This is a genomic window from Paenibacillus rhizoplanae (genome assembly GCF_042684125.1).
Lineage (GTDB): Bacteria > Bacillota > Bacilli > Paenibacillales > Paenibacillaceae > Paenibacillus_AQ > Paenibacillus_AQ rhizoplanae.
The window spans coordinates 1-57,671 of the sequence record NZ_JBHUKY010000022.1 but is presented as its reverse complement, the minus strand read 5'-3'; the positions used below and the strand labels follow the sequence as shown (position 1 = coordinate 57,671).

The 57,671-nt window shown below is 52.6% G+C and carries 37 protein-coding genes (1 of these 37 running past the window's edge); 8 read left to right on the top strand and 29 right to left on the bottom strand.

Annotation, left to right across the window (positions count from 1 at the left end):
• From ACFSX3_RS12540 to ACFSX3_RS12525, 4 genes are all read right to left on the bottom strand, one after another.
• On the bottom strand, positions 1 to 217 hold the beginning of the coding sequence (locus ACFSX3_RS12540; RefSeq protein ID WP_209992352.1) for a sensor histidine kinase. The gene continues 1,529 nt to the left of window position 1, outside the view; only the first 217 of its 1,746 coding nucleotides appear in the window; its start codon is at positions 215 to 217; its stop codon lies off the left edge, out of view.
• Between the two features lie 97 nt (positions 218 to 314).
• Positions 315 to 1,889, bottom strand: a complete 1,575-nt coding sequence (locus ACFSX3_RS12535) for an extracellular solute-binding protein (RefSeq protein ID WP_339224293.1) — start codon at positions 1,887 to 1,889, stop codon at positions 315 to 317.
• A gap of 69 nt (positions 1,890 to 1,958) precedes the next feature.
• A complete protein-coding gene (locus ACFSX3_RS12530) occupies positions 1,959 to 2,840 on the bottom strand; it encodes a carbohydrate ABC transporter permease (RefSeq protein WP_209992353.1) in 882 nt (293 codons plus the stop codon).
• Positions 2,841 to 2,857: 17 nt separating this feature from the next.
• The gene (locus ACFSX3_RS12525; protein ID WP_209992354.1) at positions 2,858 to 3,841 is read right to left on the bottom strand and encodes an ABC transporter permease; all 984 of its coding nucleotides are present in this window, start codon (positions 3,839 to 3,841) and stop codon (positions 2,858 to 2,860) included.
• A 161-nt stretch (positions 3,842 to 4,002) separates the two neighbouring features.
• On the opposite strand from ACFSX3_RS12525, the gene ACFSX3_RS12520 reads away from it, so the two are divergent.
• Complete coding sequence (locus ACFSX3_RS12520) at positions 4,003 to 4,833, top strand: helix-turn-helix domain-containing protein (protein WP_209992355.1); 831 nt, start codon at positions 4,003 to 4,005, stop codon at positions 4,831 to 4,833.
• Between the two features lie 579 nt (positions 4,834 to 5,412).
• Here ACFSX3_RS12520 and ACFSX3_RS12515 read toward each other — a convergent pair.
• The 8 genes from ACFSX3_RS12515 to ACFSX3_RS12480 all read right to left on the bottom strand — a co-directional run bounded on the left by ACFSX3_RS12515 (position 5,413) and on the right by ACFSX3_RS12480 (position 16,357).
• Positions 5,413 to 6,495, bottom strand: coding sequence for an endo-1,4-beta-xylanase (locus ACFSX3_RS12515; protein WP_379256744.1), 1,083 nt, complete (start codon positions 6,493 to 6,495; stop codon positions 5,413 to 5,415).
• A gap of 43 nt (positions 6,496 to 6,538) precedes the next feature.
• Positions 6,539 to 8,101: a glycoside hydrolase family 43 protein gene (locus ACFSX3_RS12510; RefSeq protein WP_209992357.1), complete on the bottom strand. Its 1,563-nt coding sequence runs from the start codon at positions 8,099 to 8,101 to the stop codon at positions 6,539 to 6,541.
• Positions 8,102 to 8,130: 29 nt separating this feature from the next.
• Positions 8,131 to 10,050, bottom strand: a complete 1,920-nt coding sequence (locus ACFSX3_RS12505; protein WP_209992358.1) for a carbohydrate-binding protein — start codon at positions 10,048 to 10,050, stop codon at positions 8,131 to 8,133.
• 204 nt (positions 10,051 to 10,254) lie between these two features.
• Entirely contained in the window at positions 10,255 to 11,313 is a 1,059-nt protein-coding gene (locus tag ACFSX3_RS12500) for an ABC transporter substrate-binding protein (protein ID WP_379256745.1), read from the bottom strand.
• A 181-nt stretch (positions 11,314 to 11,494) separates the two neighbouring features.
• Complete coding sequence (gene yjfF, locus ACFSX3_RS12495; protein ID WP_209992359.1) at positions 11,495 to 12,463, bottom strand: galactofuranose ABC transporter, permease protein YjfF; 969 nt, start codon at positions 12,461 to 12,463, stop codon at positions 11,495 to 11,497.
• Positions 12,453 to 13,493 (bottom strand): ABC transporter permease, encoded by a 1,041-nt coding sequence (locus ACFSX3_RS12490; protein WP_379256746.1) that lies wholly within the window; start codon positions 13,491 to 13,493, stop codon positions 12,453 to 12,455. The genes yjfF and ACFSX3_RS12490 overlap by 11 nt, the downstream gene beginning before the upstream one ends.
• Before the next feature lie 7 nt (positions 13,494 to 13,500).
• On the bottom strand, positions 13,501 to 15,024 hold the full coding sequence (locus ACFSX3_RS12485; RefSeq protein WP_379256747.1) for a sugar ABC transporter ATP-binding protein: 1,524 nt from the start codon (positions 15,022 to 15,024) through the stop codon (positions 13,501 to 13,503).
• Between the two features lie 292 nt (positions 15,025 to 15,316).
• Positions 15,317 to 16,357 (bottom strand): ABC transporter substrate-binding protein, encoded by a 1,041-nt coding sequence (locus tag ACFSX3_RS12480; RefSeq protein WP_209992360.1) that lies wholly within the window; start codon positions 16,355 to 16,357, stop codon positions 15,317 to 15,319.
• 269 nt (positions 16,358 to 16,626) lie between these two features.
• Here ACFSX3_RS12480 and ACFSX3_RS12475 point away from each other — a divergent pair, with 269 nt between their 5' ends.
• From ACFSX3_RS12475 to ACFSX3_RS12465, 3 genes are read left to right on the top strand one after another with little or no spacing between them, the layout of a single operon-like run.
• On the top strand, positions 16,627 to 18,429 hold the full coding sequence (locus ACFSX3_RS12475) for a cache domain-containing sensor histidine kinase (protein WP_209992361.1): 1,803 nt from the start codon (positions 16,627 to 16,629) through the stop codon (positions 18,427 to 18,429).
• A 2-nt stretch (positions 18,430 to 18,431) separates the two neighbouring features.
• Complete coding sequence (locus ACFSX3_RS12470; RefSeq protein WP_209992362.1) at positions 18,432 to 20,030, top strand: response regulator; 1,599 nt, start codon at positions 18,432 to 18,434, stop codon at positions 20,028 to 20,030.
• Positions 20,027 to 20,989, top strand: a complete 963-nt coding sequence (locus ACFSX3_RS12465; RefSeq protein WP_209992363.1) for a sugar ABC transporter substrate-binding protein — start codon at positions 20,027 to 20,029, stop codon at positions 20,987 to 20,989. Before ACFSX3_RS12470 ends, ACFSX3_RS12465 begins: the two co-directional genes overlap by 4 nt.
• A 3-nt stretch (positions 20,990 to 20,992) precedes the next feature.
• Here ACFSX3_RS12465 and ACFSX3_RS12460 read toward each other — a convergent pair whose 3' ends face one another.
• The 3 genes from ACFSX3_RS12460 to ACFSX3_RS12450 all read right to left on the bottom strand — a co-directional run bounded on the left by ACFSX3_RS12460 (position 20,993) and on the right by ACFSX3_RS12450 (position 32,649).
• Positions 20,993 to 22,354 (bottom strand): hypothetical protein, encoded by a 1,362-nt coding sequence (locus tag ACFSX3_RS12460; RefSeq protein WP_209992364.1) that lies wholly within the window; start codon positions 22,352 to 22,354, stop codon positions 20,993 to 20,995.
• A 578-nt stretch (positions 22,355 to 22,932) separates the two neighbouring features.
• Positions 22,933 to 31,053 (bottom strand): endo-1,4-beta-xylanase, encoded by an 8,121-nt coding sequence (locus tag ACFSX3_RS12455; protein ID WP_209992365.1) that lies wholly within the window; start codon positions 31,051 to 31,053, stop codon positions 22,933 to 22,935.
• A gap of 246 nt (positions 31,054 to 31,299) precedes the next feature.
• Positions 31,300 to 32,649: a glucuronoxylanase gene (locus ACFSX3_RS12450; protein ID WP_209992366.1), complete on the bottom strand. Its 1,350-nt coding sequence runs from the start codon at positions 32,647 to 32,649 to the stop codon at positions 31,300 to 31,302.
• Between the two features lie 249 nt (positions 32,650 to 32,898).
• Here ACFSX3_RS12450 and ACFSX3_RS12445 point away from each other — a divergent pair, with 249 nt between their 5' ends.
• The gene (locus ACFSX3_RS12445; protein ID WP_209992367.1) at positions 32,899 to 33,756 is read left to right on the top strand and encodes a helix-turn-helix domain-containing protein; all 858 of its coding nucleotides are present in this window, start codon (positions 32,899 to 32,901) and stop codon (positions 33,754 to 33,756) included.
• Positions 33,757 to 33,853: 97 nt separating this feature from the next.
• Here the strand turns inward: ACFSX3_RS12445 and ACFSX3_RS12440 are convergent, their stop codons facing one another.
• Positions 33,854 to 35,830 carry a hypothetical protein gene (locus tag ACFSX3_RS12440; protein ID WP_209992368.1) on the bottom strand — a complete coding sequence of 659 codons (1,977 nt, stop codon included), beginning with the start codon at positions 35,828 to 35,830 and terminating at the stop codon, positions 33,854 to 33,856.
• A 148-nt stretch (positions 35,831 to 35,978) separates the two neighbouring features.
• Between ACFSX3_RS12440 and ACFSX3_RS12435 the strand changes: the two genes are divergently transcribed.
• Entirely contained in the window at positions 35,979 to 36,821 is an 843-nt protein-coding gene (locus ACFSX3_RS12435) for a helix-turn-helix domain-containing protein (RefSeq protein ID WP_209992369.1), read from the top strand.
• A 9-nt stretch (positions 36,822 to 36,830) separates the two neighbouring features.
• On the opposite strand, the gene ACFSX3_RS12430 is transcribed toward ACFSX3_RS12435, so the two are convergent.
• The 8 genes from ACFSX3_RS12430 to ACFSX3_RS12395 all read right to left on the bottom strand — a co-directional run bounded on the left by ACFSX3_RS12430 (position 36,831) and on the right by ACFSX3_RS12395 (position 47,381).
• A complete protein-coding gene (locus ACFSX3_RS12430) occupies positions 36,831 to 39,488 on the bottom strand; it encodes an ABC transporter permease (RefSeq protein WP_209992370.1) in 2,658 nt (885 codons plus the stop codon).
• Positions 39,481 to 40,170, bottom strand: coding sequence for an ABC transporter ATP-binding protein (locus ACFSX3_RS12425; protein WP_209992371.1), 690 nt, complete (start codon positions 40,168 to 40,170; stop codon positions 39,481 to 39,483). Before ACFSX3_RS12425 ends, ACFSX3_RS12430 begins: the two co-directional genes overlap by 8 nt.
• Before the next feature lie 106 nt (positions 40,171 to 40,276).
• Positions 40,277 to 41,521 (bottom strand): HAMP domain-containing sensor histidine kinase, encoded by a 1,245-nt coding sequence (locus ACFSX3_RS12420; protein WP_209992372.1) that lies wholly within the window; start codon positions 41,519 to 41,521, stop codon positions 40,277 to 40,279.
• Between the two features lie 3 nt (positions 41,522 to 41,524).
• Positions 41,525 to 42,220, bottom strand: coding sequence for a response regulator transcription factor (locus ACFSX3_RS12415; protein ID WP_209992373.1), 696 nt, complete (start codon positions 42,218 to 42,220; stop codon positions 41,525 to 41,527).
• Positions 42,221 to 42,429: 209 nt separating this feature from the next.
• A complete protein-coding gene (uidA, locus tag ACFSX3_RS12410; protein ID WP_209992374.1) occupies positions 42,430 to 44,241 on the bottom strand; it encodes a beta-glucuronidase in 1,812 nt (603 codons plus the stop codon).
• 36 nt (positions 44,242 to 44,277) lie between these two features.
• Positions 44,278 to 45,627: an ABC transporter substrate-binding protein gene (locus ACFSX3_RS12405; RefSeq protein ID WP_209992375.1), complete on the bottom strand. Its 1,350-nt coding sequence runs from the start codon at positions 45,625 to 45,627 to the stop codon at positions 44,278 to 44,280.
• 27 nt (positions 45,628 to 45,654) lie between these two features.
• Complete coding sequence (locus tag ACFSX3_RS12400) at positions 45,655 to 46,485, bottom strand: carbohydrate ABC transporter permease (RefSeq protein ID WP_209992376.1); 831 nt, start codon at positions 46,483 to 46,485, stop codon at positions 45,655 to 45,657.
• Between the two features lie 11 nt (positions 46,486 to 46,496).
• The gene (locus ACFSX3_RS12395; RefSeq protein WP_209992397.1) at positions 46,497 to 47,381 is read right to left on the bottom strand and encodes a carbohydrate ABC transporter permease; all 885 of its coding nucleotides are present in this window, start codon (positions 47,379 to 47,381) and stop codon (positions 46,497 to 46,499) included.
• 250 nt (positions 47,382 to 47,631) lie between these two features.
• Here ACFSX3_RS12395 and ACFSX3_RS12390 point away from each other — a divergent pair, with 250 nt between their 5' ends.
• Positions 47,632 to 49,431 (top strand): sensor histidine kinase, encoded by a 1,800-nt coding sequence (locus ACFSX3_RS12390; RefSeq protein WP_209992377.1) that lies wholly within the window; start codon positions 47,632 to 47,634, stop codon positions 49,429 to 49,431.
• Positions 49,421 to 51,028: a response regulator transcription factor gene (locus tag ACFSX3_RS12385; protein ID WP_209992378.1), complete on the top strand. Its 1,608-nt coding sequence runs from the start codon at positions 49,421 to 49,423 to the stop codon at positions 51,026 to 51,028. Before ACFSX3_RS12390 ends, ACFSX3_RS12385 begins: the two co-directional genes overlap by 11 nt.
• 499 nt (positions 51,029 to 51,527) lie before the next feature.
• Here ACFSX3_RS12385 and ACFSX3_RS12380 read toward each other — a convergent pair whose 3' ends face one another.
• From ACFSX3_RS12380 to ACFSX3_RS12360, 5 genes are all read right to left on the bottom strand, one after another.
• The gene (locus ACFSX3_RS12380) at positions 51,528 to 52,646 is read right to left on the bottom strand and encodes a GNAT family N-acetyltransferase (RefSeq protein ID WP_209992379.1); all 1,119 of its coding nucleotides are present in this window, start codon (positions 52,644 to 52,646) and stop codon (positions 51,528 to 51,530) included.
• Between the two features lie 79 nt (positions 52,647 to 52,725).
• Positions 52,726 to 54,033, bottom strand: coding sequence for an ABC transporter substrate-binding protein (locus tag ACFSX3_RS12375; RefSeq protein WP_209992380.1), 1,308 nt, complete (start codon positions 54,031 to 54,033; stop codon positions 52,726 to 52,728).
• 100 nt (positions 54,034 to 54,133) lie between these two features.
• Positions 54,134 to 54,964, bottom strand: coding sequence for a carbohydrate ABC transporter permease (locus ACFSX3_RS12370; RefSeq protein ID WP_209992381.1), 831 nt, complete (start codon positions 54,962 to 54,964; stop codon positions 54,134 to 54,136).
• An 11-nt stretch (positions 54,965 to 54,975) separates the two neighbouring features.
• Entirely contained in the window at positions 54,976 to 55,887 is a 912-nt protein-coding gene (locus ACFSX3_RS12365) for a carbohydrate ABC transporter permease (protein ID WP_209992382.1), read from the bottom strand.
• 63 nt (positions 55,888 to 55,950) lie between these two features.
• Entirely contained in the window at positions 55,951 to 57,264 is a 1,314-nt protein-coding gene (locus tag ACFSX3_RS12360; RefSeq protein ID WP_209992383.1) for an ABC transporter substrate-binding protein, read from the bottom strand.
• Between the last annotated feature and the right edge of the window lie 407 nt (positions 57,265 to 57,671).

Here is a 57,671-nt window from a genome sequence, read left to right as displayed (position 1 = left end):
CATACGGGTTGTACTGGAGCATCCGCTGGGTGGAATCGATCCGGGCCAGATCCGCCTTCATATTGGAATAGGCCTGCTCCAGTATCTTCTGACGGCTCTCCACAAACTGTCTGCTTACACTGTCATAGAGCTTACTGTAATAATAATAGCCGAAGGTAACGACCGGTATAAAAATCAGCAGGATATATCCTAATATCATTTTGCGTACAATGCTCACGGCAGCCTGTCCCCCCGGTGCCCGATTTCTTTTTTTCTTATCCTACCATGAATGTGTAAAACCCGGTAGAGACAGGTCTCTACCGGGAGGAAGCCGCTTACTTAAATAAATCCTTTTTCTTCTGATAGGTCATATTCGCCCAGTCGGTCAGCTTCTGCAGGCCGATGTTCTCTGCGTTCTTCAGCATATTCTCATAGGCTGCTACTGCGGCTTCCTCCGATTCAGCCAGATAGATTTTGACCTTCTCATTCTTGACCATCTCATCGATCTTGGTCTTAATGGTCTTCTCCTGTGAATCCGGCTGGGTCTGGATCAGGCCGATCTCCGGCTTGTAGATACGGATCGACTTCAGATCCATCAGCGCCTGAGTTTTCTGCAGCTCAGGAACATAGGACAGCATGCCTTCCGTAACTCCATCGTTATAGAGATACCACCACTTAATCCCGTTGCTGTTCACGAAATCGGCATCGGACGGATTGTATTTGAAATCGGGGTGGCCTTCTTCATTCCAGGTCCAGTGCACGCCCTCTACCCCGAACATCGTCAGCTTCTTGCCCTCGTCGCTGGCCAGATACTGCATGAATTTGATGGAGGCCTCCGGGTCCTTATTCTTCTTGGTGATGAAGGTTCCGGAGAAGCCGAGTCCTGAGCTGACTACCTTGGCATCCTTCGACAATACGCTTGGCAGCATCTTGAAGGAGAAGTTCCCCTGATTGCTCTTGATCTTGATGTTATCGGTATCTGCGGTAGATACGGTGTGGCTATGGGCGAAGGCTTTGCCGCCTGTAGCATATTGATCATCAATCTGGTCATTGGCCAGTGCGAAATTCTCAGCCAGGATATAGCCGTTACGGTACAGGCTATTCATGAACTTGAAGAAGTCCAGCATCTTGGGCTGCCTGATCGCATATTCCACCTTGCCGTCCTGTTCATACCAGCCGTCGAGCAGAGTCTCGGTACCGAACTGGGCCAGGAAATACTGTTCGATCCAGTCCTTGTCCATGATCAGCGGGACCATCTCGGGATATTTCTCCTTGACCATGCCCAGCACCTTGACGAAATCATCCAGGGTCTTGATCGGCGGATTCCCCAGCTCCTTCAGAATATCCTCCCGTACCGCGATGCCCGGGTTGCCGTCGCTGCCTAACGAATATTTACTATTCTTCATCTCCTCCTGGGTCGCAAAGGAATTCCGCACGGTATAGAACTTGCCGTCATCCATGGTATGGATGGCAATCCGGGTCTTGTCAATCTTGAAATCCGGCGCATATTTCTCAATCAGCTCATTCCAGGAATAGGACAGCTTCGAGTCGGATAACCGGTCTATGTTGGAAGAGGTGAATACCAGGTCCGGCAGGTCACCGGAGGCAATCATCAGCGGAAGCTGCTTATCATCGGTAGCGACCGTAACCTTCAGCTTCACCCCTGTCTTCTCGGTAATCATGTCGGCGACCGGGCCCTTCCATTCCGTAACCGGGTACCACGACGCATCAATGAAGAGGCTTAACTCCTTCACTTCCGCAGGTTTGGCCGGAGAATTCCCGCCTGCTGCGGCGTCCGGACTGGCGGACGGAGTGACCTGGGCGGAATTTCCTCCGCTGCCGCAGGCGGATAACACTACGGCCATTGAGAGTGCGGCTGCAACCATTTTGAAGCTTCTGCTTTTGTTCAAGCTAATCCCTCCATGATTGAATTAATGAGCTGTATGAGCAATGGAACATTTGAACACTGAAGCACTGGCCTAGCCTTTTACCGAACCCAGCATGATGCCATGTACGAAATACTTCTGCAGGAACGGGTACACACAGATAATGGGAACAATAGAAACGACCATCGAAGTGACCTGTAAGGAGAAGCTGGTCACACCCGCCGAGGCACTGTTGGCTACCGCCAGCGAATCCATTGGAGAGTTGCTCTTGTTGATGACCTCCATCATGCGGAAGGCCAGCGTACGCAGTTCCTCGGACTGGACGAAATAAGCCGAATCCAGCCAGGAATTCCATTGCCCGACCCCCATGAACAAGGCCATAGTTGCCAGCACCGGCGTTGAGACCGGCAGGATGATGCGGAAGAATATCGTAAGCTCACCGGCCCCGTCTATATGCGCAGATTCTTTTAGCTCAGCGGGAATTTCACGGAAGAATGAGATCGCAATGAGCAGGAAGAACGTACTGAGCATGGACGGGATGATGTACACCGCAAAGGAATTTAACAAGCCCAGTGAACGCAGGACTACATAATAAGGGATCAGTCCGCCGGAGAAGTACATAGCGAATACGATCACTGTGAAATAGACCTTGCTGAATAACAGATCACGATGGGACAGGCCGTAAGCGACGATGCTGGTGAGCAGCAGTCCAAGTAGGGTGCCGGAAACCGTCCGCAGTACGGAGATCAGGAACGCCTTCACCCACTTGGGATCATCCATGAACACCCGGTAATTCTCCAGGGTAAAGTTCCGGGGCCACAGATACACACCGCCCAGCAGCGAGTCCGAGCCTTTATTGAAGGAAGCAATTAACACATAATAGAACGGATACAGCATCGTGAGCATAATAATGAACAATACCACATAGATCACGCTGTCAAAAACAAAATCCTTCTGCCGCTGACTCTTCAGCACAGCCTTTCCTCCTCTCTCTAAAATAGACTCGAGCCTGACACCCGTTTGGCAATATAGTTACTGGAGAATATCAGCGCTACCGAAATCACCGATTGAATTAAATCTATTGCCGCTGCATAGGAGAACCGCCCGTCGCTTAACCCCACCCTGAATGCGTAGGTCTGGACAATCTCAGAGGTTGGATTATTGATACTGTTGCCGAGCAGGTAGGCCTGCTCGAAGTTGGAGCCCACCAGTCCGCCGCCGAGAATACTTCCGATGGTCAGCACCAGTACAACAACGATGGTTCCCTTCATCCCCGGCAGGGTGATATAACGGATACGCGCCAGCCTTCCGGCACCGTCAATCTCAGCAGCCTCATAGAGGGAAGGACTGATTCCCGAGATCGCCGCCAGAAAAATAATCGTCCACCAGCCCATTTCCTTCCACACCGCACTCCCTACCGCCAGCCCCCAAAAGTAATTCGGACTGGTCAGGAAGGCCAGCGGCTCATCCGTGAAGCCCATCGCCATCAGCGCCTTATTGACCACACCGACATCGGCGGACAGGAAGGCATAGGATACGCCAACCACGACCACCCAGGAGATAAAATGCGGCAGATAGCTGATCGTCTGCACAAACCGCTTGAAGGCCATATGCTTCACTTCGTTCAGCATGATCGCCAGCAGAATCGGCGCCGGGAAGGCGAAGATAACCTTCAGCAGACTAAGGACCAGCGTGTTGCGGACCAGCTTGCCGAATTGATAGTCATGAACGAATTCATCGAAATACCTTAGCCCGACCCAATCGCTGGTGAAGATTCCTTTGATGCCGCCGGAGATGCTGTAATCCTTGAATGCCATCAGTATGCCGAACATCGGAGTATACGCGAAGATCAGCAGATAGATCATGCCTAGCCCGACGAACAAATGCAGTACTTTCTGTTTTTTAAACCGCTTCCATAAAAACGACCGCCGGCCGCTGCCGGTTCCGGGACTTTTTGGCTGTGTTTCCAATTCCATATGCGCTCCTCCCTCGTACCTTTAGTTTACCTGCAAGCCCGGGGACGGCGTAAGCCAACATTCTTAAGAAAGCGTTGTCATTTTTGAATACGCTTTCTTTGTTTATTTGTTGTATTCGTCATATAGTAGAAGTACTATGCTGAAGGATACAGGTGCTGATTATGAATTCTAGGGAATACGGACTCAACGAGGGTCCAATGGTAAAAGGGAACGGATATAAGCCCCCCAATCTGCATAGATGGGGACCCGGCGTCCGGGATGTATATGCGCTGCATTATATCGTAAGCGGCAGAGGTTACTTGAAGACCGGCCAGACGGTGCACCCTGTGGATACGGGCGAGAGCTTTATGATTTTTCCGCAGACGGAGGTGTATTACTATCCTGATCCGCAGGACCCGTGGGCGTATTGCTGGATTGAGTTCAGCGGGGCGGAGGCCTTGCGCTTACTTGCCATGATTCATATCTCACCGGACCAGCCCGTTGTAACGGCCGCCCCGCAGAATTTCAGGGCTATGTTCGATCAGGTCAAGAGTAATCAGCTGGAGCCGTATGCACGGGAGCGGTCGGATGCGGTGCTTCATCTGCTGCTGTCCTACTATATGGAGTATTATCCGAGCGAGCAGGCCAGTCTCAAGAAGGACTATGTAGGGTCAGCGAAGGCCTATATCGAGAGTAACTATTGGAAGTCTTCCTTGTCGGTGCTGGATGTGGTGGAATATGTGACTATTGAGCGCAGTTACCTGTTCCGGCTGTTCAAAAAAGAGACAGGCACCTCCATCTCCGGCTACCTGACCACCGTGCGCATCCGGCGGGCCTGTGAGCTGCTGGTGGAATCCCGCTTATCCATCAAGTCCTTATCCTACTCGGTGGGTTATCATGACCCGCTGTACTTCTCGAAGATTTTCAAGAAGGTTACTTCTTACACGCCGTCACAGTACAGGAAGGTGTATAGGGAGGGGACGCTGTCTCTTCCTTCGGCGGGTGAGGGGTGAGATTGGCGGGTGCCTTGGCAGGCGCGGGGATAATTTACTTGTGCGGGTGAACGATGCTGTTACTGGTGGTTGGTGGTTGGTGTTTTGCATACGATTAGCATAACGCACCTCTGCACCAACACATTTGAGCTGTATCCGGCTATCTGGAGCATTAGTGCTCTTCATTTGGTCTGATGACCGACTTTCGCCAGATTCAGGTGCACTAATGCACCTCATTTCCGCTCACAGCCGACTTTCGCCAGATTCAGGTGCACTAATGCTCCTCATTTCCGCTCACAGCCAACTTTCGCCAGATTCAGGTGCACTTGTACACCTCATTACTGCTCACAGCCGACTTTCGCCAGATTCAGGTGCACTAATGCTCTTCATTTCTGCCTACCGCTCAATTTCGGCCGATTCAAGGGCATTAATGCCCCTCATTTCCGCTCGCCGGCCAAATGTGTTCGGTTTTTCGCTTACATTCAGCCCACGCGACCGCACTGCCCATCCCAACAAAAAGGGCTGCTCCCGGCGCGTAGTGCGCAGCGGGAACAGCCCTTAAGTAATATGTGTTAATACATACCTCGTGCCTGCCTCAGCTTACTCAGCTGGAACGGTTTCCAGCACCGGCTGGAGATCCAGTTGAAGGTCTGGCTCAACCACACTGTCCGGCTGGATCACACTGTCGGTGATGTCCTGGGCGTCGGTGGTTTCCATCAGGGCTGATGAACCGCCCAGGTATTGTTTCAGCCACTTCAGGGCAGGGCGCTCTGTGCCGTTAGAATTCACCAGATGGGTGTTGGCTGCCCAGGTCTGATTCTGGATGTAGCCCCAGAGGGTTACGCCCTTAACGGAAGGATGGTTCCAGAGCACAGGGAATTTCGTTTGGTATCTGGCAAGCTGGGTGTTGTCATCACCGGTAATATCCAGCTCGGAGACATAGATAGGCAGGCCTGTAGCAGCAAGCTTATTCAGCACGGTATTCATAGTAGAGACGCTGACGTTATCCATATTGAAGTGATGGCACTGAATGCCGATGCCGTCGATCAGTCCTCTGGATTTCAGGATATTGATAATGTTCACGTACTTGTCGGCCGCACTGGGGTCACCGATAATGCCATATTCATTAATGTGCAGCTTGGCGTTAGGGAAGGCGGATCTGGCCTGCTGAAAGGACCAGATGACCCAATCCCAGCCGGTGCTTCCGTCGCCGCCGATGGCATTGCGGTAGGACGGCTTGGCATGAAGCGGTTCATTGACGACATCCACGAAAGCAGTCTTCGCCGAATAACGCTGGCCTGCCTGAGCAATGAATGAGCTGATCTCCGCTTTCTGCTCCGATGCCGGTAAGCCGGCCACCCAGTTCGGTTCCTGGCTTCCCCAGACGAGGGTATGGAACTTGAACGGGATGTTCCTACTGGAAGCATAGTTATAGATCATGTCCGCATTGCCCCAGTTCATCTGGTTGCGGTTGCCTTCGATGGAGCCCCATTTGGTGCCATTCTCAGGCGTTACCTGATTCCAGTAGGTAGTGAAGTTACCCGAAGCACTGCCTGCAATGATATTCCCCAGAAACTTCGATCCATTGGTAATTGCTGCGCTGGCATTGCCTGCCATCACAGAGGTGAGCAGGACACTCGCTAAGGCGAGCCCGCCCACGACCTTCTTAATTCTGTTTTTCAAGTGAATACATCTCCTTCTTCTAATTGGGTTGAAATTCAGACAACTATTCCAAACGCAGATAATCAAAATCAGCATAGCCGCCCGCTGACTTCGTCGCATAATTGAACAACGCAAACCGGTAGCCCATAAAGTGAGGCAGCGTATAAGACATCTGCAGCGTATTCCCTATGGATGTCCAGTTGTTGCCGTCCAGACTATAGGAGAAGTACGCCTTATCTGTCTGATTAGTGAAATCGCAGAGCACCTTCAGATAGACTCTGTTCTGGCTGAGCGGCACATTGGCCACTTGAGTCATGGACCCGGAGCTGGCATTGACCATCACAATGGACTTGGAATTGCCGGACATTTTCACGCCGACGAAGCCGTATTTAGCCTGAAAAGCAGCCAGCCCGGCAACATCCCCGTCCTTCATCCCGCCTGTCTCCAGGGCTGTGACGCCTGTGCTCTTCGGTCCGAACGTCCGCTGGGTCAGCGTGTTCCGGGCATCCAGCAGGCTTGTGCTTACCTTGCCGGTGGTCAGCCGCATGAAGCCTTGGCGCTGGGTCAGGGACCACTTCGAGTTATCGGGGTTGTGGTTCCACTGCCAGACTTTGGCTAATCCGTTTCCACTCGAAGGCGCCGTGAACTCGTCTGACGCATACACCTTCTTCACCGGATACCCTTCAGCAGGCAGGTTCAGGGTCCGCGGCGCTTTGCCCCCGCTTCCAAAGACCGGCCAGTTGCCGGACCAGGTTACCGGCACCAGATACGGCATCCGGCCAACCGCCCCGCTGTCCCTGAATAGCATCGCATACCAGGAGCCGGATGGCGTGTCCACGATGCCGCCCTGGGCAATGCCCGAGTCGTTAAGCGACACCTGCCCCGTATAACCTCCGGTTAAACTGGTGGAGCGGTAGGTCAATTGGGTGCGTCCGCTTCCCGAAGGCCAGCAGATCAGGAACACATAATAGTAGCCGTTGATCTTCTGGATATGCGCGCCTTCGGCCTTCACGATGAAGTTCGAACCGGCAATATTGCTGGAATTCGGGATGATGACCTGACTGATTCCGCCAGACTTGATAGCCTTGGCATATGCCGTCAGCTCAATCAGGCTGATATTATCAACTCCGTACACCAGGAAGACCCGGCCATTGTCGAACAGCAGTGAAGCATCGTGATAGTAGCTGCCCAGGACCGATGAGGTCCAGGGGCCATTTTCAATATTCGTCGTCTGATAGATATAAGTCCGGCCGGTTGAGTTGGACCCGAAGGACACATAGTAGATCCCGTTATTGTACCGGAGGCTGCTTGCCCAGGAGCCCTTGCCATACTCATTCTGTCCGTTGTTCAGGTTCTGGGCATTCCCGTTCGCATACGTATCGTAGACATAATTCACGATTTCCCAGTTCACCAGATCATAGGACTTCATGATAGGGACTCCGGGGGTCATATGCATGGTGGTGCTGGTCATGTAATACACATTGCCTACCCTGATGACATCATTGTCCGGGGCATCGGCATAAATAAACGGATTGGTAAAGGTCGCAGCAGCAACCGTAGAAGGATTGAACAGGATACCGAGCATGAGCGATATTGCCAGCAGGTACAACCCTGCCTTTTTAGCCATAATCCCATTCCTCCCGCCCCATTGCTTCGTCACTGGCTCCATTCAATATAATCCACATAGGCATCCCAGCTTCCATTATCCGTGGTAACCACCAGCTTGACCTCCTGATTGCCGGTGGCGTGGGCCACATTGGTCAACGTCTGTACCGAGGGCGTTGTGCCGCTGAAATTGAAGGAGCCAACGTTCACACCGCCGATTAACAGATCCACCCGCGCCGTAGAGGAATTGTTAGAAGCCCCCCGGACGGAGAAGTTATGCGTGCCGTAGGCATAATACTGATTGAACGCAGCAGCGTCATCATTTCCGTAAAGCACCACTCCGTTAAAAGGTGAAGTGATCTTGCCCGCATAGGTCCCGCTGAGCGTCATGTCCTCCGCTTCCACCTTGCTCACTGGAGGAGGTGTCGTGCCGCCATCGCCGCCCGTCGAGAACTGCCAGTAATCGAAGTTGAACAGATTGCCGGAGCCTGATCCGGTGAAGACCAGATAGAGTCTGTGCACCCCTGCCGCATTGCTGACCGTAGTCTGTACCTCCTGCCAGGACTGCGCTCCTCCTGTATTAGGAACATTCAGCGTGCCGACCAGCGGGCCGGTTGCGCTGTCGAGCCGGATTTCGATCCGGCCGCCGCCTGTGGCTGATGCCACATTCGCCTTGAAGCTGGAAGCGCCGGAGCCGAAATCGGCATTGCCCACGGCAACCCAGTCTCCATTGTTAATATTGGTCACATTCATATTGCCAACCGGACCGCCCGCTGCCTGCGTACGTTCCGTTGTAATGCCTGCATTCCAGCCGATCGTCTCGGCCTCCACCCGGGTGTACGGATTGAGATTGGCAATCTGGGCGATGCCCGCCATATCTCCCTGAACCTCCTGGATGGTTCCGTTCGCATTATGGACCAGCTTGTTGATATGCGGAGAACGGTAGCCTTTGCCGTCACCGAGGACAGCCTTCGCCACAGTCTGGGCATGATAGACAACGTACCATTGGTTATTGAAATTAAATACCGCATGGTGGTTGTTGCCGCCAACTCCGAAGAACGTGTAAGGATTCTTCAGGAAATGTCCGGTGTACGTAAACGGCCCCATTGGACTGTTGCTGACCATATACCCGATTTCGCCTGCCGGATAGGCAGCCGGGTGCGTGCCGGAGAAGTTGAAGCAATACGAGTAATAATATTTGCCGCCGTACTTGTGGATGCCCGAATCCTCAAACATATAGGGAGCATCAATAGTGGAGGCGCTTCCAACAATGCTGGTCATATCCGCACCGAGTCTCAGCACGCGGGCTGTCTTGGGATTGGCAATAGATGCCGGGTTCGAAGTGTTGGGGATGCCCCCGCCCGCATACAGATAGCCGCTGCCGTCATCATCGACCAGCACCGCCGGGTCAAACAACCAGGTCACCCCGGACATTCCCGGTGTATTGCCTGTCACCAGCGCTTTGCCCAGCGGATCGGACCATGGACCAATCGGAGAGTTGGCTGTCAGTACCCCGATGCCTGATGCGCCGTTGGCGAAGTACAGGAAGAATTTATCCTGGCCGTTGATTTTTTTGACGGCTGCTGAAGGTGCCCAGGAGAGCGAGGCCCACTTGGCAATGCCCGCAGAACCGTTGACATTATTGGCTCCGGCTACCGGAATGGCGCCATGGTCCGTCCAGTTCACCATATCTGCCGAAGAGATGACATTGATTTTGTTCAGTGCACTGAAATCATTGTCCTTCACGGTTCCGTTGCTGTTATAGACATAAGCGTCACTCGACATATAGATATAGACTCTTCCGTTATACGTCAATGCGAAGGGATCGGCACCCAGCTTGTGATCCATCAGCGGATTGGAATTTCCCGGCTGTTTGGCTGTGGCATTCCCTGCCGCCTGAGCAGACAGCATAGGCAGACAGCCCAGCAGCAGAACAAAGGTGATCGCAAGCACCGAGAGCTTTTTGAACATCGGCATTCTCCTCCATTACATTTTTTTGTAAACCCTTTCAATTGGATGCGTTACTTATGCCGGAAGCTCACAATCCTCCCCTCCTATTGAATTACTTGAATGAATCTACTAATATTTGTTATTCGAGTTCATCTTAATATACTTCTGCCCAATGAACAATGTAGATTTTTGTTTGAAAAGTTGAAATTTTTTGGTTTTTTTGTCTTAATATTTGCGGTTGTTGATCTCCATAGCGGCCAGCTCCTGGGTGTATATATCCTCCGGGGTCACCATTCGCTTCGGCAGAGTCCGGCCAGCCATAATTTCCTTCACGGCCTGCATCAGCAGCGGTCCGAGCAGCGGATTACATTCGACCACAGCGTTGATGCTGCCCGCCACCATCTGCTCAAATGCCCGCCGCGTGCCGTCCACCGACACAATAATAATATCCTCTCCCGGCACAAGTCCGGCCTCCTTAATAGCCTCCACTGCGCCGATTGCCATATCGTCATTATGAGAATAGAGCACCTGAGGCCACTGCTCCTTCGGCTGCTGCATGAAGGTCTTCATCACCTCATGACCGCCGCTGCGCGTGAAATCCGCCGGGGCGCTCAGGGTAATCCGCAGGTTCGGCTGATCGGCAAGCATCTTGCGGAACCCGCGCCCGCGGTCGATGGACGGCGTTGAGCCTACAGTTCCCTGCAATTCTGCAATGCGGATCTCTTCGCTATGATGGCGCATCTTGTCCCTCACATACTTGGCCGCCTTTACCCCTTCTTCGTAGAAGTCAGAGCCAATGAACGTGACATAGAGCGAGCTGTCCGGTACATTCACTGAACGGTCCAGGATAATCACCGGAATTCCGGCCTGCTTAATCTCCAGCAGAATCGGCTCCCAGCCGGTCTGCACCACAGGCGCAATGGCAATCACATCGACCCCGCTGCGGATAAAAGAACGGATGGCCTCGAACTGCTTCTGCTGATCCTGCTCAGCGTTCTTCAGCAGCAGCGTAATCCCCGCCTCCCCGGCGGCTTCGCGGATCGATGCGGTGTTCGCTTCCCGCCAGGTGCTCTCCGACCCGAGCTGGGAGAAGCCCAGCCGGGCCGGCTTGTCTGCGGTAATCTCTGCTGCGGGTTGCAGCAAGCCTGTAAGGGCCGCAGGAGAAGGCCCCTGCATAGGCAGCGCTTGTGGCCCGCTGTTATTCCCGCCACCTGTGCAGCCTCCCAGCAACAACAGTGTTAGGACGAAGAACAGCAGCACCAGGCACTCTTTTACCGTTCGCAAGCAGATCCCCCCTTCCGTATGATAGCGATTACAATTATATAGCAAGTGGAAACGGCTTTGCCATCCTTTTAAAGGACGGCATTCGTTTCGGCGAGAAATAGAAAGATAATTTATAGCGTGAAACATATACATTTCAAAAAAATGGAGAGACAAGTGTAATTTGTCTCTCCATGCGCCGTGCTTATTCTTTTAAGGTCAGCCGCCTGGAGCTTAGCACCCGCTGCAGCAGGATGAAGATGAACAGCAGCAGGCCGATGACGATCTTCGTCCACCAGGAGCTGAGTGTACCCTCGAAGCTGATAATCGTCTGAATCACGCCCTGGATCAGCACACCGAAGAAGGTGCCCAGCACATATCCGACCCCTCCGGTCAGCAGCGTGCCGCCAATAACGACAGCCGCAATCGTGTCCAGCTCGAAGCCGACGGCATGCAGCCCGTACCCCGACAGCATGTAAAAGGTGAACACCACACCTGCCAGCGCCGAGCATAGTCCGCTAAGCGTATAGACCAGCACCTTGGTTCTCGCTACGGGCAGCCCCATCAGCAGCGCCGATTGCTCGTTGCCCCCAAGTGCATACACATTGCGCCCGAACCGGGTATAGTGGGCCGTGAAGATAGCGGCTGCTACGACAAGTATGGCGATAACCGCGCTGATGGAGAGGAAGCTGCCGCCCGGCAGCGGAATTCGCGTCTGGGCCATGGCGGTGTAGAAGGTGTTATCGATGGTAATGGTATCAATGCTGATGACATAGCATAAGCCCCGGGCCAGGAACATTCCTGCCAGTGTGACGATGAACGGCTGGATGGAGAAATAATGAATAATCGCTCCCATAGCCGTGCCAAATACGGCGCCCATCAGGAGTACCAGCGGGATGACCACGGCGGGCGGCCAGCCCTGCTGCTGTACAAGGCTCGCCGAGACCATTGTGGATAACGCAATCACCGAGCCGACCGACAGATCGATGCCGCCGGACAGAATAACAAAGGACATGCCCACTGCCGTGATTAGCAGAAAGGCATTGTCCACCAGCAGATTCATCAGCACCTGTAGGGAGAAGAAGCCGGTGTACCGGAAGGAACCGGCGGTAAACATGACGATGAACAGCAGGATGGTGACTACTATCGGAATATACTTGCGGTTAAGAGGCATGACGGCTCATCTCCTTCTCAGCGGGGTAATGCCGCGACTTCCAGCGGACGGCAATCGCGGCGCGGAAGGTGTCCGACTGGATCAGGCAGACGGCCAGGACGACACAGGCCTTAACAACCAGCGTAATCTCCGGCGGCACGCCAATCATATAGATGGTGGTGGTCAGCGTCTGGATAATCAGCGCTCCGATCACGGTGCCGGTCAGATAGAAGCGGCCGCCGTTCAGCGACGTCCCGCCGATGACCACGGCCAGAATAGCGTCCAGCTCATACCAGAGACCGGCATTGTTGCCGTCAGCACTGGAGACATTCGAGCTGAGCAGCAGGCCTGCGATGCCGGCGCAAAGGCCGCAGAACACATAGACAGACAAGATGACTAAGTGGGCACGGATGCCGGACATCTTACTGGCGGCCGGATTGCAGCCCACCGATTCGATGAACAGGCCGAGGGCCGTCCGCCGGGTAAGCAGCAGAGCGATCACCAGAACCAGCGCTACGACAAAAATAGAAAAGGGCAGCGCAGCCAGTGAACCGGACCCGATATACGCATACTTAGTGCTGGTTACCGTAATAATCTGTCCGCCGGTAATGAGCTGGGCGATCCCCCTTCCCGCAACCATTAGAATCAGCGTGGCAATAATCGGCTGAATCCCGGCCCCGGAGACCAGCAGTCCGTTCCAGGCCCCCAGCATCAGGGACAAGCCTGCGGCCAGCAGCACCGAGGTCAGGATCAGCCCCATACTGTTCTGATCCGCTCCTCTGCTGATACTCAGGCAGGCGATAGCGCCCGAGATGGCTACTATGGAACCGACTGACAGGTCGATCCCCTTGGTAGCCACTACCAGCGTCATTCCGATAGCTACGAGGATCAGCGGGGCACCGAAGTTCAGTATGTCGATCAAGCTGCCGTATAAATGCCCGTCATGGACAGTGATGGAGAAGAAATCCGGCGAATAACACAGGTTGAACAGCAGCAGCGCAGCCAGAACGCACAGCGGCCAGAATAAATGATGCTTCATTATTGAGCTCATGATCGATTCAGCCTCCCGCAATCGCCTGCATAATCTGCTGCTGGCTCATGTCCTTCTCTGAAATTTCCTTCACCTTGCGGCGGTCGCGCAGAATGGCGATCCGGTCGCTGACCCGCAGCACCTCCTCCAGCTCCGAGGAGATGAACAGGAACGACATCCCCTGCCGGGAGAGCGTCAGCACCAGCTTCTGAATCTCTGCCTTGGCTCCGATATCGATGCCCCGCGTCGGCTCATCGAGGATGAACAGCTCCGGCTCCGTCAGCAGCCAGCGGGCCAGCAGCACCTTCTGCTGATTGCCGCCGCTGAGGTTCTTGATCAGCTGGTCCGGGCTGGGAGGATTGATATTCAGCATGCGGATGTATTCTCCGGCCAGCTCCTCCTGCCGCTTACGCGGGATCGTCTTGAACATCCCGTCCTTGGCCTGGAGCGCCAGAATAATGTTCTCTCTTACCGTCAGATCGCCGATGATCCCCTCGGTCTTGCGGTTCTCCGAGCAAAAGGCGATCCGCCGCCCTATAGCTTCCCGGGGGGAGTGCACCCCGCCGCCAGTTGACGGCAGGATCACTTGCCCGAAGTCCGGCTTATCGGCACCGAACAACAGCCGTGCCGCCTCCGTCCGCCCGGAACCCAGCAGCCCGGCCAGTCCGACGACCTCTCCCTTGCGGATCGTCAGGTCGAACGGCTCGATTCCGCCCCGGCGGCCCAGCCCTTCCGCCCTCAGCAGCTCATCGCCCAGGCTGTTCTTGTCCTGTGCTGCAAGCTCAGGCAGCTCCTCCAGCAGATGAAGCTCCTTGCCGATCATTTTGAGTACGAGATCCAGGCGGCTTAGCTCGTTAGCCATGTATTCACCGACCAGCTCACCGCCGCGCAGAATGGTAACCCGGTCGGAGATTTCATACATCTGGTCCAGAAAATGCGTCACAAACAGGATCGACAGCCCCTCCTGCTGAAGCTTCCTCATAATGCGGAACAGCTGATCCACTTCGTTCTGATCCAGGCTTGAGGTCGGCTCATCCAGAATCAGCACCTTCGCGGAGATATTCAGCGCTCTGGCAATGGCAACCAATTGCTGAACCGCTACAGAGTAGCTCTGCAGGGGAAGGGTAACGTCAATGTGCAGATTCATCCGTTCCCGGAGCAGTTCCGCTGCCCGCAGGTTCATCTGCTTCCACTGGATGCAGCCGAACCGCCGCGGCTCCCGGCCGATGAAGATGTTCTCGGCGACCGTCAGGTTGGGGCACAGATTCACCTCCTGATACACGGTGCTGATGCCCGCAGCCTGCGATTCCTGCGGGCTGCGCATGGAGATGGCTGTGCCCTCCATCTCCACAAGGCCTTCGTCAATCGAATAGACGCCGGTCAACACCTTGATCAAGGTGGATTTACCAGCGCCATTCTCGCCCATCAAGGCGTGCACCTCGCCAGGGAACAGGCGCAGACTCACATCTGTCAGGGCTTTCACCCCCGGAAAACGTTTATGTATCCGGGTCATTTGCAATATGGGCTGCTGTGTGCTCAAGGCTATATCCACTCCTTCTTCTCCATAGACAACCACTCCGGCGGTTCAAGGACCGCCGGAGCAAAGGTCCTACCCGACTTGCTGCTATATAAAACGCACTTAAGGTTTGAACTCGAAGCTTGGTCGTCACTGCGGTGAACATTTGGACTTCCGGCCGCTGTTGTCAACAGATTTCTTGATTTAATCCGCTCTTCGCGGTTGAAATCCGTTGACAAAGGCGGACGCTGCCGCTCCTCCAGTTCCAAATTCCCCCTCCGCTTCTTTTTGCTTTTCGTTAATTTCTTTAGTGTGTCTTATATAGTATTTAATACTGGCGGCTAGGCAAAGCTTCCTTGGCCTGGTCGGAAGTGAATGTCGATTCCTCGGTCACGATCCGGGCCTCTACCGGCTTGCCGTCGACCACATCTTTAACTACCTGCATCAGCTGAGGTCCAAGCAGCGGGTTGCACTCGACGATGAAGTTGATTTTACCTTCACTGGCGGCCTGCATTCCGTCCTTCACGGCATCGACAGAGATAATCTTGATATCCTGGCCCGGCTTCAGGCCTGCTGCTTCAATCGCTTGAATAGCCCCCAGCGCCATATCGTCATTATGGGCATACAGCACATCAATTTTCTTATTGGCCTTCAGGAAGGCCTGCATGACCTCCTTGCCCTTGGCGCGGGTGAAGTCACCGGTCTGTGAAGCAATGACCTTGAGGTGCGGATTGTCCTTAATGGTCTCGGCGAAGCCTGCCATCCGGTCATTGGCCGGAGCAGAGCCTGTAGTTCCCTGCAGCTCAACAATGTTAACGTCCTCGGAAGCGTCTTTATACTGCTCGGTCAGCCACTTCCCTGCCTTGCGGCCTTCTTCCACGAAATCGGAGCCCAGGAAGGTAACATACAGCGAGGTATCCTTGGAATCTACCGCACGGTCTGTCAGAACGACCGGGATGCCCGCCGCCTTCGCCTCCTTCAGTACTGTATCCCAGCCGGATTCCACTACCGGAGAGAAGGAGATGACATCGACCTTTTGCTGGATAAAAGAACGCAGCGCCTTGATCTGATTCTCCTGCTTCTGCTGGGCATCCGAGAATTTCAGCGTGTAACCCGCTTCCTTGGCTGAATCCTGAATGGACTTCGTATTCGCGCTGCGCCAGCCGCTCTCCGCCCCGACCTGCGAGAAGCCGAGCGTGATGTCCTTGGCCTCTTTGGTGGCATTTGCCGCCGGCGCCTTCGTTGCTGCACTGTCTGTCTTGCCCGCATCCGCCGCCGTGTTCCCGCCGTTATTGCTGCTGCATGCCCCTAATAGGGTCATGGACAGGGTCAGGGCAAGCACAGCCCCCACTTTTCCAAGCTTTTTCATATCTCGTTATTCCTCCCCCTTGACGTTCACCTTGTTCCGGTGTTGTGCCCATTATAGAACGCTTACAGAAGAGCATTATACGGGCAGCCTTTGGCGTTTACTTTCTAATTTTGGGTTTATTCCCTCCGAATAGGTATTTTGGTGTACTTTTTTATTCAAAAGGTGGATATTTTGTTTGCGCTTTCTTTTTTGTTTCGGTATTCCAATATTTGTTATAAAATAGAGTTAGGAACGGCATCTACTCCACTTGTGAAAGGGAATTCCCGATAATGCGGATTACACGCTGGATCTCCTCCAGTCTTAGAGCCAAACTGCTGGCTTTGTTCATAGTGCTGTCCACCATACCGCTGATTGCCGTCGGCCTCATTTCCTACCAGAAATCCTACCAATCCATCTCCAGTCACAGCAAGGCTTCAAGCATGCTTCAGGCCGAAATGCTGGGAACGAATATGGACAACCTGTTCAAGGATACCGAGCGTCTGCTGGAGCTTAGCAATAATCCTCAGGTCATCCACTTTCTGTTCTCGCAGTCGGAGACCTATCAGGAGGCCAAGGACATTCTGCAGACCTTCACCCTCTACCGGGACACCTACAAGTATGAGAATGTGCTCAACATTAGCCTGATTAATCTGTACGGCAAAGGCATCAGCGAGCGCCGGGGAATCTTCCAGTCGGCCAGCAACCCGCTGCGTAATCCGCATTTTCAGGCGTTATCCCAGCAGCCGGAGCTTATTCTCCGGGTGCCCCCGCCGCTGATTACCGGCTATGACCGGGTAGACGGCTTCACCTACGGGGATGAGGGTGTGATCTCGATTATGACGGCGGTCAAACAGCGGATTACACATGAGGTCATCGGTTATATCATTGTGGATCTGAGCGATTCCTTCATTAAAGAGTTCTGCGACAAGGTGACGATCGGCACTACCGGATTCTTCTACCTGCTGGACGAGCAGAACAATCCCCTCTATGTTCCTCCTGTACGGGCAGGAGAGCTGGCCGTTATTCAGGACAACCTGATCCCATCAGGGGAACGGGGCAGAAGCGGCAGCTTCGTGCTTCAGACGGGCGGCCCGCCCCGGTTCATCGTCCATACCTCGTCGCTTGCGACTGGCTGGACGATTATCGGCATAGCCCCGCTGCAGGAGATCGTGGCCGAGGCGAACCGGATCAGGCAGCTGATTATTATCAGCGTGGGCTTAAGCATTATTTTTGCAATCACGCTCCATTATCTGCTGACCCGGCGGCTAACCCGGCCCATCCAGCTGCTCCAGCACAAGATGCGCCTGACCGCAAGTGGCTATCTGGAAGCCAAAGTCAAGCCGGACGGTACCGATGAGATCGCCGATCTCGGGCAGAGCTTCAACATTATGGTGGAGCAGATCAAAGAGCTGCTGGCCCAAAGCATCCGTAAGCAGCAGCAGCTCCAAAAGGCAGAGCTGCGGACGCTTCAGGCGCAGATCAACCCTCATTTTCTATATAACACGCTGGATTCGATTGTCTGGATGGCGGAAGCGGGGAATCACGATGGCGTGATCCGGCTGGTGAAGGCGTTATCCGCGTTCTTCCGGCTTAGCCTCAACAACGGGCGCGACTGGATACAGATCCGCTCCGAGCTGGCCCATGTGCAGAGTTATCTGATTATCCAGCAGATGCGCTACCACGACATCCTGGAGTTCAAGCTGGAAGTGGCGGAGGAGCTGCAGGAGTATCCGATTCTGAATATGACCCTGCAGCCGCTGGTCGAGAACGCCCTGTATCACGGAATCAAGAATAAGCGGGGCATGGGACTGATCCGCATCAGCGCGTACACCGACGGAGGCTCCATTATGCTTACGGTCTCCGACAATGGCATCGGCATTCCCGCCGGGCGGCTGGAGACGCTGCGGGAATCGGTCGAGCATCCCATCCAGTCGGAGGAACCCGAGGACACCGGCCAGGGCGGCTTCGGACTGCAAAATGTGCATCAGCGGCTGCGGCTGTATTTTGGACCCGAATATGGTATCCGTCTGGACAGCTCGGAAGGCTATGGCACACAGATTACGGTTCGCATACCCAAGAACAGGGGGATATAGTGATGAAGAAGATTATGCTGGTGGATGACGAGATCCTGATCCGCGAGAATATCCGGGAATGCATCGATTGGGAGAAGGAGGGCTTCCTCTATTGCGGTGACGCTCCCGACGGTGAGCTGGCGCTCCCTATTATTGAAGCGCAGCTGCCCGACATTCTGATTACTGATATCAAAATGCCGTTCATGAACGGCCTGGAGCTTACCTCTGTCGTCCGCCAGAAATTCCCGCAGATCAAAATCATCATTCTCAGCGGCCACGATGACTTCCAGTATGCCCAGAAGGCGCTGCGCCTGGGGGTGGAGGACTACTGCCTGAAGCCGTTCAGCGCTGCCGATCTGCTACAGCTTCTGCGCAGCGTCAGCGCACGGATTGATGAGGAATTACGGATCAGGCACAAATATGCCTACACCCCCGAGAATCTGTTCGCGGATCTGTGCGGAGGCTTGATCAGCACCGCTGCCGCCTACGAAGCAGCGGCCCAGCTGGAGCTGCAGTTAACAGCTCCTTACTACGCCGCCGCTATATTCACTCTGCAACCGCAGAATATGGAGGAGTCTCCGGAGCCTTCCCCCGCTTCACCGGATGCAGAGGCGCTGTTAGGAGGCCTGCTCAAGGAGGCGGCCGACAGCTTCATTTACAAGCGCAGCCGCACGGAGATGGTCCTCATCTATAAAGGCAGTGATCCGGTCCAGATGAACCATACCCTGGATGAGCTGTGCGCGGCTGCGAAGCAGCGGCTGAGGGAAGGCTGCGGGCTGGAGCTGTCCGTCAGCCGGGGCAAGGTCTGCGAACGTCTGCAGGGCATCCATCTCTCCTATCTGGAAGCCGAGAATGACCGGATGTTCAAGCAGATGTCCAGAATGCATTCCGCCGCCATGCTTGAGGCGTATTATGACCCTAGCGCCCATGGGGTTCTGCTCGACAGAAGCCGGCTGGTCCAGTTCCTGAAGTCAGGCGACCACAGGCAAATGCCCGGCTTCCTGCTGGAGCTGTCCAAGGAGCTTGAGCAGATGAACTGGAACTCAGGATATGCCTGTTACCTGATGAACGATATCACTCTGGAGCTGGTCCAGTCAGCGAAGAACGGGTTCCGTGCAGCCGCGGGCCACGCCGGCATACTCCAGGAATTGCAGACACCGCTGAAGCAAATCTCCAGTAGTGATGACGGCCTTCAGTATCTCAAGCAGTTATACGAGCGGCTATGGGAATGGCGGTCCGAAGGAGCGGACAAGCACCGTGAGCTGATCGACCGGGTGAAGCAGTATATCCGTGAGCAATACGACAAGGAGCAGCTCTCCCTGAATGACATCTCCAAAGTGGTCCGGGTCAGTCCCAGCCATCTGAGCAAAACCTTCAGTCAGGCGACCGGGCAGACCATCACCGAATTCCTGACGGCTACACGTATGGACCGGGCCAAGGAGCTGCTGAAATCTACGGGGCACAAAACCTTTGAAATCGCCTATCTGGTCGGCTACAACGATCAGCATTATTTCTCCAACCTGTTCAAAAAAGTAACGGGGATGACGCCCATGGAATTCCGCAAGCAGGGAAATACTGAGGAGCCGCTGCACGCGATCCGCAGAGGGGCGGGAAATGCGTGAGCGTATATAGGGTTCGGGGATGGTCCGTGCTTCTCCTGCTGCTGACGGCAGGCTTCCTGCTTGGCGGCTGCCTTAAGGCTGCCGGAGCAGCGGATACTCCTCCGATGGGCGCGGGAGATTCCCCGTCAAGCACGAGCGAAGAACCTCCGCTGACCTTCGGCATTATCTACCCTATGGTGAATGCCACTTACGAGATGATCACCGGAAAAGCGGAAGCGGTAGCCCGGAAGCATAACGTGGAGCTGCTGGTGCAAGCTCCCGATGAAGCCAATCTGGAGCAGCAGATCCGCATCATGGAGATGATGATTAAACGGGGGGTAGACGGCATTGCGATTGCTCCGGTGGATTCGCAGGCGCTCACCGCCATGATTAACAAAGCGGCCGCCCAAGGAATTCCTGTGGTCTGCTTCGAATCGGATTCGCCTGCCAGCCGGAGAGCAGCCTATATCGGGGCGGATAACCGGGCAACCGGCGCAGTGATGGGCCAGACCGTGGAACGTCTGCTAAGCGGCAAAGGAATGATTCTGGTCGAGTCCGGGATGTCCCGGATGCAGAGCACCCGGGAACGCCTGCTTGGACTTGAGGCCTACCTGACTCAGCATACGGACATTGATGTACTGGAGATCCGCCACAATGACGGCAGTGAGGAGCGGGCTGCGGGGCAGCTGGAGCAGATGATCTCAGATCATCCCCATTTCAGCGCGCTGGTCAATCTGGATTTTGTCTCCGGTACCAGCTCTGTCCTGGTCTGGAAGGCCAAGGGGCTGAAGCGTTATAATCTCGCCCTCGGCCTCACCCCTGCCTTGCAGCAGGCGCTGGATAACGGCCAGATTACCCGCGTAATCTCACAGAACGAGCAGAACTGGGGCGAGGATATCATCAACACGCTGCTTTTAAAGGCCAAAGGCTTAGACACAGTCAAATGGATCAACACGGATATTGCAATTATTGGGGAGTAGCCTTTAATAATCCCCGGCGCTCAGCTTCAGAATCGTGCCGGTGGAAGCCGGAATGACATCCGCATAACTCCCAAGTCCGAAATAGAAATCGCCGTTCTGTTCCTCGAAGGAACGGGCGAACGTATCCCGGCTGAAGCGGAAGACTTCGCTCCAGCCTTCCCCGCTGGCTGCGAAGCTGGCAGTATTTTTTCGGTAAACAACATTCGTATATTGTCCTGAGGCTTCCTTCACGTAACCGAGCACATATACCGTTTCCCCGCGCTCCAGAATATCCATAGGCACTACAGCAGAGTCAGGCAACAACTCCTTGCGCACATTCTGGAAGTTAGCTCCGGCCGAGAACAGTCCCTGCGGGATAGCTTGATGATCGTTATAGATCACCCCTGCAATATAAAGCAGCCGGTCGTTCACCGGGGTCGTACGCAGGAGCTTCAGCCAAGGCTGGCCGCTGACACCGGGAACATTCACTTCACCCGCTTTGATAACGAAGCTGAGCCCCGGGAACAACTGGGTACTGGTAAAAGTCAGCTTGGACGTCTGAATCCCCCCGCTGCTGTTCTGCTTGATGGAAGTCATATACCCCTTGTCATTTGCAATGCCCTGGGTCTTACCTGCCGTGGCCGAGGAAGCATACAGTGTGTCGCCCAGCTCGAACAGATTGTACGCACGCATAATACCATACTGGGAGACAGAGCCGAAGCGGGTCCAGGTTGCTCCCCTGTTCGAAGACACGTAAATCAAAGGCCCTTCGTTAGCGCCCAGTGCTGCGTATAGCTTGCCTTTGTAGTAGGCCATATCGTACACATGGATACCTCCGGGAATGTTCATGTATTGGTCCCAGTGATCCCCGTTCAGCCGATAAAAATTCCCATAGGCCCACCCTGGTACCCTGGAGTCATGCCCGGGAATATACAGCTCCCCGTTCAGCACCTTGAAAGTGTCGATCTGTTCATCCATAACATACACATTGGTGGTCACCTTACCTGTCGCCGGGTTGGTATATGTAACGTCCTGGACAGAGAATTTATTCTGGGCAAGATCCCAGTAATAGATTGGAACCGGCCCCGCATTGGGCGAAGGCGCATTGTTGCTGCTGTTGCCGTGGCCCAGATAGATTTTGCCGCCAAAAAGCTGCATGTCCCAGACATTACGCGCGTAAGGCGCTTTCTTGAACGGGCTGCCCAGCACCGTCATGGAAGAACTGACATCCACAGCAGCCGGAGCCGGAGCCGCCGCCTCTGTCCCGATAAACTGTTCACTCTGGATAGGCGAAGCCAGTACCTGCCCCCCTCCCGCATAAGACACAGCACCCAGCAGCATAAGCCCTACAGACAATCGGCTTATATGTTTTATTACTCCATGCATAGTAAATCCTCCTAATCTTTGGAATGAAGCAATAATAAACTAATTATTTGTAAAAAAGAAGATTCAGAGGAAATATTAGTACTTCCGGTATACCGGCAAGGTAAACGCGTAGCGGCAGGGCTGGGCGGGAAGACCCAGAGTTGCGGGATGCGGGATGCGGGATGCGGGATGCGGGATGCGGGATGCGGGATGCTATGTATTAGAGAGGATGAATAGTTGAGTAATTCAAGCAGTAAACAAATGGAAAAGTGTATCTTAATTCGCCGGTTTCCGGGATCATCCGGGATCATTAGTATCTGGGTCGGTGGGAAGGTACCCTGAAATATGACACTGGTCAGTGATGTGCGGGTTGCGTGCGTTGTATATCGGGGCTACTGTCTGTGATGGATGTGAAGTATGCGCGGAATGTGCGTGTGACGGAATATCCAGGACGGGGAGTTGGCGCCCTATGGAGGTATGCGGGAAGTATATCTTACTAAAAATACCCCTCCGGCCAGCCAACGTCTATCCCATTCTTTCGTGGGTGTAGACGTTGGCTACCATTGGGGCAGTGCTTCTCTCAACCTAACTTACGGGTGTTACTTCTGCAGTATGCGGAAGATCATGACAGCAGCTTCCGCCCGCGTAGCGGTTCCGGTGGGATGGAGGGATTTCCCGTCTCCCCGGACAATTCCCTCTTGGACCAGTGCCGCTACACTATTAATGGCATACTTCGCCACCTTCATTCTATCTGTGTAGCCGGCCAGGTCTCCGGCACTGCCGCCGGCAGATAATTTGTTCACCGCCTTCAAGGCTCTGGCTGCAATCACCATCATATCCTGCCGCGTAATTTCGCCCTTCGGATTGAAATGGTTGCCGTCCATTCCATTGATAATCCCCAGCTGCTTCGCAATACTGAGCGCTTCATAATAGTAGGCTCCCTGGCTTACGTCTGCAAAGCCGGAACCGGATTCCGCTTCGAGACCCAAGGCTCTCACTACCAGCAGCACAAAGTCCGCTCTCGTAATGTTCTTCTCCGGGCTGAAGGTGGCCGCGGAGGTTCCTTGGATGATGCCCAGACTGTACAGTGTGTCAATCGCCTCCGAAGCCCAACTGTATTTGGCAACTACATCTTTGAACGGGCTGGCTGGCACTGGTGCCGGTGTCGCTGGTGCCTGCGACGGGGCCGGTGTTGCTGTTGTTCCCGGCGCCCGTGTTGGTGTCGGCGTCGATACCGGCACGGATGTTGGCACAGATGTTGATACTGATGTTGGTACTGGTGTCGGTACTGGCGTTGGCACAGGTGTCGGTACCGGCGTTGGTTCTGCGCCGTTATTGCTTAGCGTAGTTACCGAGATAGCGGGACCGTCTGTACTCCAGTTCCCTGCCGCATCCACGGCCTGCACAGAGAAGTTATATCCTGTTCCCGGCGCCAGTCCGGTTACCTCATAACGGTGCGTTGTTCCAGGCAACTCCGCGATTTTCACTGATCCTCTATAGAGTTTATAGCCCGTCACTCCCGTATCGTCGGCAGCGTCCGTCCAGGTTAACGTAAGGCCGGTTGCCGTGATCCGTGAGGCTTCAAGCTTGCTTCCCGCTGTCCAAGCCGGAGGTGTCGTATCCGCAGCGGGCAGTGTAGCCGCGGAAACCGAAGGTCCACCGGCACTCCAATTGCCGCCGGTATCGACTGCCTCCACTGTGAACGTATACTGCGTACCCGGCATAAGTCCTGTTACCTGATGACTGTATACAGCGCCGGTAACCGTCTCCGTATACACGGCATCCGTAACCGTAACCGGCTTGTCACCGGTTCCATTCGTAATCCGGTAACCGGCGATACCGCTCTCGTCCGATGCCGTAGCCGACCATGTCAGAGTCAATCCCTTGCTTGTAATGCCAGAAGCTTCAAGCGTACTTCCTTCTGCCCATACCGGTGGTGTAGTATCTGAAGTCGGTAGTGTAGTTACCGGGACGGAAGGTCCGTCCTTGCTCCAGTTCCCGGCAGCATCTCCGGCTTCCACCTTGAAGGTGTACTGCGTATTGGGCATAAGTCCGGTCACCTGATGGCGATATACCGCTCCGCTTACAGTCTCTTCCGGTTCAATGCCGGTTATCATCACCGGTTCAGCATCTACTCCGTTGTAGATCCGGTAGCTGGTGACTCCAAGATTATCCGCTGCCGCCTGCCACGACAAGGTAACTCCGGTGCTGGTGATATCAGTGGCTTCAAGCTTGCTTCCCTCCGCCCAGGTTGGCGGAGTCTGATCTCCCTTGCCGCTGAGGGTCAGGCTGCCGAATACCTCTGTCGATTTCGACGCTCTGCCGATCAGATCATTCCAGGTGGCTACGCCGATCAGATTGGCTCCGTTTGCGTTATTCACCTGCGCATCGAACCGGATCTGTGTCCCGTTCTCCGGTGTGATGGTGCGGAACGGAATCTTCATTTCCACCATATAATCCGTTCCGGCCGTTACCGCTGCTGATTCGAAGCCCGGGGAGGTCGCCGGAGTCGAATTACTGAGGAACTTGAAGGACTGCTCTCCGGCATAGTTGACCCGGTATTGTCCATCATCCTCACGGTACGGCCAGGCGTTGACGCGGTCTTCATCCACGTAGGCTTCTACTGAATCCTGCTTTGTCTTATCTGTATTGTTTTTGCTTAGCTGCTTATCCTTCACCTGGAACAGCACATACAGATTCTCCTCGTCCCACAGCGTCCGGGCTATGCCGGCCGTTTCTGCTGTGGCCATCAGATGGTTGTCGATTTGAATTTCAGGCGCATTCTTCCAGATGTCGTCCATGCTTCCGTCAATATCCGGTGTCCCGTAGAGCGCCGTAGAGCTCTTGGTTTCGGGCGTAATATAGAGCGGATGCTCTGCCAGATACTTCTCAGGGTCGATAATTGCGTAATAGGCAGGCTTCGGTGCCAGAGAACTAAGGAATGGCAGCGGATTCTGGCTGGATCTCCAGCTTGAGCTGTCCGTGTAACCCCAGAGGGTGACACGCGCGATTTTATCGGCATGCTTCTTATAGATCTGGAACAATTGGGCATACAGGCTAGCCTGCTTCTCCGCCCACTCCGGGGAGAGGGAAGAATTCATTCCCGCCAGCACATCCAGTTCACTGATAGAGATTTCCACGCCCAGGGAAGCATACTTCTCAATGGCTGCTTCTACATTGGCGGGCTTGGTTCTCATGTCATAGTGGGACTGCAGCCCAATGCCGTCAACCAGCAGCTTGCCCGGATGGGCATCGGCATAACGGTCATTCATCTCTTTGACCATGTCGTGGATAGCGTCCCGCTTCTCAGGGAATTCATCATTGAAATCATTGTAATACAGCTTGATCCCTTTCAAATTCTGGTTGTTGTCTACCACTTCCCGTGCGGCCAGGAAGGCCTGCTCCACGAAGTCTGGACCTACGGAATAATACCAAGGCGACTTCCGCAGTGCATCCTTCCAGTCGGATACTGCCGGAGGTCCGTCCTGCATCGCCTCATTGACCACATCCCAGGAGATCACCGAATCCTTGTAATGCTCCATGACAGTACGGATATGGGTTTTCATATTTACCAGAGCTTCACTGCGGCTAAGATAGACCGGATTCCCCGTCCCATCCTTAACGGCATTGCCTGAGGCATCCACCTGCTGCGTGAACCACGCCGGGGTCTGGCTATGCCATACCAGTACATGACCGTGCACTTCCATTCCCATCGCCAGGGATTTGGTAATCATGTCGTCAGACCTCGTGAACGTGTAGGTCCCCTTGGTCTTCTGCAGTGCATCCGGCTTCATCTCATTTTCGAAGGTCACGCTGTTGAAATGATAATTGAAGAACGCATTCTGTCCGTTGCCCGGGTTAATGTCATTATTGCCCGGCACATTGCCCAGCAGGAAGTCGTTCTTATAGACATCCTTAAGCGAAGCAATCGTCTGGAGCCCCGTATCCTCGAAGCCGAAGTCGTCAATATAGTAGGCTGCAACAGCACTGTTAGGGCTCTCTACATATAAAGTGACATCATCATGCAGATAACGGTACGTCCCCTCCAGCTTCACCCAATCTCCGCCTGCACTGACCGTCTGTGTAGCCAGACTGACATAGTACGGCGTAGTTGCATTGACCTGTGCCGTCAGCTTGAGCTGTGCGCTTGCCGGACTGATCAGCTTCACCCATACTGTTGTTTTGTACTCATTGCCAATCGTGACAAGGTCCTTCACATTCACGGACGGTCCGTCCGAATTGGCTGCTCTGCCTGTAACCTTCAGGGCATAAGCTCCGCCCGGGGTATGATTGGCTTCCTGGGTAGGTGCAACCGTTACGCCTGCGCTTCCCTTCGGCTGGAAGCCCTGAACTGTCTGATCCTCGAAATCTCTTACCGCCTTCATCCCCGCTGCAATAGTGAACGGGCTGACCTTTACACTGACACTTCCCTTAGTTACAGTCAGCGTGAATCCGCCTCCCTGGAGAGTAATAGCGGTCTTCACTCCCAGTTGCTTCAGCGCTTCATTGCCATCCAGAATAGCCTGTGCTTTGGCCATCAGCTTAGTGTTGTCTTCACCCTCTACTGCATTAGGAACGGTAATTCGGTTGCCAATCAAGGCCGCAGCTTCCTCTACCGCCTGCTGATCTGCAGTAATTTCCCCACTCTCTCCCAGCGTCTTCGCTAGGGTAACCCCCGAGAAGGTGACTTTGAAGTCCGTTACTGCGCTGGTATTGGTTCCGTACAACTGCACCTTGGCATCCTTGAAGAAGTCCGGGGTATACGTTGAAGGATTCCCCATCGTCAGCCAGGAAGAACCGCTGTTCGTTGAGAAATATCCTTGAACCACATTGCCTTCCTTTACAATCCGCAGATAATAGTTGGTACCGCTCAGATTAGTCTGATTGGTATTGTTTGAGAAGGGCTGAGTACCTATCAACCCAGAATTATTCACTTTGATATTGTTGCTTACCTTCCTGGCATTGATTCTGTAGAACTCCCCGCTTGAAGTGCGGCTGATGCCAAGTCCTGCTTGGGAATTCTCACCCATACTCGAATCATTCAGCGGTTTGTCTACCGTAAGCTTCGCTGTAAGCGTCCAGTTGCCTTCGGCCGAACCCGGCATCTGCAGCATATTATGACTGCCCGGATATTCCGTGCCGCTCTTCAAGGTCTGGATGGCCGCACCCTCAGCACTATAGCTAAGTGCGGTCTGCGGATCAGCCGGATTCACAACCTCCCAGCCCGCCGGAAGGCCAGCCGCAAAGTCGATAATTTCGTTCGTACTGAAAAAGATTTTATAAGTCCTGATCTGTTCGCCTTTGACGAACCGGACCACTGCCGTTCCTTGCGCACTGTCCGCTTGCGAGATACTTACGATTTCAGCCGGGTCGCTCGTGACCGCCGTTACCTTCGGTATGGCGTTCCCCGAAACCGTATACTTATACTCGTAATTGGAGGCATCGAAGTTAGACGGCTGAACGCCATCCACGAAAATATTGCGCGAAGCCACGGCCTCCGGCGTCAGTGACAGCTGATCGGCATACAGGATGTTGGCATCCTTCGCATACACCGCCATCACCACCTTGGCCGTACCTGACGGCTCATCATAGGTAAACGGAGCATTAGGCGTCTCATGCCAGTCCGCCACCTTCACATCCACGGGCTGGAAGGAGCTTAAACTGAGCGGTCCGCCCTCCAGAATACGTCCGACAAACTTGCCACCAGTCCAGTATGCAGGATCACCAGCTTCCCGGGCTGCATAAGGTTCCGGCATATCACGGCTATTGATTGGCGTCATGCCGAGCTGGGTCCCGTTCTGGTCGTAGTACACCAGCGCCGCTTCCACATCCCCCGGATGCTCCGCAGCGAGATCATAGCTCTCCGGCCGGCTCATCATGGAGAGGAAATAACCCTTGAAGTTATAGCTCTCTCCCTTGCTCAGCTTACCGGTAACATCCTGCCACATTCCGTCATACTGCTCCGCAGCGTCGATGCGGCCGGCAAGCTTGCCGGAACCGGCAACCTTCGAGGTGGAGCTGTTCTTCAGGTAACGTGACAGACCCGAATAGCTCTGTATGGTATCCGCTGTTAACACGGGTCCTGAGGCAACAGGCTCAAAGGTTCCCTTGTTGTAACGGCCCGTAGACCAGTTGTCTGTATTGGAAGCGTTCGCCGTATCAAAATCTCCATTGAGCAGCAGGTTCCCCGGAATGGATACTGTAGAATTATTCGCAGCAGCACTCCAGTCGGAATCGCCTGCTCCGAACAGGAAGCGGTCAACGGTGATGGTACCCGCAGTTCCGTTCGGCTCAGCCACAATATACAGATCCTTATGGCCGTAAGCGCTAAGATCACCTGTATCGACCATGTCCTGGAATTTGCCGTATACGTCATTGGCCGGTACCGGAATTTCCGCTACACGCGTGCCTTGGGACAGGATATCGTCGCTGCTGCCCACAGCGCTTCCCACCGGAAGCACATAAGCGGCAAGCTTGCCTCCTTGGGCTGATTTACTCTGGGCGGTCAGGTACAATAAGTGTCTGCGCACAACACCGCCGTTCGCGGAGCCATCTGCAAAATTCAAATTTTTGTAGGCGAGGTACTTGCCGACACCGAGTGTCACGGCCTCTTCAGCGCGTCCTGCACTACCTGCACTGTCGCCAGGTATACTATTGTCATTCCCCTCTGCTTCCAGTGTGGAGAAGATGTCGCGTTCCCCGTCCAGCCCCTGATAGGTGGCAAAAGTGCCCTTGGACGGAACAACCGTCACAACGCTGGCCGACGGAATATCAATGACGAACTTGCCGCCCGATACCGGAATCGTACCCAGCTTCTTCTGGTTCTCGCTTCCCGAGGTGCGGAACACCGTCACACTATCTGTTCCTGCCGGGAAGTCCTTCAGATTGAATTCCAGCGGCTGAACGCTGTCATCATTGCTCGCATTCGATACCGTCATCGAGAAATCACCCGTAGCCGGATTCTTGAAGCCGACCACGTTCAGATCGGGCGCGGGTACGCGTGTAACATCAAAGCGCACATCACCGGGATTCATGAACCGGGAGAAATGACCATAGCTGTAAAAGCGCTTGAACAACCGGTATTCACCGGTCAATGTGCTGATCCGTCCCGGCTCCTGCTGGGAGTTGGTCGTCACGAAGCGGATGAGGTCAGAGCCGTCCGCGCCGTTGCTGTCCCACATGCTCCACCAGACAAAGCCGGTGAAGCCCGGGTTGCTGGTGAACATATTGGTCATCAGATTAGACCAGCGCACGGCATCATTAATATTCTGATTGCCATAGCGCTGCGTATACGCGCCAGCCGATCCATCACCGGTGTCCTGGTTCATGAATTCTGCCTGCCAGAGCTTATACTTAGTCAGATATTCGGGATACTTGCTTCCATCCTTGGTGTAATCCAGAGGACTCTTGGAGAAATCCCCGGTGTGGTACAGCTTGTTCTCATCCGTACCGATGCCAACTGTACCGTAGAGATGGGTAGTGAATACATCGAGATAGGGATTCTTGTCGAGCGCATTATCCGGGTCCGTCTGCGAGAATACCTCGCCGCCTCTGCTTAAGGAAGCGCCCAGATTGGTGCCGTCCACTGCGGCAAGCTGGGGAATGAAGTCAATGAGCTTGCCTTCCGGGTTCTTAATATCATAGAGGTCGCCGCCAGGCTGCATCGATTTTTTCAAGGCAGGTCCGATGTAACCGTTAATCAGTTCCGTAACGTAAGCAGCTGAGCCGCCCGCCAGATCGACTTCGTTGAAGGGATTGATGTGGGTAACCGGAATCCCATACTGCTCCCACATGCCGCGGATATAATTGACAAGATAATCTGCATAGGCCTGATAGTATATTTTGACCGGTTTCCCGCCAATGGTGGCGATGTCGCCACGGACAATTTTGCTGGGAGAATTGGTGTTGGATTGACTCATCCAGTAGGGTACGGTCCAGGTGCAGGCGTAGAATTGCTTGACGCCATATTGCATCGCCTGGCGCATGGTCCAGACCTGATCGATATCGAACAGCTCTTTGCGTGTACGCGGGGAATTCTTGATGACTACAGGCTGTTCACCGGGCTTACTGAGGAGATTGGTCGGTCCGCCGTCGTCATTGCCGATCGGCTGATTCCAGGAGGGATAATCCCATACAAAGTCTTGCACAGGTACAAGCGTTCCAGGAGCATGCTCCGGTTCAACCGGCCAGATGCTGTCGGTATTGCCGTCGTAATAGCGGTTCTCCGCTTCGATCTTGTAGCCGTATTGGCCTGCTGTTCCACGCAGAGGAATAGCGTTCCCCTCAATGTCGAAGCCGGGATTATTCACATCGGCCAGGAGGCTGGTGAGCGGGTTGAACCCCGGGCTGGCCGCAGTAGCCCCGGAAGTCGTCAGGCCGCCGTTGTCACCGATGATCACCCGGACAATGTCGTGGCCTGTACCCTTCTGTTCACTGAAGGTCAGATCCAGCAGATGCCGGACCGTATCCTGATGGCCGGCCGAAGCGAGCTGCAGCATATGGACGGAATCCGTATACGCATAGGCGGCTCCTACACCATCCATCGTCTGATAGCTCTTGTACCAATCGGCGGTTACCTGTGCCGGAGCAATAGCAGCCTGCATGGCAGCAGCCGGAGCAGCTTGAAGGGGGTTAGAGAATGGCATAGGGGTAATGACGGATAGCAGCAGCACACCAGCCATTGAAACTGAGAGTGCCTTTCTCCTGATCTTTTTACTCATCCTAGAGATTCCTCCTCTTGTATGCGCTTACATTGTTTTGCCTGGTAATATCCTAACAAATCAGATTGTACATTTGTAGAAGAAGGATGCACGATTCATTTTAAAATAACACTATTCTCTTTCAAATTTAAACGATAACCCGGAACACCAAAAATCCCGGCCTATAAACGCACTATACAAGCTACGATTTACAGGCCGGGATGCTGAGTCTATCTGCGTTTAAGTCATAAATGCTGCGACTGTATTCTACTGGGCAAGAACTTCCTCAGCCAAGGCAGGATCTACTTCAATGTCATAGATTGCATCCGTTACCGAGCTTCTGCTGCTTCCGAGTGTGGCTACGAAGGTAGTTACACTAAGCGCAGGGAGCTGGGCGGTGAAAGCACCGTTCGACACATTAATGTTAGAGCCGGCGGCTACCTTGCGGCTGGCGTCCGTGATCCAGGTGGACACGCTTGAGGCTGTGCCATTCTGCAGGACAAACTTCTGGCTTACAGCCGAAGTGCTTTTATTAATAGCCACAATGACTGCCTTGTTATTGCCCTTATAAGCCGAGACATAGACATTGGTATTCGGGTTCTTCGTTGCGTCTACTCTTACATAACCCGGGCGGACGAACTTGGAGAACTGGGCCATGCTGTCCCCGCGCTTGCTGATACTGCCGTCTTCATTCATCGGGCTGTATTGACGGCGGATATACCACCATACATAAGCCTGGAAATCCCCTTCCACCAGCGCGTTGTGCATATGGTAGGCTACTTCCAGCGCTTCGGGCCACAGGTTGGCCGAGTTGTTATTGCTGTTCGGGTAATAGACCTCGGTCATCCACAGCTCTTTGCCTGCGCCCTTCTGCTTGAAGAGCGGATAGGCAAAGTTGTTCACCTGTGTTCCATACAAATGCGCCCCCAGAATGTCCATATTGGCCAGCGCCTGGGAATCATTCAGAATCGGGTCGGACATATTTTTCAGATATTGAAAGGACTCGGGAGCAATGACCCGGCAGTTAATGGAACCGGCATAATTCTTCATAAAGTTCAGGATTTCGGCAGGCGTCCACCAGGTCCAGGTCTCGGCATAGTCCGGTTCATTCTGCACCGAGATTGCATACAGGTTAACCCCGTTATTCTTCATGTAAGTCACGAAATCATTCAGATGCTGGGCGTACGCGCCGTACTTGTCATATCTGAGCCGCTTGGCTGAGGTATTCCCATTGTGGTTGAAGGTCTCCGTCATACTTGCAGGAGGATTCCAGGGTGAAGCGAAGACGATGGCTCCCTTGGCAACGGCCGCCTTGGCCGTGTCCAGCTCCTTAGACCAGTTATTCTTGTTATCGTCCACAGAGATTCTCAGAATGGATAAGCCCAGCTGGTTCGCTCCGTTGCCGAAGGCGGTCTCCCGCTGCGCAGCCGTCAGATCGCCGATCCAGACCGGGTGGTTGATGCCCCCAAATCCGCGAATTACCTGCTTCTGGGCGGACAGATTGACAGTCACATCGCTGGCTGCTGAAACTTTGGGCGGTGCGGGTACCAACATTGCCGATAGTAAGGTTACAGATGCCAAGATAGTACATAGTGATTTTTTAAACGTTGATCTCATTGCTTCATCTCCTTATTATATGATTTCTGCACAACATTCCTGCCGAATCCTGCCTCTGGTCGCACCTCCTGTCTAATCGAAGCGGCAGCTGTACCCTGTACAGGCTTGTCCTTTTTCCTTGCAACACTTGCAAGCGCTTCCTATTCCTGTATTATATTAAATAGTTGTTATATCGTCGTTGCATATCAGCGATACTATATTGCGCGGATACTGATAATCCTTATATATCCAATTAAAGGAATGGATGCCATGGAGCAGCTTGCCCAGTATGTGTTCACCCCGATCCCCGAAGAAATGATCTGCTTCCACAAATCAACCACCACGGAGCAGCTCAACCCGGCTCAGCCTTACCACCGGCACGACGCCTATGAAATCTACCTGTTCTTGAGAGGCAATACCTATATGTATGTGGAGCAGTCCTGCTACAAGCTCTCCCCCGGCGATCTGCTCCTGATCCGTCCCGGAGAGATGCACCGGTGTGTCTGTGCCGACAACCAGACCTATGAACGGATCGGACTGAACCTGAGAAGATCCGCCCTGCGGCGGCTGTCTAGCAGCCGTACGAACCTGCTGGCCTGCTTCAACGCCTTTCCCTCGGGGCTGAACACGCTGATCCGGCTCTCCCGCGACCAGTGCGCCTTCTATACCAGACTGGCGGACCAATTGATCCATAGCCTTCACTCCGAGGAGTATGGCCAGGATCTGCTGGCCGATTCCTATGCCACCCGGTTGCTTGTATTCATCAACACTCTGCAGCAGTCTTCCGCCTCCCTGCCGCATAATCTCATGCCCGAGCTGGTCCGCCAGACGATGGCTTACATCGAGGAGCATTTGCTCGAACCGATCTACTCCGCCCAGCTGGAGCAGAAATTTCATTACAGTGGCAAATATATAAGCCAGCAATTTAAAGAGCACACGGGACTTACCGTCCGCTCCTATATCGTTAACAAGCGTGTCTCTTTGGCCATGAGCCACCTTACCTCCGGCAAGAGTGTCGCGGCCGCCTGCGAGCTGTCCGGCTTCAGCGATTATGCGAACTTCATCCGCAGCTTCACCAAGGTGGTTGGCATGTCCCCCGGCAGATACCGGGCCAGTAAACTGTCCTGAGTGCCCGGGCATTCTTTTGAAACAAAGAAAGAGGATAACCTCCCGCTGAACCGGGAATCGTTATCCTCTTCGTGTATGTCTTCCGTCCGTACTGGCGCTACTCGCTGTCCGCCTCCCAGTAATCGCCAACCAGACCTTCAATAATACTGCCGCTGGCCCAGGGCATCAGACAGAACCAGGTGCTGGCCGGTGAGCCGTCATTGTAGGTCTCTGTTACCAGCCCTTCGGAATGACAGAAGCGCTCGGACATCCAGCCCGTCAGGCCGTGATCGAATTCCCGGTCATATCTGTTGTAGGTCTGACAGCCCCAGCCGACGGTATCCAGCATCCGCTGCTTCACATACGGAACTTCACGCTGCTTCACATAATAATACAGCTCATCGACCACGCTGCTCGACATGGGATGAATATGCGGATTGGCGACTGAGGTCACGCTCCCCCCGGAGCTGGACCAGCCCACCGTACTGAGCGGCGGCACCTTAACCGGTGAATTATAGGCGAATTTGAAGGTGAACTCGTAAGCAAGCGCATCTCTCATATGATCCAGATACAGCTCATCCCCTGTAAGGGCGTGCAGATATCTGACCGCACGGATATACGCCAGAATCCCTTCAGAATCTACAGCCTTATCCGCATCAAGCGGCGACCCATAACATTCCATTCGTTTCACATAGGTCTCATAATAATGCCGCTCACTGCGCTTCAGGCTGTCCAGATGCGACCGGTTTCCGGTTAGCCAGCTATAGTAGGCTATGGCAGCCATGATCCAGGTCCCGCTGAAGGAATCATATTCAAGCCCGGCACCGGTTCGCTCAGAGAGAATCGTAGGGTATTCACCGTCCGAATTCCGGCTTCTCTCCAGTACAGGGAGAATCTTACGCACGAAGTCCACCCAGTCCTCGTGGATGACATGGTTGAGCCTTTTCTCATATTCATAGGCCTTCATAATATAGAACAAGGCCTGTCCGCACAGATAAGCGGAATGTCCCGGCGTGCGCATCCCGTCAAACCACCAGCCGTGAATGCTCCATTTCCCGTCCTGATAGGCCTCGTAAGGGAGACCGGAAGCCGGATTCAGGGAGTTCCCGATGATATGCTCAATGCAGGAGAGTGCCTGCCCGCGCATAGGCTCATCTCCCAGCCGCAGCGCAGCCATCAGCATAGGAGTGGCTACAGTCAGACCGTTTGTCCAGCTGATGGAGATGATTTTGTTGTACCGGTACCCGCCCGTCTCCTTGTCCTCATAGACAAAGGTTGTGTAGCTCCGGTCCTCAGGCAGCCACGCATATTGATAGATGGCCTTCGACAGATCGGCCGCAGCGGTCCGCAGATCACTGCCAGGTCTTGGAGGCTGATGGTAGCGGGAGTAGACGTCTTCCAGCGCAGCATTAATGCCCAGCTCAGACTCAGCCTTGTAGTCATACAAATCCAGCATGAACGCTACAGACTCTGAGGCCGCCAGTTCGAAGCAGTTCTCCTCCAGAGGTGCCCGTTCCTTGACAAGACGGGATTTGATGAACAGAAGCGGAGCATTCTCATACCCCAGCGTATAGCCGACCGTTCCCTTGGCAAGTGAGCAGGTGAAGCCGCCATACTGCAAGAACTCCCCCTCTAGCCCAGGCTTCCACTGGATCTTCTCTCCCTCCCTGTATATAAAATAAGGGCTGGCGCATAATCCGTACACTTTGCCAGTGTCATGTACAAGCGCTGCAGGGTGTGACAGCCGGTCGCTGCGCACCATCCACCAGGAAGAAGAGGGACGCGCGGGCTGGCCCTCCCTTAATCTTGGAAATTCGTTAGGGACATTCTGCGGAGCTTCTCCCCGGTTGCGGCCATACATAAATGCGGGAAGAAAAAAGCGCGGATCAGCCTTGGCGAACGGCAACTCCACATGAATGACGCCTGACCAGGGCGTGCTGTTAAGATTCGTGAGCTGTACATGAGCCTGAAAGGGCTGCTGTGCACTGCCTGTCCCACCTGTTATCTCAACGGATGCATGTAGTCCATGCCCGTTAAGTCCGGTATATTCAGGATCTTCCTGAGTCTTGCTTCTTGCTGTTACGATCAGTTCCACTATCCTGTCCTCCAGTCTGGTGTATACAATAAAACGCTTGCAAATCATATCTCTTCATGCTAGGATAATGTCATTTTAAAGTAGTTCCAGAGAAGAATCATTGCAGGTTCCGCTGTTATTATTGCGCGAAATGATCCGGAGGTTACCCATGAACGAGCCATTTGAGCTTCGCTATGACCCTATCCATAAAGATTACCTCTACCTGCACAGGACAACCACCTATAATATGGGAACCTTCTATCACCGACATGAAGCGTATGAGCTGTACTTATTTCTGCGCGGCAACGTCAACTTCTATATTGAGAACAGCTGCTACCACCTGCAGCGCGGAGATCTGCTTGTGCTGAACCCGGAAGAAATGCATCGTTCCTTCAGCCAGGATGAATCGGAATATGAACGGATTACGATCAATCTCCAAAAATCTTATCTGCACCGCCTGTCTACTCCGGCTACCCCGCTATCCTGGTGCTTCGACTACCGTCCGAAGGGTAAGGGCAACATCGTTCATCTGGAGGAAGCCGAGCTTCAGCAGGTGCTCCGCTTGACCGGCGATCTGGAGAAGGCCCTCTCATCGGCTGCGTATGGAGCAGATATTATCGCCAACAGTACGCTTGCTCAATTATTAGTGCTGACCAACACCGTGTTTCATAAGACATGCTTCATTCCTGCCGATATCATGCCGGAGCTGGTCCGCAGGACCATGGAGTATATTGATGCCCATCTGGGCCAGACCCTCACGCTTGAGCAGCTTAGCAGCACCTTTCATTTGAACAGCACCTATATCAGCCGCCAGTTCAAACAGCACACAGGCCTGACGCTACGTTCCTACATACTGGATCGCCGGATTTCGTTAGCCAAGGCTTGTCTCCGCGAAGGGCTTAGCCTTACCGAGGCCTGTTATCAATCCGGCTTCAGCGATTATGCCAATTTCATCCGCAGCTTCACCAAGGTGGCCGGAGTGTCCCCGGGTAGATACGCCAGGCAGGAATAGCACTTGCCTCTAATTCTCTCTCCGGAGGGCCTCCACGATATTCACTTTATTTAACTGATACATTGGCCAGATCGTTGCGAGAAGCGTTGTAATTATAGCCCCTGCAAAAGCAATACCGATACTGTACCACGGGATCGTCCAAGCTGTACTCACAGCACCCGCGAAGAGCATTTGAATGCTGTAGCTAAGAGCCGTACCTAAGGTAATTCCAACAACTGAGGCAAACAAACCGTAAAATATACTTTCTAAAACAATCATTTTTCTGACTTCTTTTTGGGTCATCCCGATGGCCTTAAGGACTGCAAACTCCTTCGTCCGAAGGATGAGATTCGTGCTCACGGTATTTACAATGTTCAAGAATGCAATTAACACAATGACACCGATAAAACCGTAAAGGATGATGCTGAAAGTCACTGCGTCGTTTTTGGCTTGAGTGAGCTCCGCTACCCGATCCTGGTAGTTAAACCCGGCGTCTTTTTCAACTAATGCTTTAAGATAATCCGTAATTGCTTGGTTCGGCTGATCAGGATCAGCAAGAATAAAGATTCTTGGATATGCATCGTTACCTGTAATCTTGGAATATACTTTAGACGTTGTGAAGAATGTAATAACTTGACTCTGGGTATATCCCTTCGATAATAAATCTTCATCGACGATTCCAGCCACGGTTACGGTTTGATATTTGTTATGACCTCCCTCAACAGTGTGAATATTGATATGATCTCCCACTTTAAATTGGGTTTGGTCGATAATCAGCTCCTGGCCTTTTTGTGTGATCATGCTTATTTTTTGTTGAACAATAACGCCATTCTCCCGGTTCATTTTCTCCTTGTCGATCGTCCCTGAGATCAGCTTGGATCGCATAGCTTCTAATCCATTATCCCCAAAGGACATAAGGAAATTATTGTCTGTTCTATACCCTTCTCCTTCAGTGACAACGTATCGATCTTTAGTTAATTCATAATATTTCTGATTAATCTTGTCTTTAGGGATAATAGCCGTCACTTGACTATTGTAAAATTTGTAAGATTGTTGCACAGCATCCAGCTTGGCAATGTGCTGATACACCTTATCATCTATCCGCTTTGAAGGACCATCATAGGAAAGTGAGTACGAATACTCGGCACCTGAGACACGTGTTGCTTGCTGTATGAAATTCACCAAACCGCTAAAGACAATAAAAATGATGATGCTGACAATCATGGAAAAGGCTGTAATCCGGAAACGTTTCTTGTTTCGGCGCAGGTTCCTGCTGGCGAATTGCCCTACGATACCAAACAAATTGGTAACGAACAGGGACCTCTTGACCGTTGTGATCCGATCGATCTTTGTGCTCCCCAAATTCTGTAGCGCTTCTAAAGGAGATACGCGGGATGCTTGCTTGGCTGGTCCAATAGCGGACAGAAATACGCTCAGCAAACCTAATACACCAGCTGTGAGTAGAATCGGTACGGAAATGACCATTCTCATATCATTCAAGAAACCTAATGCTAACAAGCTGATATTATAAAACAATACCTTCATAAACAGGGTGCCTGTGAGAATTCCGATGGGTATGCCGATCAAGCTCAGCAGAGCAGCTTCTTGCAAGACAATTTTGCGAATTTGAGCTGGTGTAGCACCAATACATCTCAGCATGCCGAATTGTGATATCCTTTCCAATATAGAGATATTAAAAGTATTATAAATCACGGCAATCGTGCAGATCATAATAATCACAATGACAGCAGCGAATGCCAGAATTAAACTGCTATTCACGCCTTGATAAATGCTTTTACCATATAATCTAAGCAATTCATTATTGTATTCAATCCGCACATTCTTAATGAAGTTATCTTTATCCAGCTGCTTAGCGGCATCATAATCGACCTGACCCAGCTGTAAAGAGGACATCATAGCTTCCGTCTTCTCCTGAACGCCGTTCATAGATTTCATCTTGACATACATAAAATGTTTTTTTTGATTCTCGATGTGTTTATAGTCTTGGAATGTAATGGCAGGAAAGATATACCTGGAGCTCCATGTACTTGACCTCGTTGATTTTAAGAAGCCGACTACAGTATATTCTCGTTGAAATTGCCCCTGAAAAAGTTCGTCAAGATCCCAGCCAAAATCGCCAAGCCCGTTTATTTTTTTCACTTCACCCGTTGACTTCACTTTTCGGAGCCCAAGATTTAATTTAACCTTGTCGCCAAGCTTTGGCTGAGCAGGAAAGTAACGCAGACTTGATGAGGAAAGGATAATTTCAGCCTTGTTCTCCGGCAGTCTGCCTGAATCCAGCTGAACTTGAAGCATCTTCATTGCCTCCGCATCATATCCTTTAACATTCAAATACCGGTACGGTGCAGCGTATGGATCTTCCTGCTTCACCTTCTCTTCTGTCTCTTTAATAACAGCATATCCTTCTCTGCTAACTATACCTGTAGTCTCTACGAATGAATTATTTTTGACTTTCGGGACAGCTTCTCCCTGAATATCATTAATCGAGACATGGTAATCTCCGAAATCTTGCATGGTTTGTCTGATTAACTTATCTCTATAGCTCATTCCAATAGTTCCAATGGATGTTAGGAGCGTAACCGACAAAATAATACCAAGGATCGTAAGTAAGGATCTTTTTTTCTGCCCCTTTAAATATTTCCCGGTAAGTCCAGTGTAGCTATTCAATACGGCTCACCTCATTTGGCTGTTGAAGGACCCCGTCTTCGATTCTTACGATTCGATCTGCAATTTTAGCAATATTTAAATCATGTGTAATCATAATCAAGGTTTGATGATATTTTTTTACGGAGAATGTAAGCAAGTCCATGATTTCCTTACTGCTTTTACTATCCAGATTTCCTGTAGGCTCATCTGCTAAAATAATTGAAGGTTTATTGATTAATGCACGGCCAATCGCCGTTCGTTGCTGTTGTCCGCCTGACAATTCAGAGGGAAGATGATGCTTTCGGTCAGTAAGCCCTAGTAATCCCATTAATTCCTGAACATATTTCTCATCTACCTTTTTATTCTCCAGCAGTAATGGTAACTTGATATTCTCCTCCGTAGATAGGACCGGGATCAAATTATAGGATTGAAAAATAAATCCTATTTTCCGTCTTCGGAATACAGCGAGTTCCTCCTCACTCTTGGCGTAGAGATCCGTACCATCGATGATGACCTGTCCACTGGACGGGCGGTCCACACCACCTAACTGGTGCATCAAGGTGCTTTTCCCTGATCCGCTAGCCCCTACAATAGCGACAAATTCCCCTTGTTGAACAGAAAAATTAATATTTTTCAAAGCTTCAACTTTTGCTTCTGCTTTTCCATAGTTTTTGCATAAATCTATAGTCTTTAGCATTTCCATCTTATTGCCTCCTCGAGCTAATGCTTCACATTGTATATTGGTTATTATAAATATCGAAGCTTACAATAAAGTGAAGGGGAAGCTTACATTAATGTAAGCTTCCCCTTCACTTATCTCCTTTATTAAACGAAATTCTGAATTCCGTTCCTATTCCTAGCTGACTGGAAACGGTAATCATACCGCCTTGTTCTTCAATAATAGACTTGGATAACGGCAAGCCAATGCCAATACTTTGAGGCTTTGCCGTACTTTTCCCTCTATAAAAGCGTTCGAAAATATGAGGCAAATCTTCTGGGGCTATGCCTTCCCCCCGATCTTGAATGATAACTGTCCGGAACATTGAATTATCTTCTAATGTAATATTAATTTTGCCTCCAAGCGGTGAGTGCTCCAGTGCATTTTTAATCAAATTTATAAAGGCTTCTCCCAGCCATTCTTCATCCGCCCGAACGGTCATTTCTTCATTACCATGAATATCGATTTGCTGCATTCTTTGATCGGCTAACATTCGCAACGATTGTACAGCATGAACAATGATTGATCTCACTCGAATGTCTTCCTTCCGGAACATGATTGCTCCGGCTTCGACCCGTGCCAGCTTCAGTAAACTGATAATCAGCCATTCCATTCGCTCAAGCTGCTTCGTGCTCCGCTCTAGGAATTTCGATCTCATGTCCGGATTCATATGGGGATCATTCAGCATATTCTCATTAAAAACGATGAGGGATGCCAGCGGTGTTTTGAGCTGATGCGAGATATCTGAGAGCAAATTACGAAGAAATGTTTTTTCATGTTGAAGCTGATTAAGACTGTTATGCAGCCTTTCAGCCATCGCATTGAAACTACGGCCTAAAGTGCCAAAGTCACCTTCAATGTTATCCGGGAGCGGCCCATCCACATGTCGTTCTACCACTTGATCCGCTGCAAAGGAAATGGCTCGAATCTTAGCAAAAATGTTACGATATTCCCAAAGTAATAACAGCAGCACAGGGATGCCAAACAGCAATACTTGCGCTGAGGTTTTCATAGGTATAGCGGTACCTGAAAGTAAAGGCTGATCACCTATGGGCATATCTTCTTTATAAGCATATTGAGCTAAGGTTTGTTTTCCCTCTGCAATCTCAATCTCCGTCGCCCCCTGAGTAATATAGTGAATCATACCATCCTCTAACTGAGGGTCTTGCTTCAAAACATATCCAATCAGTGCGGCATTTTGATTAACCAAAGCCTTATGGATATGGTTGACTTGATCACTCATAAAAAAGAACATGAATACCGCAAACAAAACTTGGAGTACGATGACTTTAACGGCGATGGACTTCCACTCTGGATTACGGAATAACTCAATCATGAGTTATCGTCCGATTACTTCTGCATTCCATTTATATCCGACCCCTCGAACAGTAATTATATATTCCGGTATTGCAGGATTATCCTCAATCTTCTCTCTTAATCTTCTAATATGAACCGAAAGGGTATTGTCATCAACGAATTCACCTGACATATCCCACAGGTGATTCAGAAGGCTGCTTCTGCTGCAAATTTTCTTAGGATGTTTCATTAACATCAACACCAAGCGATACTCCATTCCTGTCAGCAACAGCTCTTGATTACGCTTAAGAACAGCTCTTTCAAAGACTCGAACTTCAATATCACCGGATCTCCATTCCCTTACCTCATCCTTAGACTTATGGTTGCGCCTTAATACAGCCTTCATTCTGGAGATAAGTTCTTTGGTTCGAATCGGTTTAGTCATATAATCATCTGCCCCCAAATCAAGACCAACAACAACGTTGGCTTCCTCATCCAGAGCAGTCAAGAATATAATGGGAATCTGGGAGGTTGCCCGGATCTCTCTGCACAGGTCATACCCTGAACCATCAGGCAGATTGACATCCAACAAGATTAAATCGACTGTATTTGTTTTTAGTGCTCTTCTGGCTTCTTCCATACTAACCGCTGCAATAACTGTATATCCTTCACTTGTTATCATATATTCAATACCGAATGCCAAGTTTTCATCATCTTCGACCAGTAAAATCCGATTCATTGTACACCTCATTTAGGGAAGAACATTAATATAAGACTTACTTGCTTATAAGAGCCTTATTATATTATGCCACCCTTTGCATTATAATATATTATTAGAATCATTCAACTCTGCAAAAAAAGGCTTACCGGTCTACTGGGGGGACATATAAAAAAAAGCAAGCCCCCTAACGAAAGGCTTGCAGTCTTACTTGTACACAACGGTTCAAATTACTTCTTATAACCAAAATCCGGTATAGCCGTCCATCTCCGGCGAAGCTCGTGGGCTGCCGCCTTGGGCTTGCGGTCACGGGTGAAGATGCCCTTCTTGTTCCCCTGCACACGGATAATACCCTGGCTGGTGGCAAAGTCGGCGAAATTCCATACCTGCTCGCCCACAAATTCGGGAAATTCATCGAAGACTTCATGGTTGGCGCGGTAGAACGCCACCTGATATTCTTCCGTGAACATGATTGGCTCCACATCATGCAGTCCGGCCACAGTATCGGTTCCATATTCGGTCATCATCATCGGCTTGCCGGGGCACCGCTGGCTCCACGCTTCCAGCTCCAGCCGCAGCTTAACCTTAGCCGACTCCAGGTCTCCCCCGTCCACATACCAGCCGTAATACCGGTTGAAGGCCAGCACATCGATCAGCTCAGAGATTCTGTCGTTCGCCGGTGAAGCCTCGATATGTGTCACCAGGGTCACCGGACGGTGCTGCGGATCTTCCTCCCGCAGCTGCTCGATCAGCGGCTTGAAATATTCGTACGCTCCATCCTCATAGGAGGCCGGTTCGTTCGCAACATTCCACATCACTACACAGGCATGGTTCTTATCCCGCTGGATCAGCTCCCGGATCACCTGCTGGTGATGCCCGAAGGTCTGGACCTCTGCCCAGGTATCCTTCTTCGAACCTCCTGAGAACATCACCAGGAAATTAAGATCCAGGCCTACCGCCGGAGTCTCATTAATCACGACGAAGCCTTCACGGTCGGCCAGCCGCATCACTTCCTCGGCATACGGATAATGTGCCGTGCGGAAGGAATTGGCCCCGGACCATTTCATCAGATTGAAATCCATAATGTTCGCGGCTTCGTCCAGGCCCCGTCCATGGAACGGGGTATCCTCATGTCTGCCGTAGCCCTTGAAGTAGAAGGGCTGGTTGTTGATCAGGAACTTCCCGTCCTTCACTGTGACCGTCCGCACGCCGAACGGCAGCTCATAGACATCAAACACCTGCTCCGCTTGCAGAAGCTCAATCTTTAGGGTATACAGATAGGCATTCAACGGCTGCCATAGTCTGACAGATGGAATATCCAGTACACCGGACGGCTCCGTGCCTGAGCAGACCATGTTCCCCTCTTCATCCAATACCGTAACCCGGACCTCAGCTTCTCCGCTAATGTCCACGCTATAGCGGACTATCCCCTGCCTCTCCTCCCCCTGCTCCTCCTTGTAATCGGTCACTACAGTAACGTCCTGAACGAAGGTGAGCGGCGTGGAATAGATCCGCACCGGCCGCTGCAATCCGGCAAAGTTGAAGAAATCAAAGTTCGGCTGGTTCTTCACCTTAAGCTTCCCGTCCGGTCCTTCGCTCTCCGTGTACAGGCCAACAGGCAATGTGGTGTAATCCACCACATTATTCACGGCAACCGTCAACCGGTTCGTGCCAGCTTGAATATAGTCATTTACCACCGCTTCAAAAGGCAGGAAGCCGCCGGCATGCTCCATGATAAGGCTCCCATTGATAAATACCTTCGCCTTATGGGTCGCCGACCCGAACCTCAGGACAAGCCGCTCATTCATGACGTTACGCGGAAGGGACAGCTCCCGCTCATACCAGACCCAGCCGACATGATTACGAATCTCCGGGCTTACGCCAAGATCATTGTACGCCGAGGGCACCGCCATAGGGATCGTATCTGTGAGCTTCGATGCCTGCCAGCTCTCGTCCCAGCAGGAGCCATCGTCCAGCTTGAAATTCCATACCCCTCCCAGATCATACAGACTGCGGGTTTCCGTCATCATTGGATACAGCATGAACAACACTCCTATCTACTTTCTCTTCTCTTTTATTCAGGATTTGGAATCAATAATCTTCTGAATCTTGGTTTGTGCATGCTGAATTGTATCATCAATACTTTGACCGGACAGCATCATTTTATCGAACTCCTCCAGCAGCACTTTCTCCAGCTCAGCGTGATAAGGCACTGCCGTAGCCGCAGTAGTGGATTTGGTATTCTCCAGAACGTAGAGCAGGGAAGCTTTATCGATCATCTCCGGGGTTTTGCTGCCTGCAATGATCCGGTCGACCACATCGTTCAGATTCGCTTTTTTCCAGGACGGGATATTCTTGCCTTGCAGCACGATCCCTTCGGTGGAGAACCAGCGGATGAAGGTGTAGGCCTCGTCTTTATGCTTGGACTTGCTGTAGACGCTCAGAACATCCCCGCTCACATTCGAGGACATCGGATCTTCCATCTTCATCTTCGGCAGCGGAGCGAACACGGTCTTGAAGGTAGCCGGAATGGTATCCGTTCCCCCAGTCTCCGGGATCAGGAAGGTCCCCGTAACAAGCATACTGGTGTCCTGGTTGAAATATTGCGGTCTGTAGTTCAGCTTCTGGCTGACCACCTCAGAGTAAGGGGTTGCGGAGCCTTCCGCTTCGCCCTGAAGACGCATTTCAAGGGACTTGCGCATGAACGGATTGTCGATATTGGCGGTCTTGCCGTCATCGGTAGTCAGATTGGCATTCACCGGCTGGCCGAAGTTCTGCACCACATAGCCATATTGAATCCAGCTGTGGAAGTAGGTGCCGTACCGGGTTTTATCGCCCGTTTTCTTCGTCATCGCCTTGGCGTATTCCATATACTGATCCCAGGTCCAGTCCTTGGGCAGCTCAAGTCCGGCCTCCTTCAGATGATTCTCATTGATAATAACCAGACCCTGGGAGGACTTGCCGGGCAGTCCATAGACCTTGCCGTCAATACTGGTATCGGATGTATATTCGTCCTTGAAATTAATGCTGTCCTTGGCCAGATAATCATCCAGCGGCTCAATCATCCCCAGGCCTGCCCGCTGGGACAGGAAGGTCATGTTACTGAACATGATAATATCCAGATCATCGCCGCCGGCCACCGCCAGGTCGAGCTTCTTATAATACTCGTTGGAGTTATTGTCCTCCGCAGAGGCGAATTCCACCTTAATGTTCGGATGCTGCTTCTCGAACTCGGCAATCACGACATCCCAGTTGTCCATTTTTTTGGCATACCAGTTGCTCAGCTTGATCGTTACCGGTGTATTGCCATCCTTCCCGGCACCCGTTGCCGCCGGCTCCTTCTCTGCATTGCCAGCGCCTCCGCAACCGGATACCAGCAGGGATAACAGCGGTAAGGCGATGAATAGATTACGTTTTACTTTTGACATGATTTGGCCCCCTGTAATGTAATTAGTCTAGCCTTTGACACTGCCCATCGCAACTCCCTCAATCACCTGCTTCTGGCCGATCATGAAAATAATTAACAACGGCAGAATGGCCGATACAGCGCCTGCCATCATCAAGGAGTAGAACTCGCCGCTGAAATCAGCGAATTTCCGGATGCCCAGCTGCAGGGTAAACAATGAATCGGAACGAAGGAAGATCAGCGGATTCTGGTAATCATTCCAGGTCCAGATAAAGCGGAGAATCATATAGGTAGCAAGGGCTGGCTGCACCAGTGGCATGGCAATCCGCATGAAGATCGTCCAGTGGCCCGCTGCATCAATCCGCGCCGATTCAATAATTTCATCATGGATTCCCAGGAAGAACTGTCTCAGCAGGAAGGTTCCAAGCACGCCGGAGGCGGCAAGCAGCACCAGCCCGAAATGGCTGTCGAACAGTCCAAGCCAGCGGTACATGATGAACTGCGGAACCAGAATGGCCTGCGTCGGAATCATGAAGGTGGCCAGGACAACCAGGAAGAGAATATCCCGCCCTTTGAAAATGATTTTGGAGAAGCCGTAAGCCGCCATCGCAGAAATAATCAGCGACAGCGCTGTAGACATCAGGGTCACCTTCGTGGTGTTCCAGTAATAGAGTGTGAACGGCACGGCTCCCGCCCATACCTGCTTGTAGTTCTCCACCATATTCCATTTCGACGGAATCCATTCTATCGGATATTTCATGACATCCAGCTCGGGCTTGAAGGAGGCAGAGAGCATCCATAAGAACGGCATAATGAACAGGATTCCGGCAACCCCCATGAAGATGGTGACAATAACACGGTTAAGCTTGATCGATCGCATGTGTAAACCTCCTAGTAGTTGACCCATTTCTTTTGTCCGACCCATTGAAATAAGGTCACCAGCAGGATGAGTATCAGCAGAATAATGCCCATCGCCGAAGCATAACCCGACTCCAGATTCACGAACGCCACCTCATACAGATAGTAGACAATGACGGAGGTTGAGCCTGCGGGGCCGCCGCCGGTTAACACCATAATCAGATCGAAGACCTTGAAGGACCCGACAACTCCTGTGATGAGCAGGAAGAAGGACGTAGGCGACAGCAGCGGCAGTGTAATTCTGAAGAATTGTCTGAGCGGTGAGGCCCCGTCAACATCGGCGGCTTCATACAAATCCCGTGAGATATTCTGAAGGCCCGCCAGATAGATGACCATGTTGAAGCCGAGTGAAGTCCAGACCATAATAATCATGACCGAGACTAGTGCGAACTTGGGATCAGCCAGCCACATGGGCGGATGCTCGACCCCGATAGATCTGAGGAATCCGTTGATCGGACCGTTGTTCGGGTGATAGAGCACTCTCCAGAGCAGGGCAATCGCCACGAAGCTCGAGATGAAGGGCATGAAGTAGATCACTTTGAAAAAGGTTTTGAAATACGTTGCCTTATTGATCAGCACCGCCAGCACCAGCGCCAGGAACATCGCTACCGGAACGACGGCAATCATGATCAGGTTGTTGTAGAGCGAGCGGTGAAAGGACTCGTCCTGCACCAGCCGGGTGTAGTTATCCAGACCGACAAACCCGAACCCGTCCAGACCGGATACAAAGTTCCAGTTCGAGAAGCTGATCACACCGGATAGTAGAATCGGAATAATTACCAGTGTTACGGTCAGAATGAGCATGGGGGCAATGAATAAATACCCTGCAATATTGTCGTAAAAGGATTGCTTGCGCATCTTGCTTATCCCGGGGCTGCCGGACCGTTTTGCCGTCCCCTCTTCAGTAATAACCTCCACTTTATCCACCTCTTTTTATGTTTGTAGCTTTATTATAGAAGGGCAAATTTTATAGCACATGCAACGAATTTATCTGTGGCGAAAACTTTGTATAGCATTATTTTTTCTAAATTGAAAAAATTATTGGATGAGCCGAACCGCAGAATCAAGTACCATAAGTCTGTGAAGGTCTACTACTGGAGGGATATTAATGAAAGAAAAGCACAGGCTCAGTCAGCTCTCCTTCCGGCAAAAGCTAATCCTTACCTCCATCGCCTGCCTCGTGATTCCGGCACTGGGGATGCTCTATATTACCAATGTCTATTCCAAGCTGATTATCCGGGAGCATTCCTTGGAGAAATCCACACAGTCCCTGAGAATTGTCCAGTCGCAAATTGATGTCATCTTCGAAGAGATGGTGTCAGTGTCGAACTTCGTCCATTTCGATCCGGAGATCAAGACCCTGCTGGAGGATGCCAAGACCAATCCCGTAGCTGCGCGGACCCTGACCAGCCGCCTGGAGCAGGTGGCCGGAGACACCATCGATCTGCGGATCACTCTGCTGGATAAGGAAGGACATGCCTATTCCGATTATTCCTTCTATGATTATGATCCCCGGCAATTTCTGAAACGGCGCTGGTTCTCCACTCTGGAGCAGCTCCCGCCGTATGATACCTTATTTATGGGAGCAGAAGACAATTACCTGACCTCCCTGCAGGCGGAGCAGCCGTATATCTTCATGACAGCGCGTGCCTTAAGAGAAGAAACAACTGCCGCCCCCTACGCTTACCTGATTGTCAGCCGCAGCGAGGCTGCGATCCGTGAGCGGTTTGCTTCACTGGAAGAGGATGTGTATCTGCTGGACGAAGAGGAGAACATTCTGTCGAACCGGAACCAGGAGCTGATAGGCACAAGCTTTGACCATCTGCTGCCTGTAGATGAGCTGGTCTTCCCTGACATCGTCAAGTTCAAGGGGGAGAATCAGCTCCTCCTCTCGCTGCCGCTGAAGTTTGCCAGATGGAGACTCATCAGTGTCGCTCCCTATGAGCAGCTGACGGAACGGTTGAACGGGATTAACCGGACCGGCCTGATAATTCAGACGATATTTGCGGTCAGCTTCTTGTTCGCGCTTACTGTTCTGCTGCGGAGATTCACCAAGCCCGTGCTTGTCCTGGGCAAGGCGGCCCGCCGGGTGGAGGACGGGGATCTCATGGTGCGCTCGGGCATCCGGGGAACCGATGAGATCGGCAGCCTGGGGCACTCCTTCGATAACATGCTGGACCGGGTGCAGCTGATGCTCAGGCAGGTGGAGACGGAGCAGGAATTGAAGCGCCAGGCGGAGATTGCGATGCTGCAGGCCCAGATTAACCCGCATTTTCTATTCAATGTGCTTAGTTCGATCCGGCTGAAGCTGCTGATGAAGCAGGATGAGGAGAATGCTGCGATTGTCGGTTCCCTCTCTGCTATGCTGCGGGCCAGCTTTTCCAGCCGGGAGGAATTCGTCTCGATTGCCAGTGAGCTTGATTTCACGAAGCAGTATATGGAGTTAATGCGGTTCACGATGAGATATCCTACGGAATATGCAGTGCATGTGGACAAAGAGCTGCTGCTGGAGACGGTGCCGCGGTTCATCCTGCAGCCCATTATTGAAAATGCTTACAAGCACGGGTTCTTGCAGGGCGGAGGGCGGGTCGTCATCACCATCGGACTCGTCCAGTCCAGGCTAACCATTACCATCGAGGATAACGGCACGGGAATGGAGGAGCATACGCTCGTAGCTCTGCTTCAGCACATCAGGCAGAAGGATGCGGAGATAGGCGCCTTGAGTGCTGAAGGGACGCCAGTGGCAGAGTCCGCTCACGGCATCGGATTAATCAACGTCTACCAGCGGCTTAAGCTAATCTACGGTGAGCTCTTCGAGATGAACATTGAGAGCATTCACAAGGGACGCACCACCGTACAATTAATCATGCCCGTGAAGCGGATAGGAGCAGATAATCATGACCTATAAAGTAGTACTAGCAGACGATCATTATCCGGTGTTGGAGTATTTAAGCACTTCGATTCCCTGGGACACCCTCGGCCTTGAACTATCGGCTTGCTGCTCGGACGGCAGACAGGCCTGGGAAGCCTGCCAGCTGCATCAGCCGGATATTCTGCTTACGGATATCGGCATGCCGGCGATGAATGGACTGGAGCTAATCCAGAAGGCGCGGGAGGTGAACCCTCAGCTTCAGACGATTATCCTGTCCTGCCACGGGGAATTCGAATATGCCCAGAAGGCTGTGAAACTGAATGTGGCCGAATATATATTGAAGGAGAGCCTGCAGATCGATCAGGTGATTGCCGTATTGACGGAAGCGGTGGCCCGGCTGGAGGTGAAATTGAAATCCCGTAACCACTATCTCCAGATGGAGAAGCTGGTCAGCCAGAACCATGCCGCCATCCGGACCAGGTTCATCCGCATGTTCGTGGAGCAGCCGGTCTGGGATGAAGCCGAGTGGTTCGGACAAGCCGAAGCGATGGGCATCAGCCTGCACAAAGGCACCCCGTATCTGCCTGTACTGGCGGTCCCGGAGCGCTCCTATGAGCTGGAGAGGCGGTTCGGCGGAGTGGTGAACCTGCAGTTCGTGATGGATAATATGCTGCAGGAATTCCTGGAGATAGACGGCATTATCCAGTTCGCGCTGACGGAACGGCAGTTCATCCTGTTCATTCCTTTGCCGCATATCCTCGTCCGCAATCTTTATGAGGAGTTCCGTAATAAATTCCGGCATGTTCAGAGAATGGCGAAGCTGCATCTGCGGATGGGGATTTCCTTCTTTTACGGGGAGGATACTCCAAGTCTGATCGACATTAAGAAGCAGATTCAGGCGCTGCTGGATTCCCATGCCCTGCGCTTCTATACCGCCGAGGGAGCGATTATGAAGTACGCGCCTGTCCAGACCAGCGGCGAGGACCTGTTCGTGCATTATTCGGAGATCCTCCAGCAGCTAAGGGACTGCATTCAGCAGGAGGACAGCTCGCAGCTTGCGGCCAAGGTCAGGGAGATCAAGCAGTATGTCGGGGACCAGAAATATCCGGTGGAGAGTGTAAAGAGCTGGCTGCTCAAAATGGTGATGGAGCTGGAATTGAAATATGTCGTCATGCAAAACTTCGTCAACAACTTCAACAGTGAGCGGCTCCAGCGCTCAATCCAGGAATTCGAAACGCTGGAGCAGCTCATGGAATGGCTGGAGGAATTCCTTAAGGATAAAATACTCATGCTAAGCTCCATGTGGAAGCAGAATGTCCGTAAAGAAATAGCCGAAGCCAAACGTTATGTGATGAATCATATAGGCGAGAAGGTTGGCATGGAGGAGATGGCGAAGCGTCTGGGCCTGAACCCCACCCATTTCAGCCGGTTATTCCGGCTGGAGACCGGGCTGACCTTCATTGAGTATGTGACCAGAATGAAAATGGAACAGGCCCGCGATCTCCTGAATCAGACGAACCTGACCATCGTGGAGATCGCGGAGCAGCTGGGTTATGACAACGTCAGCTACTTCATCAAGCTGTTCCGTAACTTCTCCGGCATGACTCCGGCGGAATTCCGGAAGTCCATCTAGTACAGCATCAGATTTAATTCTGTGAATAGGTCAGATCCCGGAGGTTACGTAAAACGAAACTGCCGCCGGCCGGTCGAGTTTGCTCCTAACGGACCTGAGGGACCCTATTCCCAGAAAAACGCCACTTTTTGCGGGTTAACGGACTGAGTAGCCCTTATCGTCTCTCTACAAGATGTTTAGAGTAGAAATTCCAAGAATAAGTTCCATGGGGTCCGTTCCTTTGCCCAAGTGGTGACTTTCATCCAGAATAAGCGCGCCTCAGTCCGTTATGCCGGGCCAAACGCCACTAAGGGACAACCGCTTTCGCCTGGGAATGGCACCTGAAGGGGTTGGCTCCACTCCTGTAGTCCTTCAGGCATCATAGCGCCCCATCCACCAGTTTAAATCTGATGCTGCACTAGTTTTGTATACAACAACAAGCCGGAGGCAGGCACATAAGCGCCCATCTCCGGCTTGTCCGTTGCCCGCGGCGAGCAGGGATTATCGCGCAACGGATGGCTCAGTATTTATCAATCTTGTACCAGAACAGGGGCAGCGGGAACCAGCCTATAGGCGCATCCACTGCCATATAACGGCTGTGCTGCGTGAGCAGCAGGGCCTGGGCCTGCTGCCGGTCAAGAATCACGGCATCCGGCCGGGCTGACCGCTCAACCGTAACCCCCTCTTCGTCCACCCGCGCCGTCACCGGCTGTCCGTCCATTACTGCGGAGAATTCTCCCGGGATAATGCCTGTAGTCTTGTACTTCAGCGTGAGGTAAGCCTTCAGGACATTGGCGAAATCCAGAATATGATACATATCGGAATTCTCGATTACGAAGTCTTCGGCAATGCTGCCAAGAGCCGTATTCAGCGCGATGTCATATTCCGGCGTATCTACAATTATCCGCTCTGCCCCGCTATACTCCCGGTAAGCCTTGAGCGTCCGCAGAATATCGTCCGGATTCTCCACTGCGAATTCAGCTATTTCATCGCCCGCTTCGTTGACAACCAGATACCCGATCAGCTTGCCCTGATCCAGAACGCCGAGTGCCTTTTGACAGAGGGTGCCGAAAATTAGCGGCAATTGCTCTAAGCTGCGTTCAACATAAGCCAGCCGCGAGGTGTTCATGCTGTGCGCAAATTCTGCACCGCCTTCAATCTCAAACAGCGGACTGAAGGATATTCCGGTGTCATTCACCCCTCTTAAGCCATGGCGCACATTGGCCTCTGCCACGGTATATTTGAACTTGACACCGCCAAGCGTGAAGCCGAAATACTCATATCTCTGCCGCTGTCCATATAATACAACCATATCACAGGTACCCCGCAGCTCTTCAAGCCACAGGTTCATAAGCGCTCTCATATGTCCTTCGCCTCGCGCACGCGGATGAACAGATACCGTACCCAGATAGCCGGTACGCAGCGTATGATCACATACCGTCAGAGACTCTGGAAAAACAGCCACCAGCGCACGCAGCCTGCCCTGCTCGTCCACAGCAACCTTATGCATCGCTGATGAATCTACGCTCTTGTCATACGCCTTGGGCATTAGAATTTCAAAATCAAAGCGGAAGGCAAGGTTGGCCAAGTCTATGTATTCCTCGCGTTCGTGCGGAGCTGCCGTTCTGTATTTAACCATTGTGTCCTACCCTTTCAGTCTATATATTCAACTGCTTCCCTGACTATATTCTAGAGGCATCTCCCATCTCCTGCTCAGGTCACTCTGATTTCCGCCGCTTAGCCGCAGCCTCATCAATCGCCTGCTGGATATTGGCCAGTGCGGTCTCCAAGGGCTGTCCAGCAAGATACTGGTTGACGCCCTCCAGAATCTTCACCTGGAGCGATTCGGTGGATACCGTATGCGGCCAGTAGAGCGTAGCGTCCTCGCGTGTTACCGCAGCGGCAATGGACGAGACCGAATCGCTCCGGTCCGTCGGGGCCGAGATGACTGAAGGCACTGCCAAAGCGCCTGCGGCCAGCTTCTCCTGCGTAGCCCTGCCGTTCATGAACGCCACGAACTGCTTGGCCTCCTCGGGATGCTCCGTCCGCGAGCTGATCACCCGGTACGTGCCGACATTGATATTCGGCACCGTCCGCACACTGCCCGGCACCATCATGAAGCGGATATCCTGAGCCGGATTCCGCTCCTTGATGCTGGGGATGTCCCAGGTTCCGGTAATAATCATAGCCGCCTGGCCTGTGCCGACCAGATCCTTGGCTTGCTCATGCTTCAGGCTCTTCCAGTTGGGCGGCACGAATCCCCGGTCGATAATCTCCCGGTGCTTCTGGATGGCATCCACGAACACCGGATCATGGGTCCGGATCTCCCCGCTCTCCAGCTTCTTGGTCCAGGCGGCATCCGCCCCGTTATCCGACATGATAGACCCCCAGAAGAACTGGGCTGTGGACCACTCCGCATCCATTGCCACCGGAATAAGCCCTTCCTGCTTCAGCTTCACGCAGAGCGCAAGGAACTCGTCCCAGGTGCGCGGAACCTCCAGCCCGAGAGAGTCGAACAAGGTTTTGTTGTAGAGCAGCCCATCACTGTGCATGACCTCCGGCGCTCCGTATACCCGGCCGCCCACCGTAACCGGCAGCAGGGAGTTCGGGTAGAATTCCTTGAGGAAATCAGCGCCCGTCAGGTCCAGATACATATCGCTCCGCAGAGCGCGGAATTCCTCGAACAGGCTGGGCGACCACGTATCGAATACATCCATCGGCTCACCGCCCAGCAGCCTGATCTTAATCCCCGCCGTATAATTATTGTTCTGGATGAAATCTGCATCGATCTGGATGTGGGGATACAGCTTCTCGAATTCGGCAATCGCATCAAAATACACTTTGCCTGCTTGCGCCGTATCCAGCAGATAGCTGGAGTACCGGAGGGTGACGGGTTCGCGGGTGTCTGCCGCTCCGCCTCCGCCGGATAGCAGGGAAGCGTCTGTACTGCTCCGGGTATCACAGCCGCCAATCGTGAACAGCAGCAGAACAATGCTGCCCCAGATACCGGGTCTCCACTTCTTCATGACGCTTCCCCCTCCTTAATCTATTCTCCGTTCGCTTCTGTAACGTTCTTGCCCTATCGTTATATTCTGACCGATTCCATAGATTGCAGTCAACGGACAATCAGAGCTTGCCCCCCGAAGTTGCAATCCCTTCGATAAATTGCCGCTGGAACAGGATGTAGATGAGCAGCATCGGCCAGATGGCCAGCACGGAAGCCGCCATCAGCTCCGGGTAGTCCACCGCGAAGGCGCTTTGAATCTTAGCCAGGGCCGAGGAGAGGGTCGCCGCGTCCGAGCTTGTGTTGACGATCATCGGCCACATCAGGTCCTTGAAGGAGAAGAGGGCCGTGAATATCCCGAGGGCCACCAGACCGGAGCGGACCAGCGGGAGCATGATTCTGGCGAAGGTCTGGCCGATATTGCAGCCGTCGATCTTCGCCGCCTCCTCCAGCTCCTTAGGCAAGCCCATGAAGAATTGTCTCAATAAGAAGGTGCCGAAGGCACTGACCAGCCCTGGAAACAGCAACGCAAAGATCGTATTGCGCATCCCCAGCGCATCGACCATCAGATATTGCGGGATGATGAATATCTGGGTTGGCACCATCATCTGGAACAGCACCAGACTGAAGCAGAAGTCACGCCCCGGAAATCTTAGTCTGGCAAAAGCATATGCCGCCATCGCGCTGAACATCACCGCGCACAGCACCCGAAGCGTCATCATCGCAAACGTATTCCAGTACAGCATCAAAAAATTATTCTGCCGCCATACCTCCAGATAATTCTCCACCCGCCAGGTCTTGGGGAAAAAGATAAACGGATTCATCGAGGTGGACTCCGTAACCGACTTGAACGAGGTCAGTACCATCCAGACGAACGGCAGAATCATCGCGGCTGCTCCCAGGAGCAGCACAAGGTGGGCTAAGATACGGTTAAGTTGTTTATGTTTGGCCATCGTGCCGCCTCCTACATGTAGTTGACCCATTTTTTTTGCGCCCGCATCTGGAAGAAGGTGATGATCATGATCAGCGCGAGCAATACCATTACAACTGCTGAGCCATAGCCCTTATTCGAGTACTTGAACGAGTTATTATAGAAAAGATACACTAGCGATACTGTATGGTCATAGGCCGGGTTACTCACATCGATCATCATATAGATGACATCGAACACTTGCATGGCCTGGATAATCGTGGTCACCACAACAAAGAACAGGGTTGGCGTTACAAGCGGCAGGGTGATCACGAAAAATTGGCGTACCCGGCTGGCCCCGTCGATATCCGAGGCTTCATAGAAGTCCTTCGGAATCTCCTGCAGACCGGCGAGCAGCAGCACCATATTATAGCCGATGACACTCCAGATTCCGATCACCGCGATGGATAAGATCGCTACCCTCGGGTCCGTCGTCCAGTTGACGGCCGGAAGGCCCAGCTTGGATAGCCCGTAATTAATTAGGCCGTAGTGCTGGTTATACATCCAGCGCCAGACCATGGTAACTGCCGCAGGAGCGGCGACCATTGGGATGAAATAGATCGTGCGGTACAGCGAGCGGCCCGCGAGCTTACCGTTCAACAGGACGGCCACCAGCATGGCGATGGCAATGCTGGCAGGCACGACCAGCAAGGCATAGAGCAGGGTATTGCCGACAGCGTGCCATACCTGGGGGTCCTGAATCAGCTTGCGGTAGTTCTCCCATCCGATGTAGATATTGCCTCTGCCGAAATCTCCGCTCTTGAAGAAGCTAAGGTAAGCGGTCTGCACTATTGGAATGAAGTTGAGGACGATAAGGCCGATCATCGTTGGCGCGATCAGGAACCAGCCCCAGGACCATTCATTCCAGGTTTTGGCTCCAATTTTTCTCTTGACGGTATGATTCATCTGCTTCCCTCTCCTATCAAACTTGCGGCAGCCCTGAGGCTGCCGCAGGCATATGGCTCATGCTTATTTCTCTTCCGCCAGACTCTCATTCATCACTTTGGCTGCATTACGGGCTGCTTCCTCTACAGACACCTTGCCGGAGAATGCCGGCTTCAGCGCTTCATAAGCCTTGTCTTCCCAGACAGCCGTAGTATTGGAATATGGACGGATTACGCCATAGCTGACCATGTCAACGAATGCCTTGATGTTGAAGATCTTGTTCGAATCCACCCACTTGTCAGCCGCGCCTTTGTACGCCGAGATGGCAACGCCCAGCTCCGCCTGGCGCTCCTGGCCTGTCTTGGAGCTTAAGTATTCCACGAACTTCCACGCTTCCTCCGGATGCTTCGTCTTGGCATCAACCGCATTGCCGAGGCCGTTATAGATGGAAGCCTGCGCAGCCTTCTTGGGCAGGACGGCCACATCGAAATTCTTCGCCATGAACTCATTCTCTGTGAACCCGCTCAGGTTCCATGAACCGAACAGGCCCATTGCCGCCTTACCGTTCTTCAGCAGATCGGCGCGCTCGGCATCCCCGTACACCTCTGGCGACAGCCCGTCACGTACAAAGCTTACATAGAAATCCAGCGCTTCGATCGTCTTCGGATCGTCATAGCCTGACTTCTTATCCGCTGTAATAATGGTGCCGCCATTTTGATAGACGAAGTTGTAATACCCCTCCTGGTTGTGCATCGGCGCGAGGAAGCCGTATACCCCGTCCTTGGTGAGCGCTTTCGCTGCGCTGTGCAGATCATCCCAGGTCCAGTTCTCATCCGGGTATTTCACACCCGCCTGGTCAAACAGCGTCTTGTTGTACCATAGCCCGATGGTATCGAAATCCTTCGGAACCGCATATTGCTTGCCCCCCAGATTATAGATCTGGTTCAGGCCTTCCGGGTAATTCTCCAGCTTGACGTCTTCGCTCTTACCGATGCGGTCTGTCAGATCAAGCAGCATGCCGTTGTTCGCATAGCGGTAGATCTCATTGGAATGCATCCAGAAAACATCCGGCAGCGAGCCGCCGGTCGCTCCCGCTTCCAGCATCGTCCAATAATCGGACCAGCCGGTCACCTCAATATCGACCTTGATGTCCGGGTTCTTGCTCTCGAATTCATCGGCAATAGTCCGCAGCCCCTTCTCCTGATTGGAATCCCAGATCGCGTAGGTCAGTTGGACCTTCTCTCCGCTTGCTTGCTGTGTAGCCGCTGCCTCTGCGGACGCGCTTGCCGATGGTGCAGCCGCCTCGTTATTGCTGTTGCTGCTACCATTGCCGCAAGCGGTCAAGGTGGCCGCTGCAAGCAGGATGGACAATACGGTTGCTAAGCTTTTTTTCTTCACTAGAATTCCCCCAACTTCCATTTAGGATATGCTGCATCTGCTGCATCTCCAATAGTAGGTGAAGGCGGACGGTATCGAAATGGCTGTTTTTTACGGAAACATTCCCTTTTTTGACCAATCCCCGGAAGCGGCAAAAAGTGCAGCCGCAGCGGATGCACTTCTTTTACAGACTCTGTTCTTTTTTTGACAATTGCCATTCCCAGATGAAGACGGCGTTGTCCATTAAAGGCGTATAGCCCGGCGTAACGGACTGAGGCGCGCTTATTCTGGTTTAACTTCACCACTTGGGCAAGTAACGGACCTCATGGACCTCTGTCAAGAAAGTAGATACTCACGCAACGGATGCCGTCGTAAACTGCTTAGCGAATCGGGCGGGGGAAAGATACCCCAGCGTGCCATGCATTCGC

Bases quoted from the DNA above. Each gene is read 5' to 3' on its own strand.
- ACFSX3_RS12380 (WP_209992379.1), bottom strand. From the start codon at position 52,646: ATGGTTAAATACAGAACGGCAGCTCCGCACGAACGCGAGGAATACATA.
- ACFSX3_RS12385 (WP_209992378.1), top strand. From the start codon at position 49,421: ATGACCTATAAAGTAGTACTAGCAGACGATCATTATCCGGTGTTGGAG.
- ACFSX3_RS12370 (WP_209992381.1), bottom strand. From the start codon at position 54,964: ATGGCCAAACATAAACAACTTAACCGTATCTTAGCCCACCTTGTGCTG.
- ACFSX3_RS12480 (WP_209992360.1), bottom strand. From the start codon at position 16,357: ATGAAAAAGCTTGGAAAAGTGGGGGCTGTGCTTGCCCTGACCCTGTCC.
- ACFSX3_RS12390 (WP_209992377.1), top strand. From the start codon at position 47,632: ATGAAAGAAAAGCACAGGCTCAGTCAGCTCTCCTTCCGGCAAAAGCTA.
- ACFSX3_RS12395 (WP_209992397.1), bottom strand. From the start codon at position 47,381: ATGCGCAAGCAATCCTTTTACGACAATATTGCAGGGTATTTATTCATT.
- uidA (WP_209992374.1), bottom strand. From the start codon at position 44,241: ATGCTGTATCCAATGATGACGGAAACCCGCAGTCTGTATGATCTGGGA.
- ACFSX3_RS12490 (WP_379256746.1), bottom strand. From the start codon at position 13,493: ATGAGCTCAATAATGAAGCATCATTTATTCTGGCCGCTGTGCGTTCTG.
- ACFSX3_RS12460 (WP_209992364.1), bottom strand. From the start codon at position 22,354: ATGCATGGAGTAATAAAACATATAAGCCGATTGTCTGTAGGGCTTATG.
- ACFSX3_RS12505 (WP_209992358.1), bottom strand. From the start codon at position 10,050: ATGTTCAAAAAGCTCTCGGTGCTTGCGATCACCTTTGTTCTGCTGCTG.
- ACFSX3_RS12445 (WP_209992367.1), top strand. From the start codon at position 32,899: ATGGAGCAGCTTGCCCAGTATGTGTTCACCCCGATCCCCGAAGAAATG.
- ACFSX3_RS12510 (WP_209992357.1), bottom strand. From the start codon at position 8,101: ATGGCTAAAAAGGCAGGGTTGTACCTGCTGGCAATATCGCTCATGCTC.
- ACFSX3_RS12420 (WP_209992372.1), bottom strand. From the start codon at position 41,521: ATGATTGAGTTATTCCGTAATCCAGAGTGGAAGTCCATCGCCGTTAAA.
- ACFSX3_RS12455 (WP_209992365.1), bottom strand. From the start codon at position 31,053: ATGAGTAAAAAGATCAGGAGAAAGGCACTCTCAGTTTCAATGGCTGGT.
- ACFSX3_RS12375 (WP_209992380.1), bottom strand. From the start codon at position 54,033: ATGAAGAAGTGGAGACCCGGTATCTGGGGCAGCATTGTTCTGCTGCTG.
- ACFSX3_RS12415 (WP_209992373.1), bottom strand. From the start codon at position 42,220: ATGAATCGGATTTTACTGGTCGAAGATGATGAAAACTTGGCATTCGGT.
- ACFSX3_RS12475 (WP_209992361.1), top strand. From the start codon at position 16,627: ATGCGGATTACACGCTGGATCTCCTCCAGTCTTAGAGCCAAACTGCTG.
- ACFSX3_RS12525 (WP_209992354.1), bottom strand. From the start codon at position 3,841: ATGGAATTGGAAACACAGCCAAAAAGTCCCGGAACCGGCAGCGGCCGG.
- ACFSX3_RS12435 (WP_209992369.1), top strand. From the start codon at position 35,979: ATGAACGAGCCATTTGAGCTTCGCTATGACCCTATCCATAAAGATTAC.
- ACFSX3_RS12365 (WP_209992382.1), bottom strand. From the start codon at position 55,887: ATGAATCATACCGTCAAGAGAAAAATTGGAGCCAAAACCTGGAATGAA.
- yjfF (WP_209992359.1), bottom strand. From the start codon at position 12,463: ATGCCTCTTAACCGCAAGTATATTCCGATAGTAGTCACCATCCTGCTG.
- ACFSX3_RS12405 (WP_209992375.1), bottom strand. From the start codon at position 45,627: ATGTCAAAAGTAAAACGTAATCTATTCATCGCCTTACCGCTGTTATCC.
- ACFSX3_RS12520 (WP_209992355.1), top strand. From the start codon at position 4,003: ATGAATTCTAGGGAATACGGACTCAACGAGGGTCCAATGGTAAAAGGG.
- ACFSX3_RS12470 (WP_209992362.1), top strand. From the start codon at position 18,432: ATGAAGAAGATTATGCTGGTGGATGACGAGATCCTGATCCGCGAGAAT.
- ACFSX3_RS12400 (WP_209992376.1), bottom strand. From the start codon at position 46,485: ATGCGATCGATCAAGCTTAACCGTGTTATTGTCACCATCTTCATGGGG.
- ACFSX3_RS12450 (WP_209992366.1), bottom strand. From the start codon at position 32,649: ATGAGATCAACGTTTAAAAAATCACTATGTACTATCTTGGCATCTGTA.
- ACFSX3_RS12425 (WP_209992371.1), bottom strand. From the start codon at position 40,170: ATGGAAATGCTAAAGACTATAGATTTATGCAAAAACTATGGAAAAGCA.